Raw genomic sequence first — 57671 nt, 5'->3', positions numbered from 1 at the left:
GCATTGACTGACGAATGATCGTTAAAATCTACCTGCACACAGGCGTCAGAAAAAACGTATCTATACTGATTTTCGCTTTTTTGGTTTGGTGTGCCAAGAATTTCCTTAACGCTATCAATTGACACTCCCGGCTTTACATGCTCAAAGAGATTCTTTGGGGCGCGTTTATAGGTAAAGCTAGGTCGACGAATTGTTTTGAAGACTAAACCAAACAGTTTTATAGCCGGAGCCAGGATGCTTTTAGCTATCGAGAGAACTATTGGGTCTGACATATTAATTTCTAACCAGTATCTAACAACATTTGATCCATAATGCTGTGATATTGGACCATTTCTCGCCTCAACGCCAGCCCGCCAGTAGAAACTGAACATTCTATTGCGGCGAAACCCGCGTGAAGGTCTGGCAGAATGTCCGCTTCGGGTCGTCTGCGGCCATCTTGCATTCGTTCAGCACGATCGTGAATTATCGTACCTACCATATATTCTGAGATTTCTGGAATTTCCAATAAGTATCTTATTAAAGACTAGTTTCGACACTCATTAGCGCACTTTGCGGAAGAAAAGCCGACTAGGTGCTATGCTGATTTAGGCTCAGGACGAGCCCAATACTGGAGATACGGATATGTCACAGCCACTCTACCGCGAGGTAAAGCGCCTCGCTGCAATGCTTGAAACCGATCACCCTTGCCCGCCAGACATCAACCTGGACAATTGGGTCGATCAAGAGCTAACACAGCTAAGCTCTCTACACTTCAGGCATAGGACGCTGATGAAGGTGATTGTGAGCGACTATTATGGAATGCTGATTGAGAAGGCGCTGGCGCGATCTACGGTGCCCTGAACCCTCGGACTGAGGATACAAGGTCAGCTTCGAAGGAGCTGGCCATGAACAGAACGACCATCGCTATCCTAATACTTCTACCTACCGCTGTATCAGCAGATATCCTGTCGGTTCATTGTCCGCTTGGCTGCCCGTCAAACCCTGTTGGCAACGATCTTCTGTTTGCCCACATCTACGTTCTGTCCAATAACCCGGCAACGAAATTCGCCGATTGGGTTGCCTATGAGGTCGACGTTGTCAATTTCGGCGCATCGCCGGGGCGCGAGTGGAGGCCGGATCCGCTGCTCGATGATGATGAGACTCTCGAACCAGAAGACTACAGTGGGGCCTTCTCAAGCGCACTCAGAGCTAACAGGGGCCACCAGGCTCCTCTCGCGGCGTTCGCAGGTTCACGATACTGGCCGGAACTCAACTATCTCAGCAACATTACTCCGCAGGATAAGGACCTCAATCAGGGACCTTGGGCGGATCTCGAAGATGCGGTCCGCGCTGCGGTGAGCTATCGGCACTCGCTCTTCGGCATCACAGGCACGCTGTACGAAAGCGCCATGCCAGGGCTAATAGGGGCAAACGAATTCGCTATTGTGCCGAGCGGATATTTCAAAATTATCTATGACGGGTCAGGCAAAGCGGCCGGCTTTGTCATGAATCAGGACTCAGGGTTACAGGACGACCATTGCAGCAAGAATGCAACTCTTACTACAATTCAGTCAAAAGTTAGCTTTGTCCTGCCAGCACTGAGCGATAGCCAGGCAATGTACGCTCGGCTAGGTTGTGATTAGACCCTTAATTTGAGAGTCAATCTGGCTTTCTCGACCTGCGTTCGTAAGCGTCCGGCGATCACGCCTTGTCGGAGGTCGCCGGTTGCCATGTATGCGGCAGCAACTCGTCGATGGCGCTGGCCTTATGAGTTGGTAGCCGGGTCAGCACATCTTTCAGATAGGCATAGGGTTCATGCCCGTTTAGCTTGGCGGACTGGATCAGGCTCATGATTGCGGCGGCCCGCCGGCCACTGCGCAAGGAACCTGCGAACAGCCAGTTTTTCCGGCCAAGTGCCCAAGGCCGGATCAGGTTTTCGACCCGGTTGTTGTCGATTGGGATAGCCCCATCATCCAGGTAGCGTGTCAGCGCGGCCCAGCGTTTCAGACTGTAGTCCAGGGCGTTGGCGATGGCCGTACCCTCCGGTACTTGCAACCGCTGAGCCTGCATCCACTCATGTAGCGCATCCATGATTGGCTTGGAGCGATCTTGGCGAAGTTGCTGTCGGTCATCGGCTGTCAGATCTCGAGCCTCATGCTCAACCCTGTATAGCTGCTTGATCGTCTCGACCGCCTGGCCAGCGATCTGGCTCTTGCCCGACACATGCAACTCGACGAACTTGCGGCGCGCGTGCGCCTTATCTCGTGCTCTTGATAAGGCGCATTATCTCGAGACGATTTTTATCTGGAGTAAAACGCCAGACAGCAAGGCCTGTGGGCAACGCTTGGCAGCGTTTGCCGGGATAAAATATCGGTTAGCAGCCAGCGGTACAGGCGTCAGATGCAGATCCTATTCGAGACACCGCTCTCGGGCGAGACCTATGTGGCGGCTCAAGGGTGGCGCATGGCAAGCTTGCCAAGCTGCCCGTTGCATCCGCAAGGCGGCTGTTCGTTCTCCCGACACGGCACCTATCCCCGTGTAACGCCTGCTGGTACACGGATACCGCGCTGGTACTGTCCGGAGGGCCATCGCACTTTCAGCCTGTTGCCGGATTTCCTGGCCTCTCGTCTGCCCGGCACGCTTGCAGCGTTAGAGCGGGTCGTCCTGTACGTCGAACTCGCCGGCAGCGTTGAAGCTGCCGCTGATACGTTGCGGCCCGACGATGTCTCCTTACCCAGTGCCGTTCGATGGGTCCGTCGCCGGATTCACCTGGTACGAGACGTTTTAGCCGGTGTTTTGCAGACGGCGCCAGCGGTGTTTCGCGACTGCCAACCCAGTATCACGTCGTTCGGAGAGAGGCTGCATGGGCCCGGCGTTTTGGCGGCGCTGCGCACCACGTTCGCCGTTTATCTGCCAAGTTTGCCGGCGCCTCTGGGGTTCGCCCCGCGCGGCGCGGATTTCCGGCGCACCCAACACAACTCTGGGGCTGACCCGCCCACGTTTCGGCATTAACGTTGTCACCATGTGTCATTGACGCAACAAGCGGAGTTGAGCGGTGCACAGCGAGCAGGCGGTAACCATTTTCGAGACCCGGTTAGCCAAGGTACTGGACGTATGGCGGGATAACCGCTGTCTCAAGCCGTCTTCGATGGGCCAGTATCTCTACTGGATCCGCCGTTTCCATCACTACTGCATGGCTGAAGCCCTTGATGCCGATGAACAACTGACGCAGACCGGCGTGAACATCTTTGCTCAGTGGTACGCACGACAGCGGCGGACCGATGCGGAGTGTGCCTGCCAACGGGCGCAGTCCGCGTTACGGGCCTGGGCACTTGGACTCAGCACCTTGGGCGTCAAGGTCCCTGCGTGGCAACCCGACACGGATCGCACTTCTGAGCCCGAGCCCCGACTACAGGCTTTCGCCGAACATTTGCGCCAACATCGGGGCAACCCGGAAGGTACCATCAAGAAGAAGCTGGCCCATATTAGCCGCTTCCTAAAGTTTATCGGCGCCCGGCATCGGCCGCTGCGGCACCTGAAGCTGACCGATATCGATGCGTTCCTGGTGGATTGCAGCAAGCACTATGCGCGCACGACCACGGCAGACATCGGTGGTAGCCTGCGCCGCTATATGCGTTTTTTGTTGGCCACCGGACAGGTATCCACTGATCTGGCATCCTCCATCGTGACGCCGATCGTGCGCCGCTATGAACGGCCACTGCGGGCGCTGCCGTGGGATGATGTCCGCCGTATCCTGGCGGCTATTGATCGCCGGACACCCGTCGGCTTACGCGACTATACGGTGCTCTTGCTGATGAGCAGTTATGGCTTGGGGGCCGGTGAGGTGATCCGTCTGACGCTCGACGATATCGATTGGCGAGCGGCCACCTTGCGTGTCGTGCGGCCAAAGACCGGTGTCAGCTTCCTACTGCCACTGTTGCCGGCGCTTGCCCTGGCGCTGGTCAACTATCTCCAGCATGGACGCCCCCGCCGGGCACCAACGCGACATCTGTTTCTGTCGATGAGGGCGCCGCATCATCCCTTGAGTGCGTCTTCGGCGATACGGCATTTGCTCATCGGTCATGCCAAGACGGCTAGCGTAACGGCCGCGTACTTGGGTAGCCATGTGTTGCGCCATACTCACGCATGCCGGCAGATGGAGCAGGAGACCTCGCCTAAGGTACTGAGTGATATTCTCGGTCATCGTTCGCCGGAGTCGCTTTCCGCCTATGTGCGCATTGCCACCGAGCACTTGCGCCAACTGCCCCTGCCGGTGCCCAAGTGACGCTCATCAGTGCGGCGGAACTTGCCGAAGACATAACCCACTTTGTCGCCTTCAAGCATGCGATGGGGTATTCGTAACGGCGCAGTGAACTGACGCTGAAGAGCTTTTTGCGCGCTTTCGAACAACGAGCCGGTTTGCACGCCAAGGTGCCGTTTGATGCCGTATTGCATGAGTGGTTGTCACGTAGCCCACATCGGCAACCCGTCACCGTGGGACTGGAGTTTGGCGTCATCCGCCAACTATGCCTGTATCGCCGCCGTCGGGATCCCGACAGCTTTGTCCCAGAACCGGACTGGGCGCCCATCAAGGAGTCGACCTTTCTGCCGTATATCTTTACCTATGAAGAGGTCGTCCATCTCATTGCCGCCGCCAGTGCGCATGAGGCCCGTCATCTCGCTGGCGGCATGCTGCGCATGTTGTTGCTGATACTCTATTGCACCGGTCTGCGCCTCGGGGAGGCGGTACGGTTGCAACTGTCCGATGTCGATCTGGAACAGCTGTGCTTTATTGTCCGGGAGAGTAAGGGGAAGACCCGGATCGTACCATTTCTGGACGATTTGGCCCGGGAGCTGAGCGACTGCCTGTTGCTACGCCGGCGCATCCTGGAGGCAACGGCAACCGTTGACCCGGGGGCACTGCTGCTGCGCAATAGCGGTCAAGTACTACCGGTGAAGGTAGCTTCCGAAGCTATTCGCCGGCTTCTGCGTCGGGAAGGGCTCAAGCCTGCCAAAGGCCGGAAGGGACCACGCCCGTATGAGTTCCGACATGCCTACGCCGTACACCGGTTAACCGCGTGGTATCACGAGGGCGTCGATATCCATGCCCGCTTGCCCTGGCTTTCAGCGTATATGGGCCATGTCGATGTGCTCGGCACCCAAGTCTATCTGCGGGCAACACCGGAACTGATGCGTCTGGCCAGTCAGCGTTTTGCTCGACACTGGCACCACCTCGATAGCACGTCATGAACAGAGCACCCAAAGATCCGCTGTTGGGATGCGTCGAGAGTTTCTTCCGCGACTATTTACAGCGGCTGCGGGGGGCCAGCCCACACACTGTGCGTGCCTATCGCGATACCCTGCGACTGCTTTTCATTTACCTCGCGGATACCAAGGGATGCGCCGTTGCCGACTTGCAACTCAGCGACCTGCGGGTCGATGAGATTGCAGCCTTTTTGACCCAGCTGGAATCGGTGCGCGCCAACGCAATCGCCACACGTAACTGCCGACTCGCCGCGATCCGCAGTTTCTGCAAGCATCTGATCCGCGTAGACCTTCCACATGCCGAGCAGTATCAACGGATCCTGGCATTGCCGGCGAAGAAGTGCCGACAACCGCTGGCGGTCTATCTGGAAGCCGAAGAAGTGCATGCCATTATCGACCAGCCCGACCGTCGAACAGCGCTCGGTCAACGGGATCATGGGTTACTGTTGTTTCTCTACAATACGGGGGCACGCATCAGTGAGGCCCTGGCCGTTTGTTGTGCAGACCTGCATCTGACACCGCCCCGACAGGTGCGCCTTCATGGGAAGGGCAGAAAGGATCGGCTTTGCCCGCTGTGGCGCGAGACCACTCAGGCACTTCAGCGCCTGCCTACCGTCCGCGACGGCAAGCCAGGTGGCTTCGTCTTTGTGAATCGACAGGGTCAACCGCTGACGCGTGACGGTGTGGCCTATCTGCTTCGTAAGTATGTGGCTGCCGCGATCCCATCGGCTCCAACCTTGCGACGCCGCAAAATCACCCCGCATGTGCTCCGGCACAGTTGTGCGGTCGCGCTGCTACAGTCGGGTGTCGACATTACCGTGATCCGCGACTATCTCGGTCATGCCAGTGTCGCGACAACCAGTCGCTATCTCACAACCAACTTGCAGATGAAACGCGCAGCACTTGAAGCCTTCTGGAAACGCGCGGGTATAACGCCGGTGAACGCAAAGCCGTGGCATCCCAGTCCCGACTTGCTCGCCTTCCTGGCGTCGCTGTAGCAGCCGGCAATTTTATCCCGTGATAATGCAGCCCCAATGTCGCATGAGTACCGGGATCTTCAGGGACCACTCCGGATAAAAGTCGACTCGGGATAATGCGCCAGGCAGCCGATCTCGATGATGCCTTTCTCGAAGCCGGCCTTATAGCCTGAGTAATCACCGCAGACCAGCTGTCCCTGCCAGTCACCGAGGAAGTCGCGCGCATGCTGGCCGGCACGGCCGGGGGCGAAGTCGTAGACGACTGCGGTCAGATCGGAGAACGGCGCGCTGGCATAGGCCCAGATATATGCCTTGTGGGTTTTCTTCTTGCCCGGCGCCAGCATCGGCACCGGCGTCTCGTCCGCATGCAGTACCGCTTCGCCCAACAGTCGGTCCCGCAACGCGTCGACCAGGGGCTGTACCTGCACACCGCAGATGCCGATCCACTCGGCCAGTGTTGAACGTGGGATCGCGACGCCGGCGCGGGCGAAGATCTGTTCCTGCCGGTACAACGGCAGATGGTCGGCGTACTTGGCGATCAGCACATGGGCCAGCAGCCCGGTGGTCGGGATGCCCTTGTCGATGATGTGGGCCGGCATCGGTGCCTGTGTCAGCGACTCGCACGCGTCGCAGACCCACTTGCCTCGGATATGGCGCTCGACGGTGAAGACACCGGGCGTATAGTCGAGCTTCTCGCTGATCTCTTCGCCGATACGCTTGAGCTGGCAGCCGCAGGGACAGTCGGTTGAGTCCGGTTCGTGGTGGATCTCGGTACGAGGGAGCTCGGCCGGGAGCGGTGACCGCTTGGGCTGACGTTTCTCCGGCTTAGCCGCCACCGGCGCATTCAGTTGCTCAAGTTCTGCTTCGATCGCCGCGATATCGGCATCGACCACCTCGTCCAGCAGGCTGATCTGAAGCACGTTAAGCTGCTCACTACGCTGACCATACTTATGGCGTTTGAGCAGTGCCACTTCGTGCGTCAGCTTTCCAATTTTCAGATCGCGCTGCTGGATGGTGTGATTCCGCTGTTGGATCGTTTGATCCTGCTGCTCGACGCGTACCAGCAGCTCACTCGCCAGTTGGCGAAGCTGCTCAGCGGAGAGCTGGGAGAGATCGGGTGTCGTGGTCATGCGGGACAGTATGCCCACGTTCCGTCAGCATGGGGATACCCGGATCGGCTAATGGCCCACCGAGCCCGTTTATGCTCCGTCAGAAGGACCGTCAGATCCGGCTGATAACGCCTGCCGCGCCGAGTCGCTGCCAGGGCAGGCCTTGCATCAGTGCATGCAGTTGTTCGGTTGTCAGTGCCAAGCGATCGCCACGCCAGATCTCTGCCCAGTGGGGCTTGCCCTGGTTCAAACGACGGGCGCAGAGCCAGATACCCAGGCCATCATGGATCAGCACTTTGATCCGGTTGCCGCGCTTGTTGGCGAACAGCTACGCGCAGTGAGGTCGGGCCTCACCGAACACTTTCACGACCCGCGCCAAGGCGGTATCAGGCCCTGCCCGCATATCGATCGGAGCGGTCGCCAGCCAGATCTCGTCGATGCGGATCATCGCAGCAGATCCTGCAACCAGCGCAGACAACGGTCGCCGTCCGACAGGGGCCAGTTCACGACCAGACTGCCGCCGGCACGTGGGATCTCGATCCGGATACTCTCGCCAGAACCCGCCGCCTGCGGTTGGTGCGGCTGTGCCGGCAATGCGATGGGCAGAAAAGTTGGTGACGTCGACGTGGCGTCCTGCTGCCGGGCGGCGCGGATCCATTTATGGACCAGGTTGGCGTTGAGCCCATGATCCAGGGCGATCCGGGCGACCGACGCCCCTGGTTGCTGGCAGTTGGCCACGATCCTGGCCTTGAACTCGGCAGTGAAGCGGCGACGCTTAATGGGGGTATCCGATGTGCTTAGCAGGGTCATAACAGGTGTCCACTTATAAGTAGGTGGACACTATCGCCAGTGGACAGCCGAGCGCTCAAGGCGGGTTCGCCGGACGCTTACCTGCGTTCCCGTTCTGGGGTAGGATCTGCTCCCGCCTTCCCGACCGATCTTGACCTCGACGACGGAGTCACCGGGCCATTACTTGCCCGTTGGCTATCAGGCATGTATTAAAGGCAACCTCTGCCTCAAGCGGCTGATCTGATGCCATGTGCTACTGGCACTAAAATATGAGTAGAACCTGTCGAGGACCATTGAATCCCATTCGGGATTGGCGGTTTTGGTCGTCGATCTATCGATAGGCAGTCGGACTTACGGAAGGTTTCGGTGGAATTAATCGACATGCGGCGATAACGATACAACCAAGGGGGCAACTGCTGCCCCCCCTCTTCTCCGAATATACGGGGTGTCAGTATTGCTTGTATCAAGGCACGGCTCCGGTTCGATAAACCGCGTCCTACGAGTTAGCGCTTAGTCTTGGATCAAGAAGTCTTCTTTCGATGCGCCGTTGTTGATGCGCTCCTGGAAAACCTTTGGGGTACGTCCGCGACCAGACCATTCATGCGCATTGCCGTCTTCATCGATCAGACGATACTTGGCCACTACTTTGGCACGCTTGCTCGACGCAGAAGCGCCAACGCTAGCGAGATCTTCAGGCGACAAGCCAGCAGCGACCATTTGTTCCTGAATTTTCCTGATCGCCTCGAGACGCTCAGATTCGGCAGCTTTGCGGGCCTCGTCCGCCTCGACCTTTTCTTCTTTGATCTCGGCTAGATCAGCAATGACCTTCTCGATATCCGCGATAGACAGCGGCACACATTCTTTACGCAGAGAGTTCTTCCGCAACAGGGTTGCTGCAAAATCAAGGTTACTCATTCCCACCAATCCTTATTAGAGCGGTTGCATTTGATATAATTGTACGTCAATAATGCCGATTAGCAACAGAGGCTCTCAGCCAAAAGCAGCATAATAGCGTATCGCCCTACAATCAGTAGGCTATTCATCTGAGCATTGCAATTGCATTTTCAGTCAAACAATATGAATTTGAACTGCTACACTGATGATATGCTAATTAAAAAACACGATCGACATCAATACCACTAATACAATGTTGCCAAAATACGACAAGCTCAATGATTCCTATATCACGAGCGATGCCATCTGAACCGTCCTCGTAGCGCACTAGGGCTGTGATTTAGCAGTCGCTTGCATTGCGGCCACAACGGCGTTAGCGTAAATACCACATCATCAAATTTGGAGTCTACATGGACTGGGATTCGTACTTCGCCAAAGCGAAGAAAGCTACTACACTTGAGCGTATGCTGCTGTCGAAAGTCGAACAAATGGGTATCCGATACAATCCCGGTAGCGAGTCCCTCAGATTGGTCGCGGATTTTTACAAGGACTCCTATCCGTCAGCGTATCAGATGCTGATGGCCGCCCATAAACGCGAACAAGCACTTGAGGCCACTCCCCCTGCCGCACAGCGTGCCAACTCAATCACAAATAGCGCTACCTCTATGCAGAAGGGTCTGGAAGACGAAATTCAGGCCTGGATGGCGCATCATCGTAAGGCCAACGCCTGAAGATTGTTTAAGATATAACACTATAAGGGTTTTAAAATTGAATCTATTCTGCTGGCCCGTTCTGTATGTCAGCTAGCGGTACAGCCGCCGACATGACTTGAGGCCGGTAGATTACCTATCTCAGAGCAGGTCTAGACGGCTATTTCCAACCGTTGACTACCCAGTCAATGGTCCGTCAATCAGCTCTGGTTCGAACCACGCGCGCAGGTTCATTATCGTGTCGGTGAATTTAAGTGGCCACTAAATGAGTCGCTATAGTGGCCACTACCAGTCCGTATCCTTTATATCCATTATCGAAGCCGAAACGTCCGCTCTTTTCTGTTTAGCGTCGCGCTTAGCCTCTGTCTTAGCGCGATTGGCTTTCAAGGTTCGATACCCCTGATATAGGATTTCAATACATTCAGACTCAAATCCGTTCGCCAGGAAGTCATCTTGATCGTCCTGGGGTAGCGTCGGCCAAAGTTTGAGCAGCTGATCTTTGATAAAGTCAGCCTGCATGGCTTCTTTCACATGCACTCCCGCTCTAAGTGCTGCAATTCCGGCGTAATCGTCCTTAAATGCCTTCCGTAGCCAGCCCGACACCTTCGACACAGTCTGCCCATCGGCCACTTGATCCTGGTAGTAATTGACATTCCTCTTTAGACATTCTTCAGAGTAGGTGCTGCGCAATTTCGTCAAAGCCGCCGGCGTAAAGGTTTGGATCAGCAACAACTTCCAGTCATCGGCCGCGACGTCATCCCCATTTGGCTGAATCTGGGTCGCAGATATCTTGAACCGGATGGACTTCACCGGAGCTCTTGATTTGGGTGTCGTGCGGTCCGGTAACGTATAGGTAAAGGTCAGATCACCACCGTCCATCTGCTTCTGAGCTTTTCGCAACACGTCCCGCTCAAACAATGAGAAACGCGGATAAGCGGAAGGGGCGATGTTCAGCATATCCCTTAGCTCACTATAGGGAATCGTCTTGTAAGCGACGTAAACGCCGGAGGCAACAGCCTTTAGGGACAGCGCCGCGCGTAGTATTTCGTACAGCCTGATCGCATGTCCCGAGGACATAGTTATCACGCTGTTCAACTGGTAGTAGGTAAAGTTACCACGAAGGTCTATCAGATAATCCTTCAGTCGCTCATTGAATACAAACGTGATCAGGTTGGCTTCGGCGTTATACGCAGCTTTCTGAAACAGGTTGACCTTGACGTAGCTGTCACCGCCAGTCGGCTTGGGAATATTACGTACCTTCCTGCCTTCGCGTTGGGCAGCGATACGCTCGGCACGAAGCGCCTCTTCCCAGTCCTTATCGATATATGGAACCTTGACCACGGCTTGCTGGAGCTCTGTCGTCAAATCGTCGACCAGTTCGTACATCGATTGCCGGGTAATCTTAACCAGACGGGCTAACTCGGTGCGGCTGAAGTTGACAGGATGAAACTCGGTCGAACGCGGATCCAGCTTAGATAACACGCAGGAAAACGTCTTAAGCGCCAAGGTCCTCATCGAGAAGTGACCATGGATTATCTCGTTCCGCTTGTAAACGAGCGCGCTTTTCTGATCGTGTAGTTCTTGTTCGAACATGTCCGACTGAACTTGAATGGCCTCAGGAATGTTTTCATCCTCAACCAGCTCACCGGACAACACTCTCAACCCATCATCCATTCTTGATTCTCAAACCTCACTTGCTCGTCCACGGACACTACAGCCCCATTGAAGGGTTGAGCTGCGCCCTTCCCCTACACGACGTAACGTTGCGCGTAGCATCCCTAGTTTTGATCTCGACAGGGCACAGACTTGACCGTCCTGATCAGAGATCAAAACATACAAGAACGCTCTAGCCATGATGTTGGCACTCTCGCTGCTACGGCACCGGCGCCAAGCCTGACGCGTGTAGCCGGTCCTGCCCATGTGCAACGACGTGTCATGTGCAGATTTCGTCAGGCAACGAGCGCTTTAAAGAAGCTTTATAGCGCTTGGTACCTGACAATTCAAGTAAAGATACGGCATTAGAGCGCGTCGGGTCTGACAAACATTTACGTAGAGCGCGTGCTACCTGACAGCGTCCGTCACCATTCGATCCAAAAGCGCGTTCAACCTGACAATATGGACATTCCAATGGCACCCAACTGCCGAACGAGCCTTAACCCGCGATTTGCGGTTGCCCGCAATGTAAATCCGGCTTTTGTAAAGCGCGTCCAACCTGACGAAGAAGATCGATATTTTCACTAGAGCGCGTTTTTCCTGTCACTTTTCCTTTCTTCCTGGCCAAGATAAGCACATTCGCAATCGCGGTCTCCGAATCGCCGCCGTACTGACGTCAATGGCTCGCTCGATCAGGCGATCGCATCCTTTGCCAGGCTCACAGCCTCGCGTTACAGCATGTGTCGTGCCCTATCGTCAGGTAGAACGCGTCTTGAAACGTCACCATAACCAATATCTGTCAGGTACTACGCGCTCAATAGACAGCTGAACCATCGGAACAACGCTCAAGAGCAGCCATCATCTATTTGCGCTCTCCCGATATGGTAGGTAGGACGCGCTATGCTCGCATCCTTGCGGATACGCTACCTGACGCTCCAAAGTATCCAGCAAAGCAATGCGGCTAGACTGTCAGGAATAACGCGCTCTATTAGGAGAAAAGCGAGCGGTCTTGCGGTTTCCCTGGCCGCCAACGACACCGCCAAGCAATTGCCGTCAGGTAGCACGCGCTCTAACTTCGAAAATATACTGCGCCGTCAGGTAGGGCACGCTCTAATGGTATGGCATCCGTGGTAGCGTCAGGTAACACACGCTTAGCGCTCATTTTCTGGATCCTATACCTGACGCGGCCCCGATGTACTCAGCGTTTGAGTCGATGCTCGTGCAGAAACCGTCAAGTACACAGCGCTTTCCTATGGCAGTAGCGCAGCCGTTACCCCCCAACCCTCTGAAACCCCTCACAATTGGCGCGCAATCATGCAGTCAACCTCCAATAGCGGAGCGCGTACCTGACGTTTGGACCCATTCGATACGGTCTCGGCCGGATTGAAGGCCTTTTAGGGGCCAAAATCCGCCACATTTCTGGTCCAGACACGCTCACCAACGCTAAAATGTCAGGTAAAGCGCGCCTAAAGTAGCGACCGATGATAGGATGTCAGGTATCCCGCTCTCTATCGTCAGGCACGACGCTCTAGGATGTCAGGCTTTACGCGCTCTGTAGAAAGGTACTACGCGCTATAATGTCAGGTGTGAAGCGCTCTGACTCTGTGAATAACTTTAAGAATCAAGGGTTTATCTTCTACCCTAAAGAAAACATAACTTAAAGCTAAAGCTGTAGTTGTATGTTTTATAGAGCTAGGCGATACCGCTTTACCATCCCCTGTGTATCCACATAGCGGGAAGACAGACGGACGTTGCAGTCGCCACACTGCAGGTGATGCAGGCAGAAAGGTAGTTTCACGCACTGTAGTGGAACTCCCCTCCCCTATCACCACGACAATACTCACCTTTCCACTGCACTCAGCAGTCGAGGCATTGATGCTTGCAGCCCTAATTGTAGTGGCTGATCACTGCTGGTACTGAGCAACGACGGGTCTTACAAATCTGATTACATACAGGTTTATCTGTGATGTCCGATCGTCGGCGGAGGTGTGTTGGTGGATGCAGTGGCTATCGCGAGCGGTAAACAAGCTCCAATGCTGTGAACACGTTCCCAGACGCTGCAGTGTATCGATGCCGGACGCTCTGGACGCTCAGTTGATTACCTACCGACACCAGGCCGTCACCTATCAGCCACCGAATTCGATGATCGGGGCAAATCATCAAGATAGTTCCCCGACCTGATCCGGGGCAGATGAAGCATCGCTGTACCGTCGGTGGTGAGGTGAGCCCCCGGAAACCTTGGTTTTCTAGGTTTTTTGATTGGCACCAGTGCAGCATCGCCGTAAAGATCTTGCCCCACCTTGATGACAAGACACGCTCGCGTACTCAAAATCCTCAGGCGTGAGCACCCGACAACGGCGTCCATCGAATACCGCATCCTGCACCAAATCCATCCCTCACGCCGATGTGGGATGCGCTCCTGGGCATAGTCATCGCCCATGCCCTACCGCGTTGTTACGCATGCACTACTGCGAAGGCTCGAAAGCACGACGTAATCGAGCGACGTGTTTCTGGTATTTCACCGCACCTTCCGCGTTGACGCTGGCGCCTACTCGGCGATGACCGGTGTTCTACCCTGGCCTGGGTGATCTCCTGAATGCGTTGAGGCAGCACGCTGCGTTACCGGACAATTGAGTGATAGTCGTCAACTGCCGACGAAGGCTGAACACCGTTCAGGTTCGGCGTCGAGTCAGAACTTCATCATCGTTGATGGTCGTTCACCCGTTCACGCTTGCGAGCGCGTTTTAGGCCGGAGACATCGTCTGTTTAGATTCAGGTCAGCAACCGGCCTCTTCAGCTGCGGGTTTTCCATTTTCGGAAAGGCGATACGTCTCGTCTCATGGCACCAGCCCACTGTACGTCTTACGCAGATTTTTAAACGCTGCAACTGAATTCCCGGATCGTGCCGAAGACTTGGCACGGGTGTACGCCATTCGGCCTGCTTCAGCACGTAAGTTATCTTCCAGTCAACCTGACGTTTTCATCGCACCATCTCCTGATGGTCAGGTGCATCAATTCCTGATTGATCAGTCTTATCCGGTCAAACCCGTTGGGTGGGGCCACTGCCGCATGCCTTGAAAGCGTCTCGAGGAATTAGGTATAAGGTAACTGGTTAATTTATGTTCAATACATGCGGAAATCTTATGAGAAAATCAGAGACCAGGCCGAGGGTACAGTGGTAGAGCAGTGTTGATGCCGCCCTACTCCACGTAACGCCTCACTGCGCTTGTCGGTTCGAACGATGCGATTATGGTCTATGACCACACAAACCTGGCAAGGTAGTGCCCTATCAGATACATCTCAGTGTTCGCACTGTTCTGCCACCATTATCAGAGATGATGACCGTTTTGCTGCCGATATTCGCCCCGGATTGGCATTGAGTCATCAGCGACCGGCGTCTTGGCACAACGTGTATATTGTAGGCTCGTATCGAGAGATAGTGGACCGCAATCGCCAGGATTCGAGCGAAACGGCTGAATTGTCTTAGGTATAGGCCGTTTCCTGTTCGATTCCCCGGATGTCGCCCGCTGTTGCCTCAATCTTCTATTTATATAGACGTCATTGGTCCAGGCACCTATTGATCGGTTCGCACAGCGACACTGACTGGGCTAATCGTCCACGCGTCCCCAGTCACGTGCGTGGGATACCGCTTCAGGATTGCATTACGTGTGACAGAAGTTTTCAGCAAAGTACGTGCCAGTTCGCATTTGCAGGAAGTCGGGACGCCGGTCAATGTGTAACGTTCTCCAAGCCCCACACGAATAGGGTCGACATGAACATCGATACGATTCGGGTTCGTTCAGTGTCACGCGGGGCCCTTCAATATCCTGTTTCATATCGATATACAGGCAGATGGTCGAGGTCTCTTCAATCCTCCAGATCCGTTGCGTTGAGGAGACGCTGGCGAGACCGAACCTGCCCTACCCTATCGCTCTTACCATTCGATTTGTCCAAGCTATGATTGCCCACCGCAGTGTGAAAATTTTCACATGAGCGCGGTGGCGATGTCCCTCGGATACATTGCCATTGATCGGGTGTGAGACATGATAAATGTTCATTTTATATAGAAGGTTGATCCTCTTCGCCGGAACGAGACGATGCCTACGTCATGACCCACTTCACTACTCTTCTCGCGATCTATCTGTGAAAAATTTCACACCATAGCGATGCTGTCGCTGCTTACACAATGCCAGGCAAGGTATGGACGGACTGGGTAACACTTTGGAACTTCAAGAGCTACTTCGATACGACACAATGAGGAAGTGTTGGGCAAACTGACTTTCTCAAAATTTCAGGTGTCCGTAGGTACGCGGGTGCGGGGGTGCGGGATAAATGGCGGGGGTGTGACTGGTATAGATTGGATAGGTAGAGGCAATTAAACGAGGGCTGGAGTCGTGTGAAAATTTTCACACTCAGGTTCAGGCGAAAACCCGAGATCTGCTGCCAATCTTGTCGGCGCTATGTTCGGGGTCGCAGGATACCTGAAGGACATTATCCTACTGGCTTCTATATAACGAATTCCGCCATTAAGCACTGCGTCGATCGAATGGAGCTCTTTCTCTAAAGAGACTGTCCGGTTCACGATGTTCGTTTCAGCGCAGGATGCGTGCCTGTCCTTCGCCGCAAGGTTCGTCGAATGTTGATGTGAAAAATTTCACACCTGCCTAAGCCTCCAGCCGCTGGACGCATCGAGGTATCCGAATCGCGCTATCGTGTGTTTGGCTATCTCCGTTGTGTCTGGCCCCGAAATTCAGCAGACCAGTTCATGGCGATGCGCGTGTGAAAATTTTCACAGGCACACCGTCGACGTTCGATGCGCAGGTGTTGAGCGTAGGCATCATGCTTGTGGAGCACTGATGTTGTCACTGTCTCGATCAGTCCTGACTTAAGTGTGCATTTCGAAGGATGCGCCGTTGCTCGGGCGTTTGTCTGCTGTTCGTCTGAATAATGCTTCAACAGCCAGGCTGTACGGGAGGCAGTGGATCGTCCGGATTTACGTCTGTCTCGTTACTGGGGCTACATAAACGCACTCAGGGGAACTGCACACCGAAATGACCATATACATCCCGTTGACCGCGTCGCCAAGCCGGTAGATCAGGCGTTCAGCCTAGCCGTCGTTTGGCGCGGCATGCTTGCGAGGAAAGGCTGTGAAAATTTTCACATGGCTCATTGGGTTGTGTGGCAGGCGAGGTGGTGCCCGTCACGTTCGGGTGTCTGCAGCGTATCAGGCATCGGGGCCTGTCTGTTCTTGAGGTCGTTCCGCCGCGCATGCCTCTATATGGCCCTCAGGATCTAAGCTCGCGTGGGCGAGCTGTGAGACTTTGCCAATTTTTATTGGCCGCCCGATCTTGGCGTTGCCTGTTACGTAAGGCATACGGCCACCGCGGAGGGCTGACATCATTATTGTGTGAAAATTTTCACAGCGCTATTCATGCTGGCTGGGGTTGTCTGTCATAGGTTGTCAGCCGTCCTGGGGGCGCCTCAGTCTTGGTGTGAAAATTTTCACAGTCCAGCGTGTGCCGTACCCGTTGATGATGGCCTGTATTACCCTTTGTCACTGTCAGCGCTATGCCTGCCTGGTCCACCCCTAGCCGACTCAACCGGACAGGGCTGATTTTGCCGCCTGAATCGCATCGCTCGGTGGAGTAGGCGATTATACCAATAGTTGGATTCCTCGATTTTCTCTTGTGTATCTTGTATGGCGATGACCAGAAATTGGCGTATACTTTCAATCTATTCAAAAAAGTATCCAAAACACCTGATTTTTATGGATTTCTGAACGAGGACGTACAAAATGGGTCGGATTGTCGTGTTTGCGAGCGGAAGTAAAGGCGGTGTTGGAAAGAGTGCAACCGCCGCCAACCTCTGTGGCGCCCTTGCATTCAAAGGCTACAGTGTCGCGTTAGTCGATACGGATACTGGCCTGCGGGATCAAGGTAACAATGGTACCCGTACAGCCTCGAACTGGTGTGCGGCGCGAAATTATCTCATCGAGCAAGAAGGTCAGCCGTACGTCGAGGTGACGAGTTATATGTTGTCACCGGAAGAGAAGATTCATAGCCAACTGATGGAGCTGGCCAAGACGAATGATTATGTCGTCGTCGACACACCCGGATCGGCCCATACGGCATTGCGCAGTGCGATATTGGTCGCAGATGTTATATATCTGCCCATGAATTGCTCGCGCGCTGAGTTTATGCCGCTCTCGTCATTTTTTGGTCTGATCAGCGAAGTCGAAGAACTTTTAGAGATGTCTGGTAATGCTCGATCTATCGATGCGCGGCTGCTGCCGATCCGCATCCCGGCAAACTGGCGACCGGATAATACCGAATTTTATCAGTGGTTTAGTGAAAATGCTGCGCCATACGCTTCATTGTCGAGTGTCAAAATTCCCTTTATCAAAGTGTTGTGTGATTCGGTCGGCCAGGGTTGGTCTTTGCACGACGTCAAGGATAAGAAACGGGCGTCATTCGATCTCCTTATTGATGAGATTAACGGCACCCGCGGCTTGATGATCAATAGGGGCGTCGAGGAGGGCAGCGCCGTATGAAAAAGCCATCGGTTCCCTTGGCAGCGATAGCCCCTTCAACTAAAAGCATGCCGGATCCTGAGCTGCTTGATGCCATCGTTGATAAAGCGACGTACGGCGCAAAAAGCCGTAATTTGTCATCGGGTACGGTCGCTCCGATTTCGCCTGCTGAACTGCCTGCCGACAAGGCGGTCAAGGTTCCAGAGGGGTGCGTTCAGGTGGATGGAGAGGTCTTTCCCCTGAACAAGGAGATTGATGTTGAGCCAGACCTGATTAAATCCATATTCATTGGCAATAAACGCAATCGGTCTCGCTTGCGTAATATTGAAGAGCTGGCGAAGAGCATCATATCGGTTGGACGCAACACTGAGCCTGTCAAGCTGCGAGCGCTTGCGGATGGATCTGGTTTTGAGCTCATAAAAGGTATCCGTCGTCACTCTGGCGTTAGTATGGCCCGGGATTTAACCGGTAAGGATATAAAACTACGTGCCATTATTGCGGAGCTTGGTGATTCGGAAGCCGCCAAAGAGGCTGCCCTTGAAAACTCCCAGCGTAACGATTTAACCCCTTGGGAACTGGCCGATCAGCTGAAGTACCTACTCGAATCGGGGGCCATCAGCTCGATGGAGGAGCTGGTTCCCTATTTACCCACGAGCAAAGCGAAACCTGATCGGTCTCTGGTGTATTACCACCTCGAGCCAGGCAAGATCCCCGCCCAGGTTCGCGCCTATATTAATGAAGATCTGGAAATGACGACCCTGGACGCCAAGCGCTTAAACAAGTTGCTGAAGACCATCGATGGCGCCGAGAGTACGTTCTATGCACGGTTGTCCGAGAACTGTCTCAAGAACACCCATACGGTAAAAGAGATCATCAATTATCTTAAGGACTTCATCTCTCCAGACGAACGGCCTAAAATGAAAACCTGGTCGCTATCGAATGGCGAGGGGAAAGACATTGCCACGATCGTGCTTAATGCCCGAGGGGGATCGACTATCAAGCTTTCAAAGGATGTACCGTCGAGTATTATGGACGAGCTCGTGCTCATCTTGGAGAAGCGGTTGTCCGAATCTCAACCTTCGGATAGCTGACCTCTGGTTATTGTCATAGATCGATTTGAATGCAGGGTAGGGCGATGATACTGACTCAGCGCTGCCATTGTTGATCGCCCCGTGATCCCGCTGCTTCCATGGCGATATTAACTGGCGGGTTTACAGTTGAAACAGGGGTGTTTCCTCATTGGCCGCAGCCATGCGATTGTCACAAAAATCCGCATGCCTGCGCAGTGCTGCTCGCTTCCGTAACAGGGCGTACCAATAGGTAGGAAAGCGATGTGTCCGCCCGATTATTGACGGGTGCATTGCCAAGAGCGCCGTTCTCGCCACCCCCCCCCCTGAAACCGCTATCCAGCAGGATAAGGTTCCGTTCGATCCAAGCCGGCCATTCATCGGCACGCCAATCGTGAGCGCCTTCGTCTGTTGAGGGCGCCGTCCATCACACACGACTGCTCGGTCGCAATTCCCTTGTGCCACAGCGACCGGTCGTGTGTTGCTCTGCAAGTCAGACATTCCGGAAATTTCGGATATTTTTCAATGCCCTATACAAGGCGCATGCAATTACTCGGCTCGCTGGACGTCCAGCGATACCTGCTCTAACCTTTCGTATGTACGAAATCAAAATGCGTAAGAATGACTGTCGTAATGATATGTTGTGACGGGTTGTTCGGGTGTCCTATCTACACATAGGCATTCTGAACGCTAGGCACGGCGTCATGTTTACAACATGGAGTTCAGGCATGCACGAGCACGAAACTGAGATCATCGAGCCGGCGAACCTTCACCGATACTCGCATGACGATAAAGCCGTTTACGATCCCATACCCGATCGCGTTCCAACGCCCACTTTGGTTGTCGATGGCACTGCGTGAGCCCGGCGCATCTTCCAAACTGTTTGCGTCGATACGCACCGGCTTATCGCCGTCTACCGATGGGTGTGTGCCGATCGCGCAAGCGGGATCGGCTCGAGAATACGACGGCGAGACTCAAGATTTCATTGATGAAGTGAAGTAGACGTCATGCCAATAATTACGGTCTCTAATCAGAAGGGCGGGGTGGGGAAATCCACTATTGCCGTTCATCTTGCGATGGCGCTTCAGGCGCACGACAAACGCGTTTTGTTTCTGGATCTGGATCCACAGGCCAACGCGAGTAAAACGTTGGAGCGGCGCACGCCGGCCGCGAAAATTGCATCCAGCCAACTGTTTAACGAAGCGGTGGAGGGTGTTGACGGGTCGGACAGTCTCACGCTGATTCAGGCGGACAGCGCAATGGCCGATATTGAACGGGCCGATCCGTCAGTACTAATCGTATTCAAGCGCAACCTGGAAAATCTGGCTCACCACTTTGATTATTGCGTTATCGATACTCCGCCGACCCTGGGGCTTCGCATGACCGCGGCCTTGATTGTGGCCGATCATGTACTGGCACCTATCGAGCTCGAGGAATACAGCATTGACGGGATTACCAAGATGCTGCAGACCGTTTTCGGGGTGAAGGAAAAGTGGAACCCCGACTTAAACTTTCTGGGAATGTTGCCGAATCGATTTAATCCCCGCTCGCTGGCCCAGAAGGCAACGCTGGCCAACCTGGTACAGCATTACTCCCACCTGCTGATCAAAGCGCGTATCGGGATTCGTTCGTCGATCCCGGAAGCGCTAGCGGACGGTATTCCGGTTTGGCAGTTGAAGAAGACGGCGGCGCGGGAAGCAGAGCGGGAATTCAAGGCAGCGTTTGCCATCGTGTACGAGAAAATGGGAGGGATCGAGTCATGACCAATGACGCGGTGAAAACCGTTAAGGGCGCAGACCTGTCGGGCCTGGACAGTTTCAGCGTATCGTCACTTATGGGGTCAAGCACAAAGGCGCCGTCGGACCCCTTTCCGGCAACTGAGGTCGGTAGTGTTGCCTATGCGCCGTTGGAGCGCTTCCACGAAGACCCGCAAAACGCTCGTCGGGACTTTGATCTGGAGACGCTCCGGGCACTTGCTGATTCGATGAAACAGGTCAGGCCCCATACGGGTCAACCACGTGGTGTCCTCGAGCCGCTGTCTGTGAAGCGCCACCCGGAGAAACCCGGGCATTTCATTATCAATGGCGGACACCGCCGGTTTCGTGCTGCTGGCATGGCTGGTTTGGACGAGGTGCCATACGTCATCAAGGGCGAGCTGGACGACTTCGATAAGTTTGTGCTTAACGATCAGCGCCAGAACTTGAGCCCTCTCGAGGTTGCGGCCTTTATCAACGCTCGCTTAGAAGACGGCCACAAAGCTGGTGATGTGGCCAGGGCGTTGGGACGCCCGCCCTCCTATGTGTCGGACCATCGCATTTTCTTCGATATGGCGGACTGTCTCCGCGACTTGTACGACCGCGGCCTTTGCCGTTCCATGCAGACGCTTGCCTTGCTGCACCGTGCCTACAAGCAGCATCCCGTTCGCATCGAGGAATTTTGCATGCGCACGCTTGAGGACGGACTAGCGCTTGCCACCTCGCGCGTGCGGATCTTTATCGACGCCTTGAAGGACGCACGGACATCGCCAGCCGTGCCGCCACCGGTGACGGTTGCCTCGGGTGGTGATCCGGAAGGGGAGGGCAACGCTGCAGGATGCGAGGCCATTCGCCAGGCTCCGGTCGAAGCGGGTCGCGAGACTCGTGCAGATCCGGCAGGCAACAGTGGGCTTCCCGTTGATGATCAGCCGGCTCGTGAAGAGGAACCGCCGTACTGGGTGATAGATGGTGAATCGCCCAGCGGTGGCCGGTTGGATCAGCAGGCCGAGCAGCCATTGGTGGACGGGCTCAATCCGGCGTGCATTAACAAGGTCATCATCCAGGTCACGCATGACGGGCGGGCAGCGCACCTGTTGACCGACCGTTGTGCTGGCTATGGATTTGCCTGGCTCACGTACGACGATGACGGACACGCATGCGAGGTTGCGCTGAGTCAGGTTCAGTTGGTCGCTGTCGTCGAAGATCGGACACCTGGCGGTCGCTAGACCCGACCCCCGCGCGGTACGGATTTTTCGTATGTACGAAGAACGTTGAGTTGTTTATGACTAGTGCAGGATTCGCGATGTGCTGGCAGATGGTGCCAACATTGCCCTTGATTGCCACACCCGTGCTCGCCACGCCTCAGCCGTGGACACACTCGCCATGACCAAGTCGATTGCCAAGACCCGGCTGTCTGAAGATGAAAAGCGCGCCTGGCAGCAGTTTTGCGACCACTGCGATACCAGCGAATCGGAGATGCTTCGGTTGATGATTCTCCGTGTCTGCGGCGGCACCGTAGCCGCAGCACCTGTCGGTCAAGCGGCGTGCAAATCCAACAAAATCACCATACGGCTGACGGACCGCGACCAGCGCACCCTGATGCGCCGCGCGGAGCAGGAGGGGTATCGTAACCGCACAAAATGGACGACCGCGGTCGTTCTGTCGGCACTACACCGTGAGCCCGTACTGACGGACCAGGAGGCGATTGCGCTGCGTGAATCGAATCGGCAGCTGGCGGCTATCGGTCGCAACCTCAACCAACTGGCCCGGGTGTTGAATATTGAATTTCGGGAGGGGGATCGCATCAAGTTGAGAGCGATCGAGGCACTGGTCGAGCGGATTGAACAGCATAAGGATAAGGTGGCGGCGCTGTTGTCCCGGAACATGAACCGTTGGAGCGACGATGGGCCGCCTGGCGAATGACACGATCGCCGACCTGTTAGAGGGGCCGGTCAAGCACAAGGACAAGGCTTCGAACCTTCGTCGCGCGAAACGGATTGCCGAGCGCGCCCCCGAGGTTATGGTAAAGATCAGCGGTCATGCGAAAGGGGCGGACCACATTAAAGCGCATCTGGACTATATCAGTCGTAACGGTGAGTTGGCGATCGAGGACGAGCGGGGCGAGGTGCTTGCAGGCAAGGCCGCCGTGCGCGCCCTGGCCACGGACTGGGCCCAGGACCAATGGAACCGGCGCCGCAATACCCGCGATACCACGCATATTGTGTTGTCGATGCCGAATGGCACGGCGCCGACGGATGTTCAGAAAGCGGCGCGCGCCTTTGCCCGGCGCCAGTTCGGCGACAATTATCAGTATGTGTTCGCGCTGCACACCGACACGGACAGCCCTCACGTCCACCTGGCCGTCAAGAATTTGGGGTTTGACGGGCGGCGACTCCATGTCAAGAAAGGTGACCCTCAGGCGTGGCGGGAGGCGTTTGCTGACGCTCTGGAGCGCCAGGGCGTTGAGGCGGAAGCCACGTCACGCGCGACGCGAGGTGTCATCATGAAAGGTATCGGGCAGGCCATCAAACACATGCGCGAGCGGGGCTTAACCCCGAAGGTCGATCAGGCGAAGATTCGGGAGATCATCGAGGACTTCAACAACGCGAAAGCCGGTCGGCCTCGCCAGCCCAAGCCTTGGGAAGCGCGTATCAAAGCGCGTCAGAGCATGGTTCGAAAAGCCTGGCTGACGGCGGCAAAGGATCTGCATCAAAGTGAACACCCAGAAGACCGCGCGTTGGCCAAGAGCATTATTGGCTTTGTTGCGTCCATGCCGGCCATGAAGACGGAGCGGCACACACTCCAGGAAAAAGTGGTGACTCAGCTACAGGGGGAGAAGCAGCCCGACAGCAACTGGGTGGATACCGAGCTGGAGCCAGGCGATGAATAAGCCGCAGAACAAGACCTGCCGACCGGATTTGTTTACGTGACTCACTTTACGGTCGTGAGGATTCTTACCCACTCTACCCTTGGTGCCGCTAATTTTTATATCTGAAACGTATCGTTATTGTGTTTATTTGACCGTAATATGCCGTCGCTATTTTGATACGATAAACCGAATTGTGTTTTGATATATTCAATATTTCGGAATTGAGGTTCGGTATTTTCTGATTTATTTCTATCTGGCATGCATCGCTAAAATAATATTGAGTTTTACCTGGCTTTTTAATCAAAGTAGTATATATTGATGTTCGTAGTTATCAGCCTTAAGGTTCGATCTGTATCGTTATGATCAATTAAGGAGGTTGACTGATGCGTCCTCCAATTTTGTGTTCAGCCAGCGTCCTGGTTATCTCGTTGGTGGGTCCTGTTGTGGCCACTTCTACCGCTTTTGCTGCCTCGCAGCGTGAGTGTGCTATCTGGCTTTGCCTGCCTGGCGGGTTTCCCCTGGGTTGCGAGGCGGCCAAGTCTGCAATGATGGATCGCCTTGATGATGGAAAGAGCCCCTTGCCGTCATTTACTTCTTGCAGCATTGACACTCAGGGTCGTGGCAGCCGCCAGATGTCGTATGACTTTAATTATGCCGCGCTGATTGAGGCGCACACGCTGTGTACGCGCTGGCGAAGCGGTGGGGATGAGTCTTACTGCGCGTCCTGGGAAAGCATTCCGCAGCATATGGTAAAGGGGGCGCGCTGCAGGTCTGATCGGGATGGAAACCGTGTACCGGCGTTCTGCGTGAGAACCTTTCGCTATGTCGACGTGTTCGTTGATCACCAGCGCGCTGGTGATACGTACTTTTGGTGATGGACGCGACTATGGACCTTTTCTCCGTGCTTGCCGCCTGTGTCACCCTGTCGGGCAGTGCGCCTGATCAGGACGCCGTTATTAGCGAGGCGGCGTGCGAGATTGCAGCCGATCAGTATCAATCGCGTTTGCAGCGTCTGACACTCACGTCGAATGACCGGGATGCGATCGGCCGCGTGGCATTTGCCGAGGCCGCGAACCAGGGTGACAGTGGTCTGGCAGGCGTCGTCTACACCCTCGTGAACCGTCTGATCAGCGGGCGCTTTGGGGGCACTGTCACGGACATCGTCAATGCGCCTCACCAGTTTGAGCCGGTCCAGGCGGTTGGTGGGTGGCGTCACTTGCCGGCCCTTGCACCCGGTCAGCGGGCCCGTGTGAACACCATTATCAATCTAGCGCTGGATGGCCGCTTGCCCGATCCGACCCATGGTGCACTGTTCTTCCAGAATCCTGCCGTGGTAGCCAAGCGGGAAGCGGCAGGCGCGGTTTCTAAAGGTCTGACGCATTTTGGTGGCGTGGCCCCCTCTGCGGTGATTCAGGACCATGCCTTTTACGCTGCTGTTAACGACGTTGCGACGCTCAAGGCGCAAGCCCCGGTCCGGGTTACGGCCACACGCCGCGAGCCTGCCAAGGGCTGGGATATTTACGGGACGGCACAGGAGCAGGCGTTGGCAGAGGCCCTGGTGTGGGACATTTTCGCGAGCGGCGGTGCGGGGGATGCGGTTTTGATGGACGACAGCGGGCCACACTGAATGAGGTCCGGCGGCAGAGACGTTCAGACGGTAGCCGCATCAGCCGGCCGCTGTGGCCGGGATCGCTTGGTGGGTGGTGGCGCGTTTTCGGCAGGGGGAGAGCGGGTCTGCCGGAGCTGGTCGGGCGCTGGCGCGGATATGACGCGGATACCCGCCTCTGAGGCGTCGGAGGTGAGTCCACTATGAATGGCCGCAATCATCAAAAGACCCTGTTTTGATAGATGAAAGGTTATATAGGCCGCCAATTTAATATTTTTTAAAGCTAATTGGCTGAATGCTGTATGGAGACAGCGACAAATTGGCATGGATGGCTAGAATGACCCGCATTGATCATCACAAGCGGGCATTTTGAGATGGCGCACAATGCAATCAGCGAAGTAGAGCTGATCGACAACCTGGAAAGCAAAGCCGTTAAGAGCATGGCGCTGGTCCAGGACGACGACAACAAGTTTCGGATATACGTCACTCTGACCTGGAAGGAGGGACGCCAGCTATTGGAGACCCAACGTAAGACACCGCGCGCCTGGGCCAGCCTGGATCGGTTGGTGCGCCATATCAACAGCCGGTACGTCAATGTGCCGCCCATACAGTTGGAAATCAGGAGCAAACATGAACGCGGAAAACCACCGGAGCCTGAACATCCCCGACAACGTTAGCAAGCGCCACCATTTGATGGCCAGCCTCTGGTTGCTGGCCTGTTTATCCCTCCTACCCGACATCGCCCTGGCCAACCCGATCGAGGATGGCCTCGACTGGGTTGTCGACCTGCTCACCAACGGACTCGCACGCAGCGCAGCGATACTCGGTATCGTCGCACTGGGTTATTTTGCCTGGGCCGGTCGCATTACGGCTGCTCAATGCGGCCTTTGGGTCCTCGGTATCGTGTTTGTATTCGGCGGTGCCACGCTGGTTGATCTGCTGTCCGCAGTGGTCGCCTGACGGGAGGTGGGTATGTCAACGGGCATTGATCCGCTGTTTGTTGCCGCCACGCGACCTGCCATGAAGTGGGGGGTGACCCTCGATGGCATGATCGTGGGTGGGGGCCTGGCGGCCATTATTATGATTGGCACCGGGAACCCCTTCACACTGCTGCTCTATCTACCCTATCACGGCGCCATGTATCTGGCATGTCAGCGTGATCCCCGGGTGGTGCGGTTGTTTTATCTGCGGGCTGTTACGAAATGGAAATCGCTTGGCCTCCGGTACTGGGGGGCCGCCACGGCCAGTCCGCTGATCAACACGCGTGCCAGCAGGCGGCTGCCGACATGACGGTGCAGCGACGCTGGGTGCACAACGTGCCCTGGCAGCGGGAAAACGCGGTCGCCGAGTTCATCCCGTATCAGGCCCAGGTGGACGCGCACACGATTAAAATGGTAGGTGGTGACTACCTTCAGGTCCTCAAACTGGAAGGGGTGGCCCACGAGTCCGCTGACCCCGACGATGTGGAGATCTGGAAGGATCAACTCAATACCCTGCTGCGGAACATCGCTTCGCCGCAGCTATCGTTGTGGACCCATACGGTGCGGCGTGCCTGTCGCCGCTATCCGGGTGGTGAGTTTACGGGCGATTTTGACAACCGCCTGAATCAGCAATACCGGGCGCTGGTCACGCAAAACACGATGATGGTGAACGAGTTGTACCTGTCGGTCATCTACCGTCCGGCGGCGACCAAAGCGCTCGGCCTGTTTTCCAGGATGGAGAAAAACCAGGCGGTTTTAGCGCAACAGCAGCACGATGCCATTGAGAAGCTGAACGAGATTGTCTCGATCGTGCTCAGTTCTCTGGAGCGTTATGGCCCGCGGGTTTTGGGTACGTACTGGCGGAACGATATTCTGCATTCGGAAGTATTGGAGTTTTTGGACTTTTTGGTCAACGGTGACTGGACGCCTCGCGCCTTGCCCCGCAAGCCGTTGTCCGACTGCATGGCGAGAATGCGTCCCTTCTTTGGCGCGGATGCGTTTGAGTTGCGCGGGGTTGTGGACTCGAAAGTGGGTGCCTGCATCGGTATCGCCGAGTATCCAGAAGGCACGGAAGCCGGGTTGCTTAACGCGCTGCTGTCGGCCCCGTTTCCGCTGGTGCTGACACAGAGCTTTCACTTTCTGTCCAAGCCCGTCGCGATTGAGTTGTTAAGCCGTCAGCAGGCTCGGTTGGAAACCACGGGGGACCTGGCGATCTCTCAGGTCGGCGCCATCGACACCGCGCTGGATGAACTGGCGTCGGGTCGCATCGTCTACGGTGAGCATCACCTGACCCTCACCGTGTTCGGCGACGATGCCCGGTCGCTGCGGGCCAACCTGTCCGGTGCGCGTACCGAGCTGGCGAACTGCTCCATGGTGGTGGCGCGGGAAGACTGGGCCTTGGCGGCGGCCTATTGGGCTCAGCTACCCGGCAATGCGAAGTACCGTCCGCGGCCGGCACCGATTTCATCGCGCAACTTTGCCGGATTTAGCAGCTTCCATAACTATCCCACGGGCCAGCGCAGCGGGAATCAATGGGGACCGGCGGTGACGCTATTCAAAACAACGTCGGGGGCACCGTTTTATTTCAACTTCCATGAGCCACTGGACAGTGCTAAGGCCAAGAAAAAAGCTGACGTTGAGCGCGAAAAGGGTTCCGTCGCATTGGATGAGATGGACGTCCAGGACGAGCAGAAGGCCCTGGGAAACACGCTGATAATTGGGCCGTCGGGGTCGGGTAAGACGGTACTGCAGGGGTTCTTGATGTCCCAAAGCAAGAAGTTCAACCCCACCCAAGTCGTTTTCGACAAGGACCGTGGTTTGGAAATCTACGTGCGTGCCAGTGGCGGCGTGTATCTCACGCTGAGAAACGGCGAGCCAACCGGCTTTAACCCGTTTCAGCTGACAGCATCTGACGCCAATGTGCTGTTTCTACAGCAGCTGGTGAAGAAGCTGTGTGGCGGGGGCTTTACGAGCCAGGAGGAGCGCGAGATCGATGCCGCTGTGCGGGGTGTGATGGGCCTGCCCAAGCATATGCGACGCCTGGGCCGCTGTCTGGATTTTCTGGATCCGGTATCGGACAGCGGCCCTCATGCGCGCCTGGCGAAGTGGTGTGAAGGGGGCACTCTGGGCTGGGTCCTCGACAATGAAGAAGATGCCCTCGATTTTGACCACAACACGATGTTCGGCTTTGACGTGACCCATTTTCTGGATAACGCCGAAGTGCGGACCCCTGTCGTGATGTATCTGTTCCACCGCATCGAGCAGCTGATCGATGGCCGTCGTTTTCAGATGTTTCTGGATGAGTTCTGGAAGCTGCTGCTGGATGAGTATTTCGAGGATTTGGCGCAGAACAAGCAGAAGGTTATCCGAAAACAGAATGGGATTATGGTGTATGGCACCCAGTCGCCGAAGGATGTGCTGCAATCGCCCATTGCACACTCTCTGATTGAGCAGTGCGCCACGTTCGTGTTCATGCCGAACCCCAAGGCCGACCGCGCCGATTACGTGGAGGGCTTTCACCTGAGTGAACGGGAGTATCAGCTGATCAAGGACGAGTTGATACCGGGTTCGCGCCGCTTCCTGGTTAAGCAGGGGCATAACAGTGTCGTCGCGGAGTTGAACCTCAGGGGCTTTGACGACGATCTCGCCGTTCTTGCGGGTACCACGGACAACGTTAACCTGGTCACACACATCATTGAGCAGCATGGGGCCGATCCGGCCGTCTGGCTGCCGATGTTTCACGCGCAACGGAGGTCTGTGACATGAGGAAAACAGTTGGCGTGGCGTTACTGGTATTGGCGATCGGGTGGACTCACTCGGCCATGGCAGGTGGGATACCGGTTATCGATGTATCCAATCTGAACCAGCAGCTGTTGCAGGTCCAGCACATGGTCAGCCAAATCGAGCAGCTGAAACATCAGCTTGAAACGGCCCGCCGAGAGTTGGACAGCATCAGTGGGTCGCGTGGTCTGGCGAATCTGATTGATTCCGCCTACGACACCACGGTTGAAGTCAGTGTCGACGACGTGTTGACGGCGGCGGGGCTCAAGAATGGCAGCCAGCATGGCTTATCCGGCTCCGCCGCGGACCTCTACGACAGCGGAAACAGCTATGCCGCCACATGGCTCGCGCAGTCCGAAAAATCGCTGGCGCAAGCCCAGGAGCGATTTAGCGACCTGACCGGCCTTGTTGCCAAGGTCAACGCGAGCCCTGATCAAAAAGACATCCTCGATCTACAGGCGCGGATAGGGGCTGAAGAGGTCATGCTGCAAAACGAATTTGCCAAGCTGACTATGCTTCGTTCACAAGCCGAAGCAAACCAAGCTATTCACGTCCAACAAGTCCAACAAATGTCCATTGAGTCGTCCGGGGAACTTCGCGAAGTGTCCTGGTAATGGAAAGGAGATGTCATGATTTTTTCGTACGTACGAAATTTTGCAGCTGTAACTCTAGCGTGCTCTGCACTAACTGGATGCTTTGAAGACACTCAGATAGCTGGGCCAGTTCAGACTGTCGACTGGTATAAGGCGCACGATGATGATCGAACAATGGTGTTGGGGAAATGCGCCAACAATCCCGGCGAGCTTCAAGAGACACCGAACTGCAAAAATGCATTGGAAGCTGAAAAGCACCTTACCTCCGGCACCCTTAAAAAAGTAGATAAGTGGTAAGGGGAAGCGTAATGTCGTCCACCAATCTATTCGAAGCGATCTTCTCGAAGGTGAATACGACGCTTGATAATTATGTCACCAGTACTGCTGGGGACATAATATCTTATGTAACTCCGTTGTTCACCAGCATGATGATTATTTGGGTGGCTATCTGGGGCTACATGCTAGTTTTAGGGAAGTCGAACGAACCCCTACAAGACGGGATTTTTCGTATCCTAAGGATAGGATTTATTTTGACGTTGGGGCTGACTGTCGGCACTTACACAGGCTTAGTGGTTGACGTATTGTCGAAAGGACCGGAAAGCATTGCCTCAGTTATCACAGGTTCACCAACGGGAACGTCAGCGGCTACTCTAGACAACCTTTTTTCTAAAGTTTTTGATGTCTCGGGAGCAGCCTGGGACAAAGGTGGCGTAATGTCCGGTAACTTCGGAATGTACCTCCTTTCCCTGATCGTTCTAGTCGTCGGAGCTGGGTTGGCACTATTGGTTGCCTTTCTGATCCTACTGAGCAAGATAATGACGACCGTTCTGTTGGCCATCGGGCCGATATTCATTGTTATGCTGCTATTTAATGCTACACAGCGATTTTTTGAAAGCTGGTTGGGATTGTTGATGAACTTTGGTTTTATTCTGATCCTCTCGGCTTCTATCGGTCAGTTGATGACCAGTTTGGCCAGCTCCTATATCAACGCAATGGCTGGGGCTGACGCGAGTACATTGGCTAATCTGGGTGACGTAGCCATGCTGTGTATCGTATTTGGGCTTTGTATTCTGGTGGTAAAACAAGTGCCGCCCGTTGCATCTGCTCTCGGCGGTGGAGTCGCGCTTGCCACGCAAGGTGCAATCAGTGGGGCGATGAATGCTATGCGGCCAACTAGCATTCGTCGGCAATACAGGGGTTTGAAGCGTGAAGTTCGGTTGGCCGGCGCTGCGGCTTCCAGCCCCGTTGTGGCTCCGATAAAAGGTGGTATTCGAGCACACGCCGCTTACCAGAGACGTTTTGGTTCCGGTAACTCAATTACAGGCTCTTAAGTATTTGAGGGAAGGGCAGCTTCATTTGTGCGGTGCGCCCTGTTTTCAGCACTTAGACAGAATTTGGTGAACACTCGCCATGGCGATATTCTTATTTTAAAAATCAAAATGATATGTATTGATTATCTAAATATATAACTATGATTATGGATTGTTTAAAGTGATAACCAAATACCTAACCGTAATTGTGATGGCTATATCTCTTGTCGCATGCGCGAGCGTCCAGTCGCCACCTCACTGTGAAGATAATGGTGAGGGCCTTCATCCGATCAATCCGGAAATGATGACTCAGGAGCAGATGAACGTAACTCGAGCTCCAGAGGCGAATCAGCCCAAAGGCTACATCTACAAAGAAGGGGGCCTCGAATGAATGCCAGAGCTGAAAATAGGCAATCTCATAGAGCCTTGGAGAAGCAATATTTCGACGAGGCGAGAAGTTGGGATCTGGATGCTAAGGAGCGAATCAAAAGATCGGAAAAGCGCGCCTGGTTTATAGCCGGTGCTGCAGTTCTTGTTGCGGTATTGGAGGCGGGTGCATTGGTCGGTCTTACTCCACTCAAAAGTGTAGAACCATTTGTTATTCGGGTAGACAACAACACGGGGCTGGTCGATGTCGTTTCTACACTTGCCGAAACGGATGGCGACGTGACGGAAAAAGCGCAAGAAGCGCTGGATAAATATTGGCTCTCCAACTACATCCGTCACCGCGAAAACTACCAATGGGAAACCCGCGATTTTGACCGCCAAATGGTTGGCCTGTTGTCAGACTCCGTTATCCAGCAATCCTATGCGGCTTATACGGACCCCCGTTTGAATTCTGCTGCGCCGGTCGCTGTATATGGCCAAAATACCGAGGTGGAAGCCAGGGTGAAGGCTATCAGTATCATTAACAGCGAAACAGTTGAGAACGGCGAAAAACGGACCACCGCCCTGGTTCGCTACACCAAACAGGTTAAGAGAGCCGGGGAGCGAACACCTTTGACCCATTGGGCAGCCACGGTCACCTTTGTCTATCTCGATACGTCCATGAAGGTCGAGGATCGGCTGCTCAATCCGCTCGGATTCCAGGTCGTGAAATACCGCAATGACCAAGAGAGCATGGGAGGCTGAGATGGTATGCAAAAGACAACTATCTGGCATCGTCTTGTTGGTCTGTCTCAGTATCACCGGCAGCGCAGGGGCATTGGAAACCCCGCGCGGCGGTCCGTACGACAGTCGCGTTAAGTTCATCAACTACAACGCGGCGGAAGTGGTGAAGGTTGTGGGTCACTACGGCTTTTCAACACATATCCAGTTTGGCCCGACCGAAGAGGTCCAGCAGATCGCAATGGGGGATAAGGATGCTTGGGAGATCGCGCCGGTCGCAAACCATATCTTTATCAAACCGAAGGGGGAAAAGGCCGTAACAAACATGACGGTCATCACCACGCGGCGGGTTTACAACTTTGAGCTCTCCGCTCATTGGTCGCGGAACGGGGCGCACCCGCACCCCAACGATATGTTTTTTCAGATCAACTTTCATTACCCCGAAGAGGAAGCGGCCCGGATTGCCGCGGAAGCCGAAGCGAAGCGGCTTCAAAAGCGCCTTAATCGGTCCTCTGACCCCGTTCCGGTCAACTGGAACTATTGGGCCAAGGGTGCTGCAGATGTGACGCCAGACAAGGCCTTTGACGACCGGCGTTTCACGTACCTGACGTTCGCCAATAACAGCGAAATGCCGGCAATTTACATCGTGAACCCTGATGGGTCCGAAAGCCTGGTGAATACCCATATAGACCCTGAGAGCCCGGACACAATCGTCGTGCATCGGGTTGCCCGCCAGTTTGTGATGCGAAAGGGGAGCTCGGTAGCCTGCGTTTTCAATAAGACCTATGACCCCAATGGAGTAACTAACGAAACCGGCACCACAACCCCTGGCATTCAGCGCGTAATTAAAGGAAGTCGATGATGGCTCATAACGAAGACGACTTGGACATCGAACCTGTTCACGAGCCTGCTGACCGCGGGATGCCGTCCATCAACCAACGCAGCAAGCCCGGTCTGGGGCAAAAGCTGGTTGTTGGGATGGTGGCAATAGTGGTTGTTCTCGCGCTCGTTGCGGTCAATGGTGGTTTCAGCTCCGAGAAAGAGGATGATTCCCGGTTAACCGTCTCGAACGATGAGATCGGAAACCGGTTGGGCCCGGCCCCCGAGTTGCCACGACCACCGCTGGCGTCAGAGCCGGTACGGTCGGAGCTTCAGGCAGCGGAGATTATTCGTACTGGCCAAGTAGTGCCGCCGCCAGCTCCGAACTATCCGGCAGCGACGAGGCATCGAGAAAAGGATCAAGAACCGACCCCGGAAGATCGCAAGCGCGCCTCGCTGTTGCTTGCGTTTGGACATCCGTCCCGTCCGCAGGGCGACCAGGGACAGATGGCCGCAGAAGAGCACGCCCGCCAAATGGCCATGGCTCAATCCAGCGTAAGCGGGAGCGCCATGATGATGGATGGTCAGGCCGACCGGGCTGACGGGCTTGGCGCGCAGCTGGAGCCAACATCAGTGGAGGGCGCCAGAGCCAGTCTGATCGCTGATCGCAATATGTTCATTACGCGGGGTGCCTTCCTGGATTGTGCCCTGGAAACGGCCATCAGTTCCGACGTGCCAGGCATGACCAGTTGCCGACTGACACGCGACGTGTACAGCACAAGCGGCAAAGTATTGCTCATCGAGCGTGGTTCACGCATGACGGGTCAGTATAAGGGGGGCCTTCAGCGCGGGAAGGCTCGGATATTCGTACTGTGGACTCGCGTTGAGACGCCAAACGGCGTCGTGGTCAATCTTGATTCGCCTGGTACGGATGCGCTCGGCCGCTCCGGTCACAGCGGCGACATCGACTCTCATTTTTGGGACCGGTTTGGTGGAGCGATCATGCTAAGCCTGATCGATGATGTCGGCACTTATCTGGCCAACGAGGCGTCCAGCAACGAGGGCGGCAACAACCAAATCCAGTTTGGAGGGACCGCGGAGGCTGCACGAAACTCGGCAGGTATTGCCCTGGAAAACTCTATCAACATTCCCGACACCCTTTATAAGAACCAGGGCGAGCATATCAACATTTATGTCGCTCGCGATCTCGATTTCAGGGGGGTATATGACCTCACAGCCAACTACTGATCGCAAGGGGGTATCGCTGCTGGAGTACCTGTCGGCACTCCAACCGTTTCTGGACGATGTCGACAACACGGAAATTGTGGTGAACAAACCAGGCGAGGTGATCACCGAAAGCCGTAACGGCTGGACGTACCATCCGGTGGCCGCCCTTGACTTGGCCTGTTGCGAACGACTGGCCAAGCTGGTTGCCACATACTCGGGGCAAAGCCTGGAGGCACGAAAGCCGATCCTCTCGGCGACGCTCCCCCGTGGGGAACGCATTCAGATCGTGATCCCACCGGCCACGCGGGAAGGACGCGTTAGCTTAACGATCCGCAAACCCTCCAATGTTGATTTCACCCTTAAGGATTACGAGCACCAAGGCTTTTTCGAGCAGTGCGAGGACGCCACCGGCGAGCTGAGCAGCGAAGAAAAAGATCTGCTGGCGCTGAAACGAACGCGTCACTTTCGCGAGTTCCTGGAGCTGGCCGTGCAAAGCAGGAAAAACATCATCATCAGTGGTTCAACCGGCGCCGGCAAGACTACCTTTTTCCGCTCTCTGCTTAAGCTGGTCCCGGCTGACGAACGTTTGTTGAGCATTGAAAACGTGGACGAGCTGGGCTTGTACAAGACACATCGGAACACAACCAGCCTGTTCTATTCGGCGGGTGGGCAGGGGGTATCCCCCATCACCCAGCAAGATTTACTCGAGAGCAGCCTGCGCATGAAGCCGGATCGAATATTTCTGGCTGAGCTGATACGTGGCGATGAGGCGTTCTATTACCTGCGAAACGTGAACAGCGGCCATCCCGGCAGCATTACAACCATGCACGCAAACAGCGCAAAGCTGGCAATTGAGCAGCTTGTTTTGTTCCTGAAAGAGTCAAAAAGCGGATCCACTATGAGTCGCGAGGACATCAAGCAACTGCTGTTTATGTGCGTGGACATCATTGTGCAGATCAAGAACATCCACGGTCGGCGCGTCGTTACGGAGATTTACTATGACCCCGAGTTTAAGCGACGCCAAATGGCTTAAGGTTGCGCTGCTGATCGCTTTGCCTGCTGCCGTCATCGTCGGGTGGGCATGGCTGAGTGGCTACTTTTACCTTGAACTGGCAGGCCTTGATGGCGGGGCCGCTTCACCGCTTACGGTGTATCAATATTGGTATCACTACGGTGACGGCACAGCGACTAAGGCCTGGTTGGCTGCCGCCGGTGTTGCTGCCCTGGTTGTGGTTTGTCTGCCAGTACTAGTCGCGATTACACCGGCAACGCGGAAGTTGTTTGGCGATGCGAAATGGGCGACCTCAAAGGAGATTCAGAATGCCGGTCTGTTTGCCGACGATGGCATTATCGTTGGGCAGGTGAGCCGATGTTTCGGTCTGTTCAAGCGCTACCTGGTGTTCGGTGGCGCCCAGCACGTCCTGATGTCCTCGCCGACGAGAAGTCAGAAAGGCGTCAGTGTGGTTGTGCCTAACCTGCTGTCTTGGAAAGATTCCGCTGTTGTCCTGGATATCAAGCATGAGAACTGGGACATAACCGCCGGCTTCCGAAGCGCGCATGGTCAGGAATGCTTCCTGCTCAACCTTGCGCCGCGTGATTACCGAACGCACCGCTGGAATCCTCTGTTCTATATCAGCCATGATCCGGCGTTCCGTATTAACGACATCCAAAAAATTGGCCAGATGCTGTTCCCACCGGTCGATGGTGAGGCGCCTATCTGGCAAGCGTCTGCTCGTTCGCTATGGCTGGGAGTGGTGCTCTATCTGATCGAGACGGACGAGCTGCCGGTGACAATGGGCGAAGCACTGAGACAGGTCACCATGGGCGACGTACGCTTGGCGGAAATTGTGGGGAACCGACAGGAAAGCGCCCACCCGCTTTCAGACGAATGCTATTTGGCGCTTAAAGAATACCTGGATACGCCGGACAAAACGCGGGGCTCTGTACGCAAGGGCTTCACGGCTGCGCTTGAGCTGTTTTATAACCCGGTGATTGATGCCGCGACGGCGGCAAATGACTTTGACTTACGCGATCTGCGTAAGACGCACATGACCGTGTATGTTGGCAGCACCCCGGATGACCTGGAGCGGCTGGCGCCGTTGATCAATCTATTTTTCCAGCAGGTGATCGACCTCAACACTCGAGAACTACCAGAGCAAAATCCGGCGCTGCGTCTGAAAGTGTTGATGCTGGCTGATGAGTTTACGGCGATGGGCAAGGTCAGCATCTTGTCGAAGGGGATTAGCTATATCGCCGGTTACGGGCTCCGGATGCTGCCCATTATCCAGTCGCCGGCTCAGCTGCGCGAGGTCTACGGCAACGATGCTGCGGAAACCTTCGTCGACAATCACGCCATGCAGATCATCTTTGCCCCTAAAGGCATAAAGGTGGCCAAAGAGATTTCGGACACACTGGGCACAATGACGGTCAAGAATACGTCGCACACCCGCCAACTGGCTGGCAAAGCGGGCCGGTCGGAGAATGCCAGTGATTATGGCCGCGCCCTGCTGTTGCCCCAGGAAGTCATGCAGATTGGACAGGATGCCGAGATTCTTATTCTGGAGAACTGCAGACCGGTCCGGTGCAAGAAGGTGACCTGGTTCAAAGACAGACTGTTTGCTGAGCGCGGGAACAATCTCAAGGCTCTGGAGCGCGGTGAGCCTGATGCGATCAAATGGCCCAGCCCCGAAGTACCGACGGTTGATCCACTCGCCCGAGAGAAAGGTGAAATTCAGTATGCGGTACGGGCTGTTACCGAGCGGCCTGTCACGGCGCAGGACATTGAACGGATCGATGAGCTAGATCTGGACGATTTCAGCTGCGACTTCTCCGACGTTGAAGTCCCGAAAGGCGAGATCGACGACGCGGCGATGGATGATCTGGTGAATCAGTTTTTTGGTGTCATGAACTCGGCGTAGGGAGGGCATATGGTTAAGCAGGCGGTGGCCGAAAAGAAGACCTATCTGGTGATCCCCTTCGAGCAAAAGGGGGCCGCGGTTCTAGCGGCAGGCAAGTTGCCGAACGGCCAGAATGCGCTGGCCTTCGATGATGAACATAAGCTCTGGTATGCCAAGCCGGGTGCAGACCTGTCCAAGGTTTCACAATGGTTGCCCGACCCGGCAAAGGTGACCAGCACCGCTGCGGAAAATGACCCTCAAGTGGAGTTCTCCAATACATTGGAGAACGCCGGCTTCCTGCTGGATGGAGTCCCGCAAATGGACGGCAAACGGCATCGAGTGAAAACGCATGAGGATAAGCGTGGCCAACGCTCCGGCGTTTACGTTGGCTATCTCGATGGCGTCCCGGCCGGCTGGTATCAGGATCACCGCACCCATACCGAGCCGGTAAAGTGGAGAGCCACCGGTAAGACGCCGGATCGGGAGGCGCAAACGCACATAAGGGCCCAGACCCTTCAACGCAGGATGGAACGCCAAGCGGAACAGGCGCGGTCTTACGATCATATCGCCCGCCGCGTATTCCACGGCTATAGCCTTATGCCAGCAGCCTCGCCGGAGCAAGGTTATCTGCAGAAAAAAGGGGTCAAGCCGTTCCCAGGCACAAAGATGGATAAGCAGGGGCGTCTGGTATTACCGCTGATAAATGAGCATGAGGAAGTGCGAACCTTGCAGCGGATTGACTCCACCGGGTTCAAGTCACTCAAGAAGGGCGGTCAGAAGGTCGGTAACTATTTCGTTGTTGGCGATCGAGGTCTGATAAACGGTGCTCCAATCCTTTACGCCGAGGGCTATTCGACAGCGGCCAGTATTGCCGAGGCCACCGGCCGCTCTGTTGTTATGACTGTGGATGCCGGAAATCTTCCGGTTATCACCCAAAAGCTCAAGGAAAAATACCCCGACAGCCCGCATGTCATTCTGGGCGATGACGATCGAGACAACAAGGTAAACAAGGGACGAGACAAGGCGCATCAGGCGGCTGCAATCACGGGCGGCGTATTCCGGGTACCGGCCTTCACTGTTCAGGAATTACAGGATGGACTCACAGACTTTAACGACCTGCATCAAGCGCGTGGCTTGGAAGTCGTCAGGGAGCAGGTCGAACAGGTTATCGCACAAGTATCCGGGGTGAAAGGAATGGAACCGCACGCCGACTCCAGGACGATGGGCCCCGAAATGCCCAAGACATTTGATCAAGACGCGATTCAAGACCTTGAGCAAACGCCGGATGCGGAGGTGAGTATGCCTGATTCTCGACAGGCACCAGGGCGGGAGGTCATTGATGCTGAAAACAGCATTGAACCTAAGCACCAGCACGTCCAGCCGCGCGAAGCGGATAGTGACGCCCGCGCCTGGTTGCAGAAACGCCGACGGCCGTTGGCGGCGTCGCTGGCTCAGGAAAGCATTAAGACCGAGCAGAAACAGGCGTCGCTTAGCCAAATACACGACGAGCCGGATGAGACGCCGGCGGTGGGGTCCATAGATCATCAGGATGATACCGTCGCGGCTGAGTCTGCGTCTAAGCCAGTGGTTCCGGAGAGGGTAGCCAAGTCTTACGTCGAGATTGAGGGGAAATATTATTTTGCGGGAAAACCGGAACTGTTGGCGTTCGTGGATAAAGGCGCTCGTCTGCAAACCAAGCTGAACAATTCCAGAGTGATCGGTTCCATGGTCGATATCGCAGAGGCGAGGGGCTGGCGCGAACTTCAAGTAAAAGGCAGCCTCGATTTTCGTCGAGAGGCCTGGCTGGAAGCGACTGCACGTGGCCTGGACGTGCGGGGCTATAAGCCTGGCGAAGCCGATTTGGCACGGCTCAAGAAGATGGCCGGTGATCGGCAACTGAATGAGATTGAGGGGCAGGAGCCCTTCAACCAACAGCTTATCCATCACGGCGGACCCTGCAAGTTGCGCCCGGAGCCGCAGGCACGGCAACCCCACCGTTACGACATCTCGGCTGATCAAAGCATGGAACAGGAGACGCGGCTGGCCAACAAGGAGGACGGTGTCAACCGTCTCGCTGGCACGGTGATCGCGCATGGCAAAGATCATTATGAGAAAAACCCGGATAACCGGCAAAGCTATTACGTCACCCTTGAAAACGCCGATGGCCAGAAAAGCACAACCTGGGGAATTGACCTGGAGCGCGCGATGGGCGATAGCGGGGCCAAGCAGGGGGATCTCGTTGAGCTTGAGAACCAAGGTCGAAGGCCCGTGACGGTTAACCGTGAAGTTAAAGATAGCAACGGAAACGTGGTCGATACCGAACAGATCAATACCTACCGCAATGCTTGGCGCGTAAAGGCCCAAGCGCTCCAAGCCAAGGGACGGGATGCTGGGGAGCTAGTTCGAGAGCACCCTGATCTGGTGAACGAATTGGCCGTTATCAAGGTCGCGGAAAAGTTCAGTCAACAGCGGTTTAGCAACCACGCTGACCGCGACAGCTTCGTGGATAAAGTACGGACACGGGTCGCCAGTAATGTGTCCAGGGGAGAACAGGCCCCGGACGTGAAGCTGCGAGCGCAGCGAGTCAACGAGAAGGAGTACGACAATGAGCGATAACATTCTGGACCTGAATATCCCCGGCCAGGTGGTTGACGTCAGTAAAGAGGAGGCAGAAGAACTTGGCGCCTTCGATGAAGAGGCTTTGAGCGAGGAAGATGCCCTGCAGGGTGTCGAGGACGCACAGGAGAAATAACTCATGGCCGGACGTCAGGACGATAAAAAACCATACTACGAAGAGATTAGCGAAAGGCTTATCAAGCAGTTGGAGGAAGGTACAGCGCCGTGGCAAAAGCCTTGGGAACCAGGCATCCAACGGATGCCACACAACCCTGTTAGCGGTACCCGATATAAAGGCGCCAATGCTCTTTGGCTGTCAATGCAGGGTCGCCCCGACCCACGCTGGATGACGTATAAGCAAGCCCAGAGCGTGGATGCTCAGGTGATGAAGGGTGAGAAAGGGACGCTGGTGCAATACTGGAAGTTCCGGGACACCGTTCCGAAAATCGAGAATGGGAAGCCCGTTCTCGATGCTGAGGGTAAGAAGGTGATGATCAGCATCGAGCTGGATAGACCCAAGGTCTTTTCCGCGGTGGTTTTTAATGCCGAACAGATTCAGGGGCTCCCACCGCTCGAGACCAAGAAAGTGGAACCTGCCTGGGACCGCCACGAGCGAGCCGAAGCGATACTGGCGGGCTCTGGCGCCAGGTTGCATCATGATCAAGGTGACAGCGCCTTTTACAGTCCGTCGCGGGATTCCATCCACTTGCCGGACAAGACTCAGTTTGGAAGTGCCGATCGCTACTATGCCACAGCGCTCCATGAACTCGGACACTGGACAGGGCATCCCTCTCGCCTGGATCGTGACCTTTCCGGTCGCTTGGGCAGTGAGTCCTATGCCAAAGAAGAGCTAAGGGCAGAGATTACGTCCATGTGGGTCGGTGAGGACTTGGAGATAGGGCACGACCCCGGCCAACATGCTTCCTACGTCAACAGCTGGATTAAGGTCCTGCAAGACGACCCTAAAGAGATCCTGCGGGCAGCACGTGACGCCGAAAACATCAGAGATATGGTCATGGGTTTCGAGCAAATGTGTGAACAGCACCAAGACAAAACGCAAACTCTGGATGCGGCGATAACACAGAGCGCTGCAGAAGTGACAACTCCGCCCCGAACTACTGCTATAGACGCGAGCACCAGCTTGCCCTTCAAACTTGCAGAGAAGGTAGCCAAAGGCTTTGATAATGACCAAGACCGCACGCGGTTCTTGCATCGTATTCAGCAGCGCCTTGCGTCTGAGCCCCGGTTGTCGAATGCCGATGTGCGTATTAGTGAGGAAGCTGCTAACGAGGACGACCAGGATATGGAACGATAAATAATGGTCCCAATGCCGGCGTAGGGTCGGCTTCCACTCCAAAATGTGTAGCGAGTTGGGCGGTACCATGACGCTTTCTGACAGGTTGAACTTCTCGGGGTCGAAGTCGCTCGAGGCAACCGGCACCCTGGCCTTCGCAGTCAGCTCCACCCGGCCCCCGCCTTCGGCGATAAAGGTCGTCACCAGCACGGCGGTGTAGAGTGATGACCGTTGCGATACTGTGAGGGCCTGGGCGATCCAATCCTTGAGCTCCTGCGGGGTCGAAGGCTCTAGGAACGGAATGTGAAGATGTTTGAAGAGTAAACGCGAGTCAGCCGCCGTCGAAGTTGACATGGACCAAGGATCGTCGCCGACCACGACTACAACCCCGGCGCGTGATGACTCGCCGTACTTGGTGTCGGCCTGAACGTAACCCGGGTTGGCGAAGTTACCGACCGAAAGCGCATCGGCGGCGACATGCAGCCCCATGGATTTCATACCAATCATCACGTTGCGTCCGGCCTGCTTAGCACCGCCGGCCATCGCAGCTGCGTTGGCTTCGGTATTGGCCAGAGCGATCCGGATACCGTCGGCCTGGAGTTCTTCCCGGCGGGCATTGAGAATATTGAAATAGTCAGCCAGAGGCGAGCCGGGATAACCGGTATACAGAGAAAATCCAGCCTCCAGTCCACCCTGAATAATCAACTCGTTGCCATTCAATATCTTGTGAGTCATGAGCGTGCCTTGTAGTTATCAGTGACACCCCGGCGATAGGACAACGACAACAGGCTCGTTAGGCTGAACCATCTTTGTCGTTAAGCTGCCAGGCCGTCTGAGTTGGGCGTAGTTCTTTATTCTGTGGAAAGGTCGGAGGGGGTTGTAGACGTAGTTGTTGCAAGTTTCGGCACTACAGTTGGTCGTGTCGCTCAACTGTACCGCTTGTTTGTTCAGAAACTGTTTGCACGAGGTAGTGGAAAAACAGGTTAGGATAAGATCAACACAGCTCAGTTGGGGTATCCAGGCCTGGATAGAAAATATAATAAATTCAAAGCTTTATGATCAGCTGGCTGACGATTTGGCGCAGCAGATCGACGAAGGTATTTACCTTCCGGGCGACAAACTGCCGTCGATCCGCAAACTGAGCAAACAACGGCGGGTCAGCACATCCACCGTCCAAAACGCCTATGAGCTGTTGGAAAAGCGGCAGCGGGTCATTTCGCGGCCGCAATCGGGTTTTTACGTACGGGAGATTCCCGTGACGAGGCCTCTGTCCGTGGTGGACGATCAGGGACCGAACCTGCCGGCGTCTTTCAGCATTCACCAGATGGCGACCCGGGTGCTGCAGAACTGCCAGCGCCCGGGTCTTATCAACCTCGGTACGGCGTTGCCGTCGCCGGAATTTCTGCCGGTCAAACAGCTTCAACGGCTCATTGCCGGTTTGGTCCGGCATCGCATGAGCGAAATCGTGGTTTCGGAATTCCCACCGGGGCTGCAGGAGTTGCGGGTTCAGATAGCAAGGCGTATGGCTGAGCTGGGCTGTCATGTGACGGCTGACGATATAGTGATTACCAATGGCTGCCAGGAGGCGTTGTTGCTCTGTCTACGAGCCGTGGCTGAGTCGGGTGATATCGTTGCCGTCGAATCTCCCTGCTTCATCGGAACGCTACAGGCCATCGAGTCGCTCGGCATGAAGGTGCTGGAAATTCCCTGCGATTCCGAGCGCGGCATCAGCATCAATGCCCTGAAACTGGCGTTGGAGCAGTGGCCTGTACGGGCGATGGTGCTGAATCCCACGAACAATAACCCACTGGGCTTTACCATGACGGATGTGGATCGAAAGGTGCTGCTCGACGTCCTGACACCCCGGGGTATTCCTATTATCGAAGACAATCTTTTTGGTGACATGCAGTATTCGGGCAGTTGCCCTAAGGCGCTAAAGGCCTATGACCGGCATGACCAGGTACTGTACTGTTCGTCGATTTCGAAATCGATTGCACCGGGTCTCAGGGTAGGATGGGTCTCCGCCGGCCACTACCAGCCAAAAATTGAATTTCTGAAGTCCTTCACCAGTGTTGGCACCTCTACGCTGTGCCAGATGGCGGTGGCTGAATTTCTCGAAAATGGCGGTTATGATCGCCATCTGCGTCGAATTCAATCTGCATATTCGCTACAGATGCGACAGATGATTGACGCAGTCGAACGCTATTTTCCACCCGGGACCACGACCAGTAAGCCCAAGGGTGGTTATATCCTGTGGGTCAAGTTACCAGAAGAGGTCGATGCAATGCTATTACACGAAAAAGCTCTTGCCGAAGGCATTGCTGTTATGCCAGGCAGTCTGTTTTCGGTTAGTCGGCGATATGAGAACTGTATCCGCCTTAATTGTGCACTTCCTTGGTCTGAACAGGTCAAAAAAGCATTAAAAACCATCGGGGTTCTTGCAGGAAGCTTGAGGCAGCGGGGTATCCATGTATAGATCCGATTTGTACCGATAGCCAACATCTACTGGGTAACCGGAATATTTGGTTGTTCTCTTACTTGGTGTCTATTCATGGGTTTCATTGTCTAAACGGGAAATAAGGGTTGGTGGGCTGATATGCACCTGTTTCGGCGGAGTTTTCACTAGAAGTCGTTATGTCGCTCTTGACCGCGAGACTTATGTTTATACGACACTGATAAACCCTGCCGAGGTAAGCAAGCCTCGGCAGGGCACTTACTTAAACGCAAGGACTAGAAAATATAATCGGTCGACAGGAAGCTGGATTCTCGGTCGCGAATGATGCTGCCGACCAGCGATTTGCTGGCGGCGTTGTCCTTGGTGGCGACCAGGGTACGGATCGAAAACACGCGCAGCGCGTCGTAGACCGACAGGGTGCCTTCGGCCGAGTTCTTGCGGCCGGTGAACGGGAACGTGTCCGGACCGCGCTGGCACTGGGCGTTGAGGTTGATGCGTCCGACCTGGTTGGCGCAGGCGTCAATCATGCGTGCCATCGCTTTCGGCTCGTTGCCGAACAGGCTGAGCTGCTGGCCGAAATCCGAGTTGCACACGTAGGCGATCACCTCATCGAGTGCGTCGAACGGCACAACCGGGATGATAGGGCCGAACTGCTCCTCGTTGTAGATACGCATTTCCGGCGTCACCGGGTACAGCACCGCTGGATAAAAGAAAGTGCCGGTATTGCGGCCGCCGCCCTCGTTGACGATCCGCGCGCCCTTGCTGCAGGCGTCTTCCACCACGTTGCTGAGGAACTCGATCTTGCCGGGCTCCGGCAGCGGGGTCAGCTTGACGCCGGGCTCCCAGGGCATGCCTGCTTTCAGGGAGGCAAGCTTGGTGTTGAAGCGCTCGAGGAACTCGTCGACGCGGCTGCGGTGAACGAAGAGGATCTTCAGTGCGGTGCAGCGCTGGCCATTGAACGAAAGCGCGCCGGTGACGCATTCCTCGACGGCGTTGTCGAGGTCGACGTCGGGCAGCACGATGCCCGGGTTCTTGGCGTCGAGACCGAGGGCTGCACGCAGGCGGTGCGGCCGCGGGTGGAGTTTCTTCAGATCGCTGGCGCCCTTGTTGGTGCCGATAAAGGCGAATACGTCGATTTTGCCGCTGGCCATCAGCGCGCTGACGGTGTCGCGCCCGCGGCCGTAGATGATATTGATGACCCCCGGCGGGAAACTGTCGCGAAACGCCTCCAGCAACGGACGGATCAGCAGCACGCCGAATTTGGCCGGCTTGAACACCACGGTGTTGCCCATGATCAGTGCCGGTATCAGTGTGGTGAAGGTTTCGTTCAGCGGGTAGTTGTAGGGCCCCATGCAGAGTGCGACCCCGAGCGGCACGCGGCGGATCTGGCCGAGCGTACCCTGTTCGCTCTCGAAGCGGCTGGAACGGCGGTCGAGCTCTTTGAGGGCGTTGATGGTATCGGCGATATAGTCGCAGGTGCGGTCAAACTCTTTTTCGGAGTCCGGCAGGTTCTTACCGATCTCCCACATCAGCAGGCGTACGACGGCGTCGCGCTGCTGTTTCATCTTGCTCAGGAAGGTTTCCACGTGACGGATGCGTTCGGTGACCGTCATCATGGGCCAGCTACCCTGGCCGAGGTCATAGGCTTTCACCGCCGCGTCGAGCGCACCCAGCGCCGCATCGGCATCGAGCAGCGGGGTGCTGCCGATGACGCACTGTTCGGGCTGTCCGCGGTCGCCGCGCAGGCAAATGGGGCTTCTCACCGGCGCCAGCGGGCCCTGCCACTCGACAAGCTCGCCGTTGAGCAGGTATTCGCGCTGCTCCAGGGTACCATCGAGTCGAAACGCCGCTGGAATATCGTCGGCAGCCGGAAAAACATTCTCAAGATCTGCAGTCATTGTCGTCTATTCCTGTATTAGGTCGCTGGGAGGTAAGCCAAACTCAGGCCAGGCTGCGCGAATGCCCGGACAACGTCGCGCAAATGCGGATGAAGGCCCTGGCGTCCAGTGAGGCGCCGCCCACCAGGCCGCCGTCGACATCCGGCTGGGCAAACAGCTCGGCGGCGTTGTCCGCCTTGACGCTGCCGCCGTAAAGCAGGGGTAGCGTCTTGGCGATTTCGGCACACTGCTCGGCGACGAGGCCGCGAATAAAGGCATGCACGGCCTGGGCCTGCCCGGGCGTCGCGGTTTCGCCGGTGCCGATCGCCCAGACCGGCTCATAGGCAATGACGCTGTCGCGAAGCGCCTCAATGCCAAGGGTGTCGATGACCGTCTGCACCTGGTGCGCCACGACCGCTTCAGTCTGACCGGCCTGGCGTTCCGCCAGTGTCTCGCCGACGCACAGGACCGGTACCAGCCCCGCGGACTTCGCCGCGGCAAACTTCTGCGCCGTATCCGCATCGCGTTCACCGAACAGCTGGCGCCGCTCCGAGTGGCCGACCAGCACATAATGGCAGCCAAGATCCGTCAGCATCGTCGCGCTTACTTCGCCGGTGTAGGCGCCGGCCGGAAACTGACTCAGAGTCTGGGCGCCGAGGCCAATGCCGGTATCAACGAGGCGTTCACTCAGCTGCGACAGATATGGAAAGGACGGGCACAGGACGATCCGAACGTCGTTGATGCCTGTTAGCGCAGGTAGCAGCTCATCGAGCAGTGCCGCGTTGGTGGCCAGGCTGCCGTTCATCTTCCAGTTGCCTATGACAAGTGGGGTTCTCATCGTAGATGCCCTCAGTCTCGGTTGACGTTGATCGCTGCAAGCCCCGGGTAGGGGGCTTTGTCGCCGAGCTCTTCCTCGATGCGCAGCAGTCGGTTGTACTTGGCCACGCGGTCGGAGCGGCACAGGGAACCGGTCTTGATCTGGCCGGCAGCGGTACCGACTGCCAGATCCGCGATGGTGGTATCTTCGGTTTCGCCGGAACGGTGGGAGATAACGGCGGTGTAGCCGGCATCCTTGGCCATCCTGATCGCGTCCAGGGTCTCGGACAGGGAGCCGATCTGGTTGAACTTGATCAGGATGGAGTTGCCGATGCCCTTCTCGATACCTTCCTTCAGGATCCTGGTGTTGGTCACGAAGAGGTCGTCACCGACCAGCTGCACCTTGCTGCCGATCCTGGAGGTCAGGTAAGCCCAGCCGGACCAGTCCGACTCGTCCAGACCGTCCTCGATGGAGACGATCGGGTAGTTTTCGGTCAGTGAGCTGAGGAAGTCGCTGAAACCTTCGGAGTCGAAGACCTTGCCTTCACCGGAGAGAATATACTTGCCGTCCCTGTAGAACTCGGATGCCGCGCAGTCCAGCGCCAGAGTCACGTCGCTGCCCAGCCTGTAACCGGCGTTCTCGATCGCCTCGCGGATTACGACCAGGGCTTCTTCGTTGGAGCCCAGATCCGGGGCGAAGCCGCCTTCGTCACCGACGGCTGTATTGAGGCCACGGGCCTTGAGCACGGCTCTCAGCGCGTGAAAGATCTCGGCGCCGCAGCGCAGGGCTTCGGCGAAGGACGGCGCCGCAACCGGCTGCACCATGAATTCCTGGATGTCGACGTTGTTGTCCGCGTGCTCGCCGCCGTTGAGGATATTCATCATCGGTACCGGCATCGCGTACTGACCGGCGGTACCGTTCAGCTCGGCGATGTGTGCGTAGAGCGGCATACCCTTCTCGGTGGCAGCAGCCTTGGCCGCAGCCAGGGAGACCGCCAGAATGGCGTTGGCGCCGAAGTTGGACTTGTTTTCGGTGCCGTCGAGCTCGAGCATCCTGTTGTCCAGTGCACGCTGGTCGGCGGCATCCATGCCCACCAGGGCATCGCGGATCGGGCCGTTGACGGCGGCGACCGCCTTCAGCACGCCCTTGCCGAGGTAGCGGGACTTGTCGCCATCACGCAGCTCGAGGGCTTCGCGGGAACCGGTCGATGCGCCGGACGGTGCGCAGGCGCTGCCGCTCACGCTGGACGCCAGTATGACGTCGGCTTCAACGGTCGGGTTACCGCGCGAATCCAGTACTTCACGGGCGCGGATGTCTTGGATCTGAGTCTGCATGGTCGGCCCTTAAAAGTCGTATTCGAAGCGATGGGTGGCGCTGGTACGCTCTTCTGCGACGCGGATGGCGTCAGTGCGTTCGAGCAGTTCCTGTTGCTCGGCCACTTCGGCGCGGAAATCAAAATCGTTGGGCCAGTCGTCCGCGACCCAGGCCAGGGTTTGTTCAGTCTGTTGCATGTCGGTGTCCTGTTGTTATTTGAGGTTTACTGATGCCTGAGGCGTAAGGCGTAAGGCGTCAGGAGCAAGCTTTCTAACGCTTAACGCCTCACTGAATCGCATCGCCGACCCGGACAATCTTCAGCGTATTGGTGCCACCGTGTGCCTTGACGTAGTTGCCCTTGGTGATAATCACCAGGTCGCCGTCGCGGACGATACCGCGCTCCAGCAGGGCGTCGACGGCGCGTGCGTTGACCTCGTCGTTGGGGATCCGCTCGCTGTCGAACGGCACCGTCTGCACGCCGCGGAACAGCGCCACCCTGTGCTGGGTGCGGGGATCGGCGGAGAAGGCGAAGATCGGTAGCGACGAGCGGATGCGTGACATCAGCAGCGGCGTATCACCCGACTCGGTCATGCAGATAATGGCCCTGACGCCATCGAGGTGATTGGCGGCGTACATGGCCGACATCGCGATGGTTTCGTCGACGGCGAGGAAGCGCTCGTCGACGCGGTGGCCGGAGCGGTGTGCCTGCGGGTGTTTTTCGGCGCCGATAATGACGCGCGCCATTGCCTCCACCGTTTGCACCGGGTAGTCGCCGGCGGCGGTTTCGGCCGACAGCATTACCGCATCGGTGCCGTCCAGTACCGCGTTGGCGACGTCGAACACTTCGGCGCGGGTCGGCAGCGGGCTGGCGATCATCGACTCCATCATCTGGGTGGCGGTGATCACCACGCGATTCAGCGCCCGGGCGCGGTCGATGATGTGTTTCTGCACGCCGATCAGTTCGGCGTCACCGATTTCAACACCCAGATCGCCGCGGGCGACCATGACGCCGTCGGAGGCTTCGATAATGGCATCGAGCGTCGCGTTGTCGGCGACCGCTTCGGCGCGTTCGATCTTGGCAATCAGCCGGGCATTACCACCTGCCGCCAGCATCAGTTCACGGGCGGTCGTCATGTCGGCTGCGTCGCGCGGGAAGGAGACGGCGAGATAGTCGACGCCGATCTCGGCAGCGGTGCGGATATCGGCGCGGTCCTTGTCGGTCAGCGCGGCGGCCGAGAGGCCGCCGCCGAGACGGTTGATGCCCTTGTTGTTGGACAGCGGGCCGCCAGTGATGACGCGACAGTGCAGCCGTGTATTCTCGATCTGCTCGACCTCGAGCACGATGCGGCCGTCATCTAGCAGCAGGGTGTCGCCGATGCGACTGTCGCTGATCAGGGCTTCGTAGTCGATACCGACGGCGTCAACTGTGCCGGCGTCCTTGTCCATGGCCGCATCCAGGATGAAGGTGCGGCCGGCCAGCAGGTCGACCTTGCGCTGTGCGAAACGCGCGATACGGATCTTGGGACCCTGCAGATCGCCAAGCACGGCAACGTGACGCCCCTGCTGTCGGGCCAGTTCGCGCACCAGGTCGGCACGCTGGCGGTGATCTTCGGGCGAGCCATGGGAAAAGTTAAGGCGTACCACATTCACGCCTGCCTTGATCAACCGGCCGATTACGTCGGGCGAGCTGCTGGACGGTCCCAGGGTTGCGACGATCTTGGTTCTGCGGTTCATGTATGTCTCCCGTTACTGGCGGCCGAGCAGCGCCAGGGTGTTGTCGAGCATCCGGTTGGAGAAGCCCCACTCGTTGTCGTACCAGGCCATCACCTTGACCAGGCGGCCGTTGACCTTGGTCTGGGTGGCGTCGAAGTTGGATGAGGCCGGGTTGTGGTTGAAATCGATCGACACCAGCGGTGCGTCGTTATACGCCAGGATGCCTTTGAGCGGCCCGGCGGCGGCGTCCGCCAGAATGCGGTTGACCTCATCGACACTGGTGTTGCGCGAGGCGATGAAACTCAGGTCCACGAGGGAAACATTGATGGTCGGCACCCTTACTGCCATGCCGTCCAGCTTGCCGTTGAGTGCCGGCAGCACCAGGCCGACCGCCGCGGCAGCGCCGGTCTTGGTTGGAATCATCGACTGGGTCGCTGAACGGGCACGGTAGAGATCGCTGTGATAAACGTCGCTCAGGTTCTGGTCGTTGGTGTACGCGTGGATGGTGGTCATCAGACCGTTCTCGATGCCGAGGGCGGCATGCAACGGCTGGGCGATGGGTGCCAGGCAATTGGTGGTGCAGGAGGCGTTGGAGATGATCTGCTGGCGGCCATCGAGAATATCGTGGTTGATGCCGTAGACCACCGTTGCGTCCGCATCGTTGGCCGGGGCCGAAATGATCACCTTCTGCGCGCCGGCCTCCAGGTGGGCCGCCGCCTTGGCCCGGCTGGTGAACAGGCCGGTGCATTCGTACACCACGTCGATACCCAGCTCGCCCCAGGGGAGCTTCGCTGGATCGCGCTCGCTGAACGTGCGGATGACGTCGTCATTGATAATCATGCAATGGCCGTCGACCAGCACGGTGCCGGCGAAGCGCCCGTGGACCGAGTCGAAGCGGGTCAGGTGCGCGTTGATCCCGGCGTCGCCGAGATCATTGATTGCGACGATCTGAATGCGGTCACGGTAACCGGACTCGTAGAGGGCGCGCAGTACGTTGCGGCCGATACGTCCATAACCGTTAATCGCGACTCGAATGGCTGCCATGACGGACCTCCTGCGGATTGCCTGTCTCCAGGCTCGTTATTGAAATTGTAATTCCATATAATACACGTATAGAATAAATGTTCTATTTATTTTTGCTGGTTTTTTGAACCTTCTGGCTCATTCGAGGGCCTTGGCCGATATACTGGTGTCGGCTGCTGGTAGGGAGCCTGAGATGGGAAGTTGATAGGGAAGAGACGGATGAAAGAGAGAGACCTGATTTTTTTCCGGCCGCTGTGGCGCCGTGTCGCCGTAACGGTTATCTGTGTGCTTTGGTCAATCGTCGAATGGGTCACGCAGAATCCATTCTGGGGCATCGTTTCGGCGGGGCTGGCGGGGTACTGCTACTGGGCGCTGTTCGTCAATTTCGACGACTCCGAATCCAGGGATCCGTAACGCGTTGCCTGCGATGCCTTTCCGGCGTTAATCGATGGTGGATCCGGCGCTGCGCGCCTTGTTCCACCCTGCATGACAATGTAACCACCAGGGACGGCGGGTGGCCGCCCCGCGAAAATCCGAACGCGGCCCGCCTGAGTATGTGAGATTTGTCTTCGGGACCCCATCGTGGGATCTGAGATCAATACTGTGAGAACCTCAACTTTTGAGGGGTTATGACGCAGTAAGCCCGGTGCATACCGACTGCAGAGTCCCGATGTGGCTACACTCATCTACGAAATATGCCCTCCTAACCTAACGTGAGAAGAGCAAAAAAGCGCCCGCAGTTGCGGGCTTAACTTTATTTATCAATATATTAGTTACTCGACATCTCAAATTATCGTCAGTGTAGTTTCATTTTTGGCCTGATCACTTTTGAAATGCGATCGGCTAGGACAACCAAAGTACCTCTGAGATATCCATGAATCGATAACTGATGCATGCGATAAAGGGAGACATAGAAAAGTCTTGCCACACGGCCTTCGATAAACAAGCTATTTCTGTGCAGGTTACCCATCAAATTACCGACAGCACTGAATCGACTTAGGCTCACGAGAGAACCATGATCTTTATATCGATAATCTTTTAGACTACCCGCATTAATTCCCCTGATAATATTGGTAAAAACTATCGAAGCCATCTGATGAGCTGCCTGTGCCCTCGGTGGAACGAGCTTTCCATTATCCTGTGTGAAAGAGCAACAGTCACCTATTACCCATATATTCTTGCAACCACTAGCTTGCAGCGTTTTCTCTACCACAATCTGGTTACTTCGATTAGTGGTTAGGCCCTCGATTCTTGAGATAAAATCCGGAGCCTTCACTCCTGCCGCCCAGACAATCAAGTCAGCATCGATAAGCTCACCATCATTGGTATGAAGTCCCTCCCTAGTTGCGGAACTTACCATGACGGAGGTTCGTATTTTCACTCCGAGCTTCTCCAGTTCTCTCGCAACGGTTACCGAGATGCGTTCGGGGAGCGCAGGCAGTACCCTTGAACCGGCTTCAATCAGTGTAATGTCCAGTTGATCCCGCGACATGCGCGGCATGCCATGGGACTTGAGCAGATCGGTTACATGGTACAGTTCAGCCGCCAGCTCTACGCCCGTGGCACCTGCTCCTACAATCGCTATCCGCAGGCCTTCTCCCGCCCCGAACTGGTGAATTCCCGTAAATTTGTTTATAAGAGCATTTTGGAATCTTTCAGCTTGTTTGTAAGAGTCGAGAAAGTAGCAGTTTTCCTTAACCCCTTTTATTCCAAAATCATTGGACAGGCTTCCCAATGCGAGAACCAGGGTATCATACTCAATCGTTTTCTCATGCAATAGCTGATTGCCATTCGCATCAATTATTGGACCAAGAAGGATACGGTTTTCGCCAGTATTAATATCGATCAACTCACCCAACTCAAAATTATAGCCATTCCGTGCCGCGTGTGCATGATAGACCACACAGTCGGTACCAGAGTCCAGCGTTCCTGTTGCAACCTCGTGCAACAATGGCTTCCAAATATGAATACGGTTTCGGTCTACTAACGTCACCGAAACCTTTCTATTTCTTCCAAGCTTTTTACCCAGCTTGGTAACTAGCTCGAGGCCACCGGCACCACCTCCTACAACAACAATGTTGTGAATTTTAGGTGATTCAGAAAAGCTCATATCAGCCATATCAACTCCTAATTAGAATTATTTATAAATTTTGAACTCAAGCTAAGTGTTGGTAATAAATTGGGCTGATCAAATCGATACGACATGTATATAAACGTCGTGATGGCGTTCTACCAAAAGAGCCCGTTCCTGGCAAACGGGCTCTTTGTAAATGACCGAGTAATATTATTTAAACGGGATTGCGCTGTTAGCCCTTAAGCCCTTTGGTCCTTTGACGCAGGGGCGCCGAAGCGCCCCGCGTGTATTGCAGCTTTGAACCCGTCAGGTCTTCTTGCTGCGCTTGCTCTGGCGGTGCATATCGACCACGACGGCGACGACGATAATGACGCCCTTGATGATGTCCTGGTAGTAGGCATCGACCCGCAGGAAGGTGAAGCCCGAGAGCATCACGCCCAGGATCAGGGCGCCGATCACGGTGCCGGTGATCCGACCGCGACCGCCGGACAGCGAGACTCCGCCGATAACGGCTGCAGCGATGGCGTCGAGCTCGTACATCAAGCCCATGCCGGCCTGGGCTGTCTTGATGCGGGCGATGGCGACCATGGCGGCCAGGCCTGCCAAGAGACCTGCGATCACATAGACCTTGATCAGGTGCGTTTCGATGTTGATACCGGAGACGCGGGCCGCCTGCGGGTTGGCGCCGATGGCGTAGGTGAACTTGCCGAAGCGGGTGTAGCGCATCATGACATGGAAGAACGCCGCGACCAGCAGGAAGATGACCACCGGCATCCAGCGGTCCAGACCGTTACCCAGCATCGCGAAGCTTTCGGTGAAACCGGAAACCGGGCTGCCGTCGGTGTACCAGCGGGCGATACCGCGGGCCGAGACCATCATGCCGAGGGTGGCGATGAATGGCGGAATCTTGGTCTTGGTAATCAGCCAGCCGTTGATGAAGCCGGCCAGGGCGCCCACGCCAAGACCTACCGCCAGCGGCACGAGGAAGGGGAGGTCGGTCAGGGCGGGGAAGATCACCTTCGGCCAGGCGGAGTTCTGGGCGAAGGTTGCGGCGATCATGCCGCTCATCGCGACCACCGAGCCTGACGACAGGTCGATACCGCCGGTAATGATGACCTGGGTGACGCCGACGGCGATGATACCGATGACCGAGACCTGCAGGATGATGATCTGCAGTCGGGCCATGTTACCGAGGAAGCTCTGGTCGACCAGGAACCAGCCCAGCACCTCGAAGAAAGCGGATATACCGAACAGTACCAGCAAGATGCCGACTTCCGGCGGCAAGCGTTTTTTGGAGCCCAGTTTCGGGCTGACAGCAGTTACAGTGGTGGTGGTAGTAGACATAACGACCTCTCAAATATCCTGAAACGGCAAGTTGTTATTATTGGGCGGCCAGATCCATGATCTTCACCTGGTCCGCTTCAGAGCGATCCAGAATGCCGGTGGCGTGACCTTCATGCATGACGACAATGCGGTCGCTCATGCCGAGTACTTCGGGCATCTCGGACGAGATCATGATGACGGCAACGCCGTTGTGGGCCAGCTGGGTAATCAGGCTGTGGATCTCTGCCTTGGCCCCTACGTCGATACCGCGGGTGGGTTCGTCCAGAATCAGTATTTTCGGGTTGGTCAGCAGCCAGCGTGCGATGAGTACCTTCTGCTGGTTGCCGCCGGACAGGTTTTCGATGCACTCGTGCATGTTCGGTGTCTTGACCCGCAGCTTCTTGCACATCTCGATACAGGCGTCCACGAGCTTGCTTTCGTTGACAAAACCATTGCTGACGAAATCGTCGTGGATGACCGCGACCTGGGCATTCTCCTGGATATCCAGCGGCAGGAAGCAGCCGGTTTCCTTACGGTCCTCGGTGAGGAAGGCCATGCCGAGCTTGATGGCGTCATGGGATGTCTTGATTTCCACCGGCTTACCTTCGATCTCGATGGTGCCGCTGGTGGCCGGGGTCACGCCGAACAGCGCTTCGGCGACGTTGGAGCGGCCGGAGCCGACCAGACCCGCGAAGCCGAGAATCTCGCCCTGCCGAAGATCGAAGGAGATGTCATGGAAGACGCCCTCGAGGGTCAGGTTCTTGACCGACATGACGACATCACCGAGCTCGACCTCTTCCTTGGGAAACATCTGGGTGATTTCGCGGCCCACCATCATGCGGATGATATCGTCGCGGGTGACCTCGGAGGAGAGGTGGGTGCCGATGTAATGGCCGTCGCGGAATACCGAGAATTCGTCGGCGATTTCGAACAGCTCGTTCATCTTGTGGGTGATGTAGACGATGCCGATACCCTTGGCGCGCAGGTCGCGGATGATCTCGAACAGGTGCGCGACCTCTTTCTCGGTGATCGCCGAGGTCGGCTCGTCCATGATCAGGACATCGGAGTTGAAGGAGACCGCCTTGGCAATCTCGACCATCTGACGGTTGGCGACCGACAGTTCGCTGATTTCGGCTTCCGGGTCCAGATGGATGTTGAGTCGATCGAACAGTTCGGCAGTCATGCGGTGCATCTCGGCATGGTCCACCAGGCCGAACTTATTAAGCGGTTCGCGGCGGATCCAGATGTTTTCCGCGACGGTCATCTGATTCATCAGCAGCAGTTCCTGGTGAATCATCGCGATGCCCGCTTCCTGGGCCGCCAGCGGTGTTTCCAGTGTTACCGGTTCGCCGCGTAACCGGATTTCGCCACCGTCCGGCTGGTAGATGCCGGCGATGATCTTCATCAGCGTCGACTTGCCGGCGCCATTTTCGCCCATCAGGGCATGAACGGTACCCGGGCGGATCCGGAGGGAGACGTCATCGAGCGCCACCACGCCTGGAAACTCCTTGCGGGCATTGACGACCTCAAGCACATATTCGCTTTGGCCGGATTGCGGAACACGGTTGCCTGACGACACCGTGTCCACTTGTAGTGCGCTAACCATAACGCCTTCCCTCCGTCTTGTTTTTGTGTAATTACTGAGAGTTACTGCAGGAATTTATCGAGGTTCTCGGGGGTCACCAGCTCGAACGGTACCCAGACCTTCTGGTCGACATCCTCGCCTTTAGCCAGTTTGACTGCGGCGTCGAGTGCGCCAGCTCCCTGACCCTTGGCACTCTGGTAGACGGTTACGTCCAGGTCGCCGGCTTTCATCGCCGCCAGGGCGTCGGCGGTGGCGTCGATACCCGCAACGATGACCGAATCCATGCTGCGGCCAGAGGCCTTCAGGGCCTGGAGAGCACCGATCGCCATCTCGTCGTTATTGGAGATCACCGCATCGAACTCGAGGCCCGCGGAGATCCAGTTGGTCATCAGGTCATTGCCCTTGACGCGCATCCACTCGCCGGTCTGCTCGGCCACGACTTCCATGCCGCTGCATTCCGGCGTGGCGATGACGTCGTGGATATCCTTGGTACGCTGGATGGCCGCCTGGTTGGACAGTTCGCCCATCATCACCACGACCTTGCCCTTGCCGCCCATCAGCTTGCAGACCTCTTGGGTCTGCAGCGTGCCCGACTCTACTTCGTTGGATGCCACGAAGGCCTGGTTATCCGGCAGCATGTCGACGTTGATCGGCTGGCGGTTGACGTAGATCAGCGGGATGCCGGCATTTTCGGCGTCGTCGCTCATCGAGACTGTGGCATCGGTATCCACCGGGTTGATGATGATGGCGTCGACGCCGGAGGCGATGAAATTCTGAATCTGGTTGAGCTGGGTGCCGACTTCGTTTTTGCCATCCTCGATCTGCACGCTGACTCCCTGTTCTTCAGCAGCCTGCTCGATACTGTTGCGAAGGGTGGTGAGGAAGTTGTCGTCAAACAGTGCCATTGAGACGCCGATTTTGAGTTCGGCCAGGGCGGGGGTGGCGATCATCGCGCTTAGTAAAGCCGTTGCCAGAATTTTCTTGTTGTTGAACATGACGTGCTCCTGATTGGATCAAGGACCGGTTTGGAATGTCCGTTCCAGCCTTGTTGTTGGTATTTTTTTTATGGGTCGCCCGCCCGGGTCCGGTGGGCGAGGGTCCGTGAAAGTGGCGCTGTAGCCGGTTGGCTTGCGGGCCTTCGTTCAGGACTTGGTTTGATTCTATGAAATCTATGTTCCGAAATAAAGGTTTTTTGGAATAAATATTCTGATTTATTTTGGATTGCCCTCCAGCGCCCGTTCTGCGGGCATTTCAGCAGTTTTCCGGGGTGTAAAGCATGCAGGGCAGGGTGTGCTGCTGGCTGTTCTGCGGGGCCTCATCGAGGCACATCTGTCTGATCAGATCCGTGGCGAGCTGGCGCAGGGGCGTCGCGATCACCAGGCTGATGCGCTGATCGAGCAGCGCCTGCCGGGACGTGGTGGTCAGCTCCTGGGTAACGACTCCGAGTGGCGGGGCCCCGGCGTCGTACAGTGCCTGGATAACCCCCTCCATGCCGCCGCCGGCGACATAGATGCCGCACAGATCCGGATAGCGCTGCAGCAGATCCCGGGTGCCTTTGTAGGCCTGTTCGGGGTCGTCGTGGTTCACCAGCGGTTCCAGCACCTCTATCGCGGGTGCGTGCTCGCGACAGTAGGAACGAAACCCCATCTCGCGCAGCTCGTGGCCGATAAAGCGGTGGCTGCCGACAAAGATGCCGACCTTGCCTGGATGCGGCGCCAGGTGGGTCAGGCCCCAGGCGGCGGTCCGGCCCACCCGGCGGTTGTCCAGGCCTATATAGGCACGGGTAGGTACCACGCTCAGGGGCGACAGCAGGGCGGTGACCCGCACATCGCGGTTCTCGGCTTCCTTGATGGCTTCCAGGATCAATGGGTGTTCGTAGCAGGCGACCGCGAGGCGGTCGCGGTCGTTGGCAAGCAGCCGGATCTGGGCGGCTATCGCTTCCGGTGAGCGGTCGCGGATGTAGTCGAAGCGGGCATCGGGGGGCGATTCAGCTTCGCGGATGGCGGCTTCGAGCTGGTCGCTGAATTCCTGATAGAACTCTTGGACTGGATCGAGCAGCAGAAAGCCGAGCCGGCGCTGGTCGGTTTCCGGTGGCTGGGGAGCTGCCTTTTCCGCTACTGAGTAGCCGATCGCCGCGGCGGCGTCGAACACGCGTCGTGCCGTGGCCTGGCGTACCGGTGCCCGGGCATTGAGGACGCGATCTACCGTCGACAGGCTGAAACCGCAGGCCTTGGCGACGTCGGCTAGAGTGGGGCGTTGTTTCATTCTTAATGTTTGGAATTTTTATTCTAACTGTTGTAAAAGCCTGATCCGAAAGGCGGTGGATGTCAAATGACGCTTTGATATTTCATTTTCTCTCATTTCTCTGAAACGCACCGGAACCAGCCTTGCGGTACTTTGAAAGTAAGTAAGGCACTATATTTAAAAGGATTATGTTCGAAAAAAGGCCGCATTTTGAAGATATTTCATCGATGAAAGACAGAACGGCATTTTTTTTCATTTATTTCAATTGAAATAAATATTCCAAGTAGTATAGTTCGTGGTATATTCATTCCGAAGCGATGCCATTGCCTGGCGCAGTCCTGACAACCGGCCCAAGGGAACAATAAGATGAAAATAGCCCTCGACCCTTACATGCACCGTCACCTGTCGCTGCCCGAGATCT

Annotated in this window: 50 protein-coding genes and 2 pseudogenes (1 of these 52 running past the window's edge); 33 read left to right on the top strand and 19 right to left on the bottom strand. The window is 56.2% G+C overall.

Annotation, left to right across the window (positions count from 1 at the left end):
* Positions 1-272 carry the 5' end (the start) of an ETEC_3214 domain-containing protein gene (locus tag IEX85_RS14325; RefSeq protein ID WP_188861305.1) on the bottom strand. Its footprint begins 358 nt before the window's first position, so the window shows 272 of its 630 coding nt (coding positions 1-272); it begins with the start codon at positions 270-272; its stop codon lies beyond the left edge, outside the window.
* A 349-nt stretch (positions 273-621) separates the two neighbouring features.
* Between IEX85_RS14325 and IEX85_RS14320 the strand changes: the two genes are divergently transcribed.
* Both IEX85_RS14320 and IEX85_RS14315 read left to right on the top strand, forming a co-directional pair.
* Complete coding sequence (locus tag IEX85_RS14320) at positions 622-840, top strand: hypothetical protein (protein WP_188861304.1); 219 nt, start codon at positions 622-624, stop codon at positions 838-840.
* A 44-nt stretch (positions 841-884) separates the two neighbouring features.
* Positions 885-1622 (top strand): DNA/RNA non-specific endonuclease, encoded by a 738-nt coding sequence (locus IEX85_RS14315; RefSeq protein ID WP_188861303.1) that lies wholly within the window; start codon positions 885-887, stop codon positions 1620-1622.
* Between the two features lie 58 nt (positions 1623-1680).
* On the opposite strand, the pseudogene tnpC (IEX85_RS14310) reads toward IEX85_RS14315, so the two are convergent.
* Positions 1681-2235: pseudogene (gene tnpC / locus IEX85_RS14310) on the bottom strand (IS66 family transposase); the annotation flags it as partial.
* A gap of 144 nt (positions 2236-2379) precedes the next feature.
* Here tnpC (IEX85_RS14310) and IEX85_RS14305 point away from each other — a divergent pair.
* The 4 genes from IEX85_RS14305 to IEX85_RS14290 all read left to right on the top strand — a co-directional run bounded on the left by IEX85_RS14305 (position 2380) and on the right by IEX85_RS14290 (position 6242).
* A complete protein-coding gene (locus tag IEX85_RS14305; RefSeq protein ID WP_188861302.1) occupies positions 2380-2991 on the top strand; it encodes an IS1 family transposase in 612 nt (203 codons plus the stop codon).
* 43 nt (positions 2992-3034) lie between these two features.
* Entirely contained in the window at positions 3035-4264 is a 1230-nt protein-coding gene (locus IEX85_RS14300; RefSeq protein ID WP_188861301.1) for a tyrosine-type recombinase/integrase, read from the top strand.
* A gap of 107 nt (positions 4265-4371) precedes the next feature.
* A complete protein-coding gene (locus IEX85_RS14295) occupies positions 4372-5229 on the top strand; it encodes a tyrosine-type recombinase/integrase (RefSeq protein ID WP_229721932.1) in 858 nt (285 codons plus the stop codon).
* Entirely contained in the window at positions 5226-6242 is a 1017-nt protein-coding gene (locus tag IEX85_RS14290) for a site-specific integrase (protein WP_188861300.1), read from the top strand. Before IEX85_RS14295 ends, IEX85_RS14290 begins: the two co-directional genes overlap by 4 nt.
* A gap of 95 nt (positions 6243-6337) precedes the next feature.
* Here the strand turns inward: IEX85_RS14290 and tnpC (IEX85_RS14285) are convergent.
* The 4 genes and pseudogenes from tnpC (IEX85_RS14285) to IEX85_RS14265 form a co-directional block, all read right to left on the bottom strand.
* A pseudogene (tnpC, locus tag IEX85_RS14285) lies at positions 6338-7351 on the bottom strand (IS66 family transposase); the annotation flags it as partial.
* 91 nt (positions 7352-7442) lie between these two features.
* On the bottom strand, positions 7443-7658 hold the full coding sequence (gene tnpB / locus IEX85_RS14280; protein WP_268238089.1) for an IS66 family insertion sequence element accessory protein TnpB: 216 nt from the start codon (positions 7656-7658) through the stop codon (positions 7443-7445).
* 116 nt (positions 7659-7774) lie between these two features.
* On the bottom strand, positions 7775-8140 hold the full coding sequence (gene tnpA, locus IEX85_RS14270; protein ID WP_188861298.1) for an IS66-like element accessory protein TnpA: 366 nt from the start codon (positions 8138-8140) through the stop codon (positions 7775-7777).
* 489 nt (positions 8141-8629) lie between these two features.
* On the bottom strand, positions 8630-9034 hold the full coding sequence (locus IEX85_RS14265; RefSeq protein WP_188861297.1) for an H-NS histone family protein: 405 nt from the start codon (positions 9032-9034) through the stop codon (positions 8630-8632).
* A 389-nt stretch (positions 9035-9423) separates the two neighbouring features.
* Here IEX85_RS14265 and IEX85_RS14260 point away from each other — a divergent pair, with 389 nt between their 5' ends.
* On the top strand, positions 9424-9744 hold the full coding sequence (locus IEX85_RS14260; protein ID WP_188861296.1) for a hypothetical protein: 321 nt from the start codon (positions 9424-9426) through the stop codon (positions 9742-9744).
* Positions 9745-10008: 264 nt separating this feature from the next.
* On the opposite strand, the gene IEX85_RS14255 is transcribed toward IEX85_RS14260, so the two are convergent.
* Positions 10009-11397, bottom strand: coding sequence for a replication initiation protein (locus IEX85_RS14255; protein ID WP_188861295.1), 1389 nt, complete (start codon positions 11395-11397; stop codon positions 10009-10011).
* 5773 nt (positions 11398-17170) lie between these two features.
* On the opposite strand from IEX85_RS14255, the gene IEX85_RS14250 reads away from it, so the two are divergent.
* Complete coding sequence (locus IEX85_RS14250) at positions 17171-17926, top strand: AAA family ATPase (protein ID WP_188861294.1); 756 nt, start codon at positions 17171-17173, stop codon at positions 17924-17926.
* The gene (locus IEX85_RS14245; protein WP_188861293.1) at positions 17923-18996 is read left to right on the top strand and encodes a ParB N-terminal domain-containing protein; all 1074 of its coding nucleotides are present in this window, start codon (positions 17923-17925) and stop codon (positions 18994-18996) included. Before IEX85_RS14250 ends, IEX85_RS14245 begins: the two co-directional genes overlap by 4 nt.
* 698 nt (positions 18997-19694) lie before the next feature.
* Here the strand turns inward: IEX85_RS14245 and IEX85_RS14240 are convergent.
* Positions 19695-19871 carry a hypothetical protein gene (locus IEX85_RS14240; protein ID WP_188861292.1) on the bottom strand — a complete coding sequence of 59 codons (177 nt, stop codon included), beginning with the start codon at positions 19869-19871 and terminating at the stop codon, positions 19695-19697.
* Positions 19872-19979: 108 nt separating this feature from the next.
* Between IEX85_RS14240 and IEX85_RS14235 the strand changes: the two genes are divergently transcribed.
* The 23 genes from IEX85_RS14235 to IEX85_RS14125 all read left to right on the top strand — a co-directional run bounded on the left by IEX85_RS14235 (position 19980) and on the right by IEX85_RS14125 (position 43301).
* Positions 19980-20735: a ParA family protein gene (locus tag IEX85_RS14235; protein ID WP_188861291.1), complete on the top strand. Its 756-nt coding sequence runs from the start codon at positions 19980-19982 to the stop codon at positions 20733-20735.
* On the top strand, positions 20732-21952 hold the full coding sequence (locus IEX85_RS14230; RefSeq protein ID WP_188861290.1) for a transcriptional repressor KorB C-terminal beta-barrel domain-containing protein: 1221 nt from the start codon (positions 20732-20734) through the stop codon (positions 21950-21952). The genes IEX85_RS14235 and IEX85_RS14230 overlap by 4 nt, the downstream gene beginning before the upstream one ends.
* Positions 21953-22109: 157 nt before the next feature.
* Entirely contained in the window at positions 22110-22649 is a 540-nt protein-coding gene (gene mobC / locus IEX85_RS14225) for a plasmid mobilization relaxosome protein MobC (RefSeq protein WP_188861289.1), read from the top strand.
* On the top strand, positions 22630-23616 hold the full coding sequence (locus IEX85_RS14220) for a relaxase/mobilization nuclease domain-containing protein (RefSeq protein WP_188861288.1): 987 nt from the start codon (positions 22630-22632) through the stop codon (positions 23614-23616). The genes mobC and IEX85_RS14220 overlap by 20 nt, the downstream gene beginning before the upstream one ends.
* A 362-nt stretch (positions 23617-23978) precedes the next feature.
* Positions 23979-24470 (top strand): conjugal transfer protein TraL, encoded by a 492-nt coding sequence (locus IEX85_RS14215; RefSeq protein WP_188861287.1) that lies wholly within the window; start codon positions 23979-23981, stop codon positions 24468-24470.
* Between the two features lie 11 nt (positions 24471-24481).
* Positions 24482-25222 carry a cell wall hydrolase gene (locus IEX85_RS14210; RefSeq protein ID WP_188861286.1) on the top strand — a complete coding sequence of 247 codons (741 nt, stop codon included), beginning with the start codon at positions 24482-24484 and terminating at the stop codon, positions 25220-25222.
* Positions 25223-25575: 353 nt separating this feature from the next.
* Complete coding sequence (locus tag IEX85_RS14205; protein ID WP_229721931.1) at positions 25576-25878, top strand: hypothetical protein; 303 nt, start codon at positions 25576-25578, stop codon at positions 25876-25878.
* Positions 25832-26161 (top strand): TrbC/VirB2 family protein, encoded by a 330-nt coding sequence (locus IEX85_RS14200; protein ID WP_188861284.1) that lies wholly within the window; start codon positions 25832-25834, stop codon positions 26159-26161. Before IEX85_RS14205 ends, IEX85_RS14200 begins: the two co-directional genes overlap by 47 nt.
* A gap of 12 nt (positions 26162-26173) precedes the next feature.
* The gene (locus IEX85_RS14195) at positions 26174-26491 is read left to right on the top strand and encodes a VirB3 family type IV secretion system protein (protein WP_188861283.1); all 318 of its coding nucleotides are present in this window, start codon (positions 26174-26176) and stop codon (positions 26489-26491) included.
* Positions 26488-28947, top strand: a complete 2460-nt coding sequence (locus tag IEX85_RS14190; RefSeq protein WP_229721930.1) for a VirB4 family type IV secretion/conjugal transfer ATPase — start codon at positions 26488-26490, stop codon at positions 28945-28947. Before IEX85_RS14195 ends, IEX85_RS14190 begins: the two co-directional genes overlap by 4 nt.
* On the top strand, positions 28944-29576 hold the full coding sequence (locus tag IEX85_RS14185) for a type IV secretion system protein (protein ID WP_188861281.1): 633 nt from the start codon (positions 28944-28946) through the stop codon (positions 29574-29576). Before IEX85_RS14190 ends, IEX85_RS14185 begins: the two co-directional genes overlap by 4 nt.
* A 15-nt stretch (positions 29577-29591) precedes the next feature.
* Positions 29592-29852 carry an EexN family lipoprotein gene (locus tag IEX85_RS14180; RefSeq protein ID WP_188861280.1) on the top strand — a complete coding sequence of 87 codons (261 nt, stop codon included), beginning with the start codon at positions 29592-29594 and terminating at the stop codon, positions 29850-29852.
* An 11-nt stretch (positions 29853-29863) separates the two neighbouring features.
* On the top strand, positions 29864-30886 hold the full coding sequence (locus tag IEX85_RS14175) for a TrbL/VirB6 family protein (RefSeq protein WP_188861279.1): 1023 nt from the start codon (positions 29864-29866) through the stop codon (positions 30884-30886).
* A 366-nt stretch (positions 30887-31252) separates the two neighbouring features.
* Positions 31253-31996, top strand: coding sequence for a VirB8 family type IV secretion system protein (locus IEX85_RS14170; RefSeq protein WP_188861278.1), 744 nt, complete (start codon positions 31253-31255; stop codon positions 31994-31996).
* Positions 31971-32834 (top strand): P-type conjugative transfer protein VirB9, encoded by an 864-nt coding sequence (gene virB9 / locus IEX85_RS14165; RefSeq protein WP_188861277.1) that lies wholly within the window; start codon positions 31971-31973, stop codon positions 32832-32834. The genes IEX85_RS14170 and virB9 overlap by 26 nt, the downstream gene beginning before the upstream one ends.
* A complete protein-coding gene (gene virB10, locus IEX85_RS14160) occupies positions 32834-34039 on the top strand; it encodes a type IV secretion system protein VirB10 (protein ID WP_229721929.1) in 1206 nt (401 codons plus the stop codon). The genes virB9 and virB10 overlap by 1 nt, the downstream gene beginning before the upstream one ends.
* Entirely contained in the window at positions 34017-35051 is a 1035-nt protein-coding gene (gene virB11 / locus IEX85_RS14155; protein WP_188861275.1) for a P-type DNA transfer ATPase VirB11, read from the top strand. The genes virB10 and virB11 overlap by 23 nt, the downstream gene beginning before the upstream one ends.
* Positions 35017-36936 (top strand): type IV secretory system conjugative DNA transfer family protein, encoded by a 1920-nt coding sequence (locus tag IEX85_RS14150; protein ID WP_188861274.1) that lies wholly within the window; start codon positions 35017-35019, stop codon positions 36934-36936. Before virB11 ends, IEX85_RS14150 begins: the two co-directional genes overlap by 35 nt.
* A 9-nt stretch (positions 36937-36945) precedes the next feature.
* Positions 36946-39531 carry an LPD7 domain-containing protein gene (locus IEX85_RS14145; RefSeq protein WP_188861273.1) on the top strand — a complete coding sequence of 862 codons (2586 nt, stop codon included), beginning with the start codon at positions 36946-36948 and terminating at the stop codon, positions 39529-39531.
* Positions 39521-39667, top strand: coding sequence for a conjugal transfer protein TraD (locus tag IEX85_RS14140; protein WP_188861272.1), 147 nt, complete (start codon positions 39521-39523; stop codon positions 39665-39667). Before IEX85_RS14145 ends, IEX85_RS14140 begins: the two co-directional genes overlap by 11 nt.
* Before the next feature lie 3 nt (positions 39668-39670).
* Positions 39671-40846, top strand: coding sequence for an ArdC family protein (locus IEX85_RS14135; protein ID WP_188861271.1), 1176 nt, complete (start codon positions 39671-39673; stop codon positions 40844-40846).
* A 456-nt stretch (positions 40847-41302) separates the two neighbouring features.
* Positions 41303-41575, top strand: coding sequence for a hypothetical protein (locus tag IEX85_RS14130; protein WP_188861270.1), 273 nt, complete (start codon positions 41303-41305; stop codon positions 41573-41575).
* 169 nt (positions 41576-41744) lie between these two features.
* On the top strand, positions 41745-43301 hold the full coding sequence (locus tag IEX85_RS14125) for an aminotransferase-like domain-containing protein (RefSeq protein ID WP_308425652.1): 1557 nt from the start codon (positions 41745-41747) through the stop codon (positions 43299-43301).
* A 254-nt stretch (positions 43302-43555) separates the two neighbouring features.
* On the opposite strand, the gene IEX85_RS14120 is transcribed toward IEX85_RS14125, so the two are convergent.
* From IEX85_RS14120 to gap, 6 genes are all read right to left on the bottom strand, one after another.
* Positions 43556-45178 (bottom strand): NADP-dependent glyceraldehyde-3-phosphate dehydrogenase, encoded by a 1623-nt coding sequence (locus IEX85_RS14120; RefSeq protein WP_188861268.1) that lies wholly within the window; start codon positions 45176-45178, stop codon positions 43556-43558.
* 43 nt (positions 45179-45221) lie between these two features.
* Positions 45222-45995: a triose-phosphate isomerase gene (gene tpiA, locus IEX85_RS14115; protein ID WP_188861267.1), complete on the bottom strand. Its 774-nt coding sequence runs from the start codon at positions 45993-45995 to the stop codon at positions 45222-45224.
* Positions 45996-46006: 11 nt separating this feature from the next.
* On the bottom strand, positions 46007-47308 hold the full coding sequence (eno, locus tag IEX85_RS14110; protein ID WP_188861266.1) for a phosphopyruvate hydratase: 1302 nt from the start codon (positions 47306-47308) through the stop codon (positions 46007-46009).
* Between the two features lie 9 nt (positions 47309-47317).
* Entirely contained in the window at positions 47318-47485 is a 168-nt protein-coding gene (locus IEX85_RS14105) for a hypothetical protein (RefSeq protein ID WP_188861265.1), read from the bottom strand.
* 88 nt (positions 47486-47573) lie between these two features.
* Complete coding sequence (gene pyk, locus IEX85_RS14100) at positions 47574-49022, bottom strand: pyruvate kinase (RefSeq protein WP_188861264.1); 1449 nt, start codon at positions 49020-49022, stop codon at positions 47574-47576.
* A 12-nt stretch (positions 49023-49034) separates the two neighbouring features.
* Entirely contained in the window at positions 49035-50045 is a 1011-nt protein-coding gene (gap, locus tag IEX85_RS14095; protein ID WP_188861263.1) for a type I glyceraldehyde-3-phosphate dehydrogenase, read from the bottom strand.
* Between the two features lie 198 nt (positions 50046-50243).
* On the opposite strand from gap, the gene IEX85_RS14090 reads away from it, so the two are divergent.
* Positions 50244-50438, top strand: a complete 195-nt coding sequence (locus tag IEX85_RS14090) for a hypothetical protein (protein ID WP_188861262.1) — start codon at positions 50244-50246, stop codon at positions 50436-50438.
* 382 nt (positions 50439-50820) lie between these two features.
* Here the strand turns inward: IEX85_RS14090 and IEX85_RS14085 are convergent, their stop codons facing one another.
* From IEX85_RS14085 to IEX85_RS14065, 5 genes are all read right to left on the bottom strand, one after another.
* Positions 50821-52143: an NAD(P)/FAD-dependent oxidoreductase gene (locus tag IEX85_RS14085; protein ID WP_188861261.1), complete on the bottom strand. Its 1323-nt coding sequence runs from the start codon at positions 52141-52143 to the stop codon at positions 50821-50823.
* 261 nt (positions 52144-52404) lie between these two features.
* Positions 52405-53442 carry an ABC transporter permease gene (locus IEX85_RS14080; RefSeq protein WP_188861260.1) on the bottom strand — a complete coding sequence of 346 codons (1038 nt, stop codon included), beginning with the start codon at positions 53440-53442 and terminating at the stop codon, positions 52405-52407.
* 37 nt (positions 53443-53479) lie between these two features.
* Positions 53480-55027 (bottom strand): sugar ABC transporter ATP-binding protein, encoded by a 1548-nt coding sequence (locus IEX85_RS14075; RefSeq protein WP_188861259.1) that lies wholly within the window; start codon positions 55025-55027, stop codon positions 53480-53482.
* Between the two features lie 41 nt (positions 55028-55068).
* Positions 55069-56001, bottom strand: coding sequence for a sugar ABC transporter substrate-binding protein (locus IEX85_RS14070; protein WP_188861258.1), 933 nt, complete (start codon positions 55999-56001; stop codon positions 55069-55071).
* 256 nt (positions 56002-56257) lie between these two features.
* On the bottom strand, positions 56258-57271 hold the full coding sequence (locus IEX85_RS14065; protein WP_188861257.1) for a LacI family DNA-binding transcriptional regulator: 1014 nt from the start codon (positions 57269-57271) through the stop codon (positions 56258-56260).
* Between the last annotated feature and the right edge of the window lie 400 nt (positions 57272-57671).

The sequence above is a fragment of the Marinobacterium nitratireducens genome, from assembly GCF_014645375.1.
Classification (GTDB): Bacteria; Pseudomonadota; Gammaproteobacteria; order Pseudomonadales; family Balneatricaceae; genus Marinobacterium_A; species Marinobacterium_A nitratireducens.
This window is presented reverse-complemented; position numbering and strand designations above follow the sequence as displayed.

Coding starts and splice junctions, on each gene's coding strand:
- IEX85_RS14320 (WP_188861304.1), top strand. CDS start 622: ATGTCACAGCCACTCTACCGCGAGGTAAAGCGCCTCGCTGCAATGCTT.
- IEX85_RS14315 (WP_188861303.1), top strand. CDS start 885: ATGAACAGAACGACCATCGCTATCCTAATACTTCTACCTACCGCTGTA.
- IEX85_RS14305 (WP_188861302.1), top strand. CDS start 2,380: ATGCAGATCCTATTCGAGACACCGCTCTCGGGCGAGACCTATGTGGCG.
- IEX85_RS14290 (WP_188861300.1), top strand. CDS start 5,226: ATGAACAGAGCACCCAAAGATCCGCTGTTGGGATGCGTCGAGAGTTTC.
- tnpA (WP_188861298.1), bottom strand. CDS start 8,140: ATGACCCTGCTAAGCACATCGGATACCCCCATTAAGCGTCGCCGCTTC.
- IEX85_RS14265 (WP_188861297.1), bottom strand. CDS start 9,034: ATGAGTAACCTTGATTTTGCAGCAACCCTGTTGCGGAAGAACTCTCTG.
- IEX85_RS14260 (WP_188861296.1), top strand. CDS start 9,424: ATGGACTGGGATTCGTACTTCGCCAAAGCGAAGAAAGCTACTACACTT.
- IEX85_RS14255 (WP_188861295.1), bottom strand. CDS start 11,397: ATGGATGATGGGTTGAGAGTGTTGTCCGGTGAGCTGGTTGAGGATGAA.
- IEX85_RS14250 (WP_188861294.1), top strand. CDS start 17,171: ATGGGTCGGATTGTCGTGTTTGCGAGCGGAAGTAAAGGCGGTGTTGGA.
- IEX85_RS14245 (WP_188861293.1), top strand. CDS start 17,923: ATGAAAAAGCCATCGGTTCCCTTGGCAGCGATAGCCCCTTCAACTAAA.
- IEX85_RS14235 (WP_188861291.1), top strand. CDS start 19,980: ATGCCAATAATTACGGTCTCTAATCAGAAGGGCGGGGTGGGGAAATCC.
- IEX85_RS14230 (WP_188861290.1), top strand. CDS start 20,732: ATGACCAATGACGCGGTGAAAACCGTTAAGGGCGCAGACCTGTCGGGC.
- mobC (WP_188861289.1), top strand. CDS start 22,110: ATGACCAAGTCGATTGCCAAGACCCGGCTGTCTGAAGATGAAAAGCGC.
- IEX85_RS14220 (WP_188861288.1), top strand. CDS start 22,630: ATGGGCCGCCTGGCGAATGACACGATCGCCGACCTGTTAGAGGGGCCG.
- IEX85_RS14215 (WP_188861287.1), top strand. CDS start 23,979: ATGCGTCCTCCAATTTTGTGTTCAGCCAGCGTCCTGGTTATCTCGTTG.
- IEX85_RS14210 (WP_188861286.1), top strand. CDS start 24,482: ATGGACCTTTTCTCCGTGCTTGCCGCCTGTGTCACCCTGTCGGGCAGT.
- IEX85_RS14205 (WP_229721931.1), top strand. CDS start 25,576: ATGGCGCACAATGCAATCAGCGAAGTAGAGCTGATCGACAACCTGGAA.
- IEX85_RS14200 (WP_188861284.1), top strand. CDS start 25,832: ATGAACGCGGAAAACCACCGGAGCCTGAACATCCCCGACAACGTTAGC.
- IEX85_RS14195 (WP_188861283.1), top strand. CDS start 26,174: ATGTCAACGGGCATTGATCCGCTGTTTGTTGCCGCCACGCGACCTGCC.
- IEX85_RS14190 (WP_229721930.1), top strand. CDS start 26,488: ATGACGGTGCAGCGACGCTGGGTGCACAACGTGCCCTGGCAGCGGGAA.
- IEX85_RS14185 (WP_188861281.1), top strand. CDS start 28,944: ATGAGGAAAACAGTTGGCGTGGCGTTACTGGTATTGGCGATCGGGTGG.
- IEX85_RS14180 (WP_188861280.1), top strand. CDS start 29,592: ATGATTTTTTCGTACGTACGAAATTTTGCAGCTGTAACTCTAGCGTGC.
- IEX85_RS14175 (WP_188861279.1), top strand. CDS start 29,864: ATGTCGTCCACCAATCTATTCGAAGCGATCTTCTCGAAGGTGAATACG.
- IEX85_RS14170 (WP_188861278.1), top strand. CDS start 31,253: ATGAATGCCAGAGCTGAAAATAGGCAATCTCATAGAGCCTTGGAGAAG.
- virB9 (WP_188861277.1), top strand. CDS start 31,971: ATGACCAAGAGAGCATGGGAGGCTGAGATGGTATGCAAAAGACAACTA.
- virB10 (WP_229721929.1), top strand. CDS start 32,834: ATGGCTCATAACGAAGACGACTTGGACATCGAACCTGTTCACGAGCCT.
- virB11 (WP_188861275.1), top strand. CDS start 34,017: ATGACCTCACAGCCAACTACTGATCGCAAGGGGGTATCGCTGCTGGAG.
- IEX85_RS14150 (WP_188861274.1), top strand. CDS start 35,017: ATGACCCCGAGTTTAAGCGACGCCAAATGGCTTAAGGTTGCGCTGCTG.
- IEX85_RS14145 (WP_188861273.1), top strand. CDS start 36,946: ATGGTTAAGCAGGCGGTGGCCGAAAAGAAGACCTATCTGGTGATCCCC.
- IEX85_RS14140 (WP_188861272.1), top strand. CDS start 39,521: ATGAGCGATAACATTCTGGACCTGAATATCCCCGGCCAGGTGGTTGAC.
- IEX85_RS14135 (WP_188861271.1), top strand. CDS start 39,671: ATGGCCGGACGTCAGGACGATAAAAAACCATACTACGAAGAGATTAGC.
- IEX85_RS14130 (WP_188861270.1), top strand. CDS start 41,303: ATGCAGCCCCATGGATTTCATACCAATCATCACGTTGCGTCCGGCCTG.
- IEX85_RS14120 (WP_188861268.1), bottom strand. CDS start 45,178: ATGACTGCAGATCTTGAGAATGTTTTTCCGGCTGCCGACGATATTCCA.
- tpiA (WP_188861267.1), bottom strand. CDS start 45,995: ATGAGAACCCCACTTGTCATAGGCAACTGGAAGATGAACGGCAGCCTG.
- eno (WP_188861266.1), bottom strand. CDS start 47,308: ATGCAGACTCAGATCCAAGACATCCGCGCCCGTGAAGTACTGGATTCG.
- IEX85_RS14105 (WP_188861265.1), bottom strand. CDS start 47,485: ATGCAACAGACTGAACAAACCCTGGCCTGGGTCGCGGACGACTGGCCC.
- pyk (WP_188861264.1), bottom strand. CDS start 49,022: ATGAACCGCAGAACCAAGATCGTCGCAACCCTGGGACCGTCCAGCAGC.
- gap (WP_188861263.1), bottom strand. CDS start 50,045: ATGGCAGCCATTCGAGTCGCGATTAACGGTTATGGACGTATCGGCCGC.
- IEX85_RS14090 (WP_188861262.1), top strand. CDS start 50,244: ATGAAAGAGAGAGACCTGATTTTTTTCCGGCCGCTGTGGCGCCGTGTC.
- IEX85_RS14085 (WP_188861261.1), bottom strand. CDS start 52,143: ATGGCTGATATGAGCTTTTCTGAATCACCTAAAATTCACAACATTGTT.
- IEX85_RS14080 (WP_188861260.1), bottom strand. CDS start 53,442: ATGTCTACTACCACCACCACTGTAACTGCTGTCAGCCCGAAACTGGGC.
- IEX85_RS14075 (WP_188861259.1), bottom strand. CDS start 55,027: ATGGTTAGCGCACTACAAGTGGACACGGTGTCGTCAGGCAACCGTGTT.
- IEX85_RS14070 (WP_188861258.1), bottom strand. CDS start 56,001: ATGTTCAACAACAAGAAAATTCTGGCAACGGCTTTACTAAGCGCGATG.
- IEX85_RS14065 (WP_188861257.1), bottom strand. CDS start 57,271: ATGAAACAACGCCCCACTCTAGCCGACGTCGCCAAGGCCTGCGGTTTC.